Consider the following 57,671-nt stretch of genomic DNA (forward strand, 5'->3'; position numbering starts at 1 on the left):
CTTTCCCTCCGCTTGTCGTCGCTATTATCTTCTCCCTCTCCCTGATTCCTAATTGTTTTTTTACTTATTTTGAGAGCGGAATGTGGGTTCCAAAAAAGATTACTTTGCGACACTACCCTATATTCTAAGTATCCTGATTAATAGATTCATTGCTAGACTCTTCATCAAGATCAACAATTTGTCCATTAAACAAGTCAGCTAAATTTTTGATCACCCTATCATCCTCCGACATCCCAACATAACCTTTAGGTTGAGGTTGGGGCTGAGGTGCTTGATTAGGCGCTATGTTTACTGGTGGATCTGCTAATGGCTGTGGAGGAGCAGGAACTGAAGGTATGGTTGGATTTTGGTAAGTGACAGGCGGAGGTGCGATCGCAGGACTAACAGGAAGAGGAGCCGCAACTTTTACTGTTTCAGCTTGAGGCGGTGTAGTCACAAATGAAAACATTACCTTAATCGGGCGCTGCAAATGCTTAGCAAAAACTTCTTCTAGTTCTGGTCGCTTCTGAACCACAATATTTTTGGTGGTTTCATCACGCTTCCCACCTAAGCCAATTTTGACACTACCACTATCGATTGAGAGAATATGAGCCTGAATCTGGATAAAAACCCATTTTGTCGGTGTAGGCAACATTGACAAAATACTTTGCCACATCTGCTCTAGATCATATCCAACTGACGCAAAGTTCTCAAGATCATCACTTCCCGATGATATCGGCGTTTCAACAACTGGAAGAGCCGATATCGAAGGCGTAGATGGTTCATCTACCTTTGCTATTTGAGGGATTGGATGCGATTCTTGTGCTGGGATTGATGGAGTTTGTGATGGAGCTTGTGCAGCAGGATTAGCCTTCGCTGGTTGAGGTGCAACTTGCGGAGTCGCGGGTGTACTGCGCGATGAAATAAATGTTTGCGCTGGAGAAGGAAGAGGCGATTGTGACTGCGCGATCGCACCCTGTGCTGATGGGAGTAAGCCCATCAGCGTGACTTCTAGCCATAGGCGCGGCTGCGTAGTATTGCGGATTTGTAGCTCTGCCGATCGCAAATGTTGTTGACCCAGTAAAATATTTGGTATTGCTAAACCTTGAGCTAGTTGACTCAATCTCTCCCAACCAGAACTAGTCATGGCAACAAGATCACTGCGATCGCTAGCTGTTTTCGCAATTAATAGATCACGATATACATTCGCCAAGTTCTGTAACACGATTAATGGTTCGCGACCACGATCCATAATTCGCCGCACATAGTCAATTAATTGGATGGAATTATCGGATGCGATCGCTTCAATTAGCGACAGCAAATCTTGCTCAGGAACTGATCCCACCAAATCCCATACTGCTTCAATAGTAATCTCTCCATCCAATAAGCTCAATTGATCGAGCAAAGATTCTGCATCACGTAGCCCACCCTGTGCAATTTGAGAAACCAAGGTAATCGCTTCAGTATGAATATTAATATTCTCATTTGCGGCAATCTTCCCTAAATGCTTCACCATCGCATCAAGAGGAATCCGCCGAAAGTCAAATCGTTGACACCGCGAAATAATCGTTGGTAATACGCGCTGTGGATCAGTAGTCGCAAGAATAAAAGTAACGCGATCGGGAGGTTCTTCAAGAGTTTTCAGCAATGCGTTAAACGCTGCTGTGCTGAGCATATGACAGTTATGAACTAGCAGACCATTAGCAACAAAATTATTATTATCTTCTACTTCGATGTCATAGACTCTTTCATCACCAACGACTGTTACAGACTCGACCCTCTCCAAATTTGTATGCCATTGACAAGGAAGTTCCACAGCCACAGGCACAGGTGACAATATGTTCATCCCAACTTTGATATTGCTTGCTTGTGTCCATCCTGATTCTGTTCTAACTAAATGATTACCTGTACATTGAATCGATCGCTGATTAGTTTTAATTATTAACGTAGGCTTTACGCCACGATCTAACCAGCGCAATACTTTTTTGTATTCCCATTTCGACAACACTTCGTTATAGCTAAGTACTTGTTTACCTAATAAATCTTGATCGTCAAGACGAATCAAACCTGCACTAGTTTGGACAAGGGTATCGCCTGTCAAACATTCATCAATGATATAAACCTTAAACCTTGCCTTAACTGGCGCAAATTGGGCGCGTTCAATTAATTCGCGAATATTATCGACACCAGTGTTACTTGCCGCATCAATTTCGGTAATATCTAGCGCATTACCATTAGCAATGCTAAGACATAGTTCACACTTGCCGCAGGGGTGGGGTGTAGGTTGGTCAGAGCTTAGGCAATTGAGCGACTTTGCCATGATCCGCGCACTGGACGTTTTGCCTGTACCTCTTGCGCCTGTAAATAGGTATGCAGGTGCGATACGCTTAGTGTTTAAGGCATTGCTAAGGGTATGTGCGATCGCCTCTTGCCCAACGAGGTCAGCAAAGATTTGCGGTCGATATTTGTGGTGTAGTGGCTCATAGCCCATAGAAACACGATGATGCTCAAGCACTGCTGGTCAAATATATCATTCACCAGTATAACTTTTGACCAAAGGCGACGATCGCATTTTGCCCTCCAAAGCCAAAGCTAAAATTAAGCGCATATTGGAGATCGGGTGCGCGCTCTACTTGTTGAATCATTCTCAAATCAAAAGCAGGGGTTTGCATTCCCACGGTAGGAGGCAAAATGCGATCGCGTAAAGCCAATAGACAGAACGCTGCCTCGATCATCCCTGTTGCCCCCAGCGTATGCCCTGTTGCACCTTTGGTTGCGCTAACTTTACTGTCAGGAAAAATTCTTTGGATTAATTCTGCTTCACGGGCATCATTCATTTGAGTTGCCGTGCCATGCACATTGATATAACCAATATCAGCAGCACTAATTTGCGATCGCCTCAAACAATCTTTAATTGCGATCGCAGCCATTTTATTGTCAGGATTGGGACTAGTGGCATGATAAGCATCATTAGTAATTCCCCAGCCTAAAACCCTGCCATAAATTTGACAACCTCGCTGCCTTGCAGACTCCAGCGACTCTAGTACTAGCACCGCCGCACCTTCTCCTAGCGCAAAACCTTCGCGCTCTTGACTAAATGGATGCACGCCTGATTTGGCTAATACGCTAATTTTTTGAAATCCTGCGATCGTTAATGGTGTAATCGCTGCATCGGTTGCACCTGCGATCGCCATGTTGCATTGTCCTGAACGGATTAATTCAACAGCTTGAGCAATTGTCCAATTTGCAGTTGCACAGGCTGCCATCGGCGACAGTACTGGGGCTTGAGTTTGCACTAAATTAGCAATTTGTGCTGACAAATTCGCTGGCTGACATTGCCACCATTTATTCTCAATTAAGATCTGGTCAGGTTTATCTAGAAGTAATTCTAATTCTCTTTGGTTACTACGACTAGAACCAATGACTACCCCACATTTCAGTAATGGAATTTCTAGATTTGAATCAACGATCGCTTCTAAAGTAGCTTTTTCTAATAAATCTTGCGATCGCGATGAATGAGAATCCTCTAAACAATTAATTTTGGCAACAGGAAGTTGTAATTGATGGTCAAACTTAATTCCTGATTTGTTCTCTAAAAGTTTTTGCCAAGTATTTTCGCGACCAGATGCGATCGCAGTCATCATGCCAATACCTGTCACAACAACTGTTGTTCTATCAGCTTTTCTATCCCAAGATTTCATCGACAGTAATACTTACCTCAGGAAAAGCAAGAATAGATAAGTTTTGACCACGATAGAATTTCTGGATTTCTTGATAACCTTCAGCAGTTGGGTATCGATAAACTTCTATACAAGCGCTATTAATATCAACTAACCAAACTTCCGTAATGCCATCTTCAGCATAAAGTGGGCTTTTTAATTCGCGATCGCTATCAACAGTACTATCCGCTACCTCGATTAATAGAAATACATCAGCAGGCTGTGGTAGTCCAGACTCATAGCAATCAGATTTACGCTTTAACAACACTACATCTGGTTCAGGCTTAGAAGTGTTATCTAAAGCTAAAGGGTTCTGCACACTAAGTAAAATGCGATCGCTTAATTTTCTTGTAAAAACATCAGACAATCGAATTACACAAGCTGCATGTCTTCTACCAATGGGTGACATTTTAATTATTTCTCCTCTAATTAGTTCTACGCGCTCACCGTCAGCTAGCACTCCAGATTCAGACATCCGATCATATTCTTTCACGGTGAAGAGGCGCTTAAGTACTGATGTAGCTGGCATATATTTACCTCCGTACAATTGGTTTTATTTTAACCTTAATTTTTGATAATTCAAAAGTGCCGCTTCGCGGCACTTTTGAATTTTTGCTTGGTTTTAATTCAGCGCGAAGCACTGTAGGTTATGGCAACCAGCGTGGAACTGTGCCGAACATTGGCAATACTTCGGGTTGCAGTGGATTTGCGCCTTGATTATTATTAATCGGTAACATAACTAATTGGGTTGGCACTTGGGGAGCGCGAGAAGCTCTAGAAGCCTGAGCAGAATCTTCGGAAATAGGTGGCGAATTAGATGTGTTTTTGTCACTAGGAATTGCAGAATTTAAAAGAATTGATTGACCATCAGGAGCAATATTAAATTGAACTTCTCTTTGTGGCGGAAGTTCTAAAAGTCTTCGCAGTTCTGCCGTTTCCAGATTAATCGCAGCAAGATATGGCTTCTCACGGAAGATGTTTTTAGCAGTATCTTGTTCAACATCAGTGAGTAAGCAATATAGAGTCTTTTCTTGAGGATCAAACTGAGCACCAAGAATAGACCCATTAATTTTCGTGAGTTCCTTCTGCAATCCTTGGTTATTTACCAAATATAGCGATCGCGTATAGTCCTTATTAAATTTAATCGTGGCAGCCTGTGTCCCACTCCTACCAAAATTTAGAACCGTACCGAATCTTGGGAGAAAGTCCAGCGGTGGGGCCTGTGGCTCAAGAGGCAAAATCGCAACTCCTTCGCCTTGAGCGATCGCCACCGACGCGCTGTCGGGCGTGAACATAAAATCGCCTCCTGGCTGATTATCAAGCGATCTTGGCGGTTGATTATCTTTGATGAGCCAGAGTCCATAGCGTCCGACTTGCTGACGGCTGAGTCGCTGTACCAAGATGTTTTTGCCGTCGGGCGAGAGATCGAATTTAAAATTTTGAAAGTCATCGCTACCAAGTATAGGTTTGATTTCTGGAGGATTTGACGTTAACCGATCTTCGCGATCAATGCCTGTCGTTACCAGATAAAGTTTTTGATCAAGTAAGCTTTGCCCCACCGTTTCAATCGCTCCAAAGAGAACCTTTTGGCGATCAGGATAAATCCGAAAATCTAGGACAGACAGATTAGCGGGTGTTAAAACGCGCTTGCTCTTTTGTAGCACATCGTAAAGTATAAGGCGACCTTTTTCTTCCCCCTGTGAGCCTATATATGCAAAATAAGGATTTGGTGTCGCAAAACTGCCAGTAAATGGTTCGATCGCTTTTTTATCGCCAGATTCACTGGCAAAGCGATCGAAGGCATTTTCTAGCTTGACCGTATAGGATTTACCATAAGTGGCTGGCGCTAGGGGCGTATAGGACATCCGCCGCGATGACCAACTGATTTTACCTGCGAGGGGTGGGGAAATCTTAAGATTTTTCTCAACGCTGTCGCGTTCCATTGGACGATTAAATGTTAAAGAAAATGAGATATTAGTGGCATCAATCTTTTGACCTTGCCAACTAAACTCTCTCACCTGTGGCGCTGTGCGATCGCCCACCCATAATAATATGGCGATCGCTACAGCCAAAAAAGCTGCTAGCCCAATTGCATAGCGATCGAGCGGCTGAGAAAATAATTTAAAGCGAGGGCTAAGTTGCATATGTGACAGGTAATTTAGCCAAAGGAAATAATGAGATAAGAATCTTGAAATTTTGCGCCATTGGCTTGTTTGCCTGCTAGCTCATTTGGCAAGAAAATATTACGGCGTTGATCGCCTGCTTCGATGGTTACTTCTGGGCCTAGTTGAATTATTTTGACCTGTTTTTTATTGAATGTTGGCAAAAATAACTTGACTTGCTTAGTTATAGTATTTATTTCAATTGGCTTTGGTGCAAGATTAGCAAGATGCTCAGGAATTGTTAACTCAGTTACCTGATCGGGGATTTGACATATGGATAGAGGCTCAAAATCAGAATCAGAAATCTGATCTCTAGAAAATACGCCACCAACTGTTAAACCAACCTGTTGCGCACTACCCCATAGATATTTAGCTGTAGCGATCGCATAGGGATCTCCAGTCGTGACCAGATAAGCCGCCACGCGACTCGGATCATTAACTGCTTTTTGACCGCGTGTTAATACTGAAGACATTTCACCAGCTTGTTGCGAAATATCATCGGTGCTAGAAACTTGCAGAATACTTCTTAAGATTGGTTCCACAAAAGGCGAAATCGCTTGTCCAAGAGCCGAACCTGTCAATACTTTTTTAAACCGTCGCAAATACCAGCCTAAAATCTCTGGCATTCCTAGCATTCGTAAGGTTTCGAGATCTCCCATGCCATCGTAAATGATTACGTCATACTTACTTTCAGCATCACGTTCACGCAAAAAGCTCAAACCAAGAGCTGAATCCATACCTGGTAAAATGCCTAGCTCTTGTCCATAAACCTCCTTAAAAAAAGGAGTACGCAGAAATTGGCTTTCTAGCCCTTTCATTTTGTCCCAATACTTTTCCAACAAGACCGTTGATTGCAGATGTACAGCCGCAAAATTCGGTGCAACTAATTGCGGCTCACTGCTCAGCTCTGCACCTAGTCTCATGCTAAGGGTGTCGCCTGCTTGTTGACCCACATATAAAACGTTTTTGTTCTGGGCGGCAAAAGCACGCGCGGCAGCGATCGCAGTTGTCGTTTTGCCAACGCCGCCTTTACCGATAAATGTCAGAATTAGGCTCATTGGATTTTCTCACTAGGCTTTTGCACCAGCTTTTTCAGATTAGGACTGGGAGTAAAATGCGGAACAATAACTTCGGGAATCGTAATTGGCTGATGTGTGCGAGGGTGACTTCCTAAACGGGCACGACGATGATGGACTGCAAACTTACCAAAACCGCTCAATGTTATAGATTGGTGATTGGATAAAGCTTCAGTGACGCAGGTTAAAACTGCTTCAAGACTAGCGGAAGCCATGCTATAGCTTAGTCCATCAACTTCTGCCATCATGCCCCGAATGATATCTTGACGGTTAATATCTGCCATAGGGCTTAATAATAATGATGATGTCGCGAAATGCGCGACATCATGACTGTTTTAACTGTTTTAGACTATTGATTCTAACTCATCTGCAAAAAACCAAGACTTGGTACTGTCGGGGAACTTGACAACGTAGCCCCATTTGCTACCATCCATAATTTTTTCTTCTTTAATGACTCCGATCTCGCCGACTTTGTTAGCGATCGCCTTGCCACTGCCATCTTTGAAACTACGAACACGAACTTTTTGACCAACTTGCATAATGTTTGCTTCTCGTACCGAACTCGATAAATCTTTTGCGTTTGCTTTAAAAAGTTTACATTAGATGTTAGCTCTATAAAATAAAGAACCAATTTGTTGTGGCACGGCGAGGCTGCATTACAACAAATTGGTTCTTTATTAACACCCACGAGGAATGTCCCAATGTCAGTAACGATCGCCCAATTGCAAAAATGGAAACAGCAAAAAAAGCCGATCGCGGCGCTGACTGCAAGTGACTATGCGATCGCTAAACTGCTAGACAAAGCAGGCGTAGATATGATTTTGGTGGGTGATTCTTTGGCGATGGTGACACTCGGATACAAAAACACGCTTCCCGTTTCTCTAGACGCAATGATCCATCATGCCCAAGCAGTGGGACGTGGTGTTGAGAATGCTTTTCTAATTGTCGATATGCCATTTCTTAGCTATCAAGTTAGTACTGAAGAGGCAATGCGATCGGCTGGGCGCATTTTTAAAGAAACCGATGCACGCGGTATCAAACTCGAAGGCGGCTATCCTGATATGGTTGCGACTATTCACAAATTAGTGCAAGCGGGAATGCCTGTGATGGGGCATGTAGGATTAACACCACAATCGGTACATCGGATCGGCTATCGAGTTCAGGGTGGCACGCCCGATGCTGCCGCAGAAATTTTGCATCAATCTAAAGCTTTAGTCGAAGCTGGTATTTTTGCACTCTTATTAGAAAATATTCCTGCGGAGTTAGCGACCCAGATTACAGAACTTATTCCTGTTCCTACAATTGGTATTGGTGCGGGTCAAGGCTGTGATGGACAGATTCTTGTAACCCACGATGTCTTGGGCTTATCCGATTGGCAACCGCCTTTTGCCCACAAATATGTAGACCTAAACAGCATAATTACGGAAGCAGTTAAGCAATATTGCCAAGATGTCCGAAAGCCCAAGAATTGAGTAACGGCACTTTGTGCCGTTACTCAATTCTTGGGCTTTGACAAATATGCTTTTCGGTTTGGTTCATCAAAATGCTCGATCGCATAGCGCAACATTGTGCGGGGCATTTGTTGACAATAAACGTCTAAAAAGCCAACTAAAATTTGGCGATCTTGTTTGCCAACTTCGCGCAACATCCAGCCAACTGCTTTATGAATGAGATCATGGGAATGATTTAACAGAATTATGGCAATTTCGAGAGTGTCGGCAAACTGTTGATGTTTGATAAATTCCAAAGTAGAAACAATTGAGATTCTCTGTTCCCAAAGATTTTGCGATCGGGCTAGTTTGTACAGAATATTGCGGTCTTGATGAAGTAAATGTACGCCCAAAATCTGACGGCAGGTGACATCCACTAAATCCCAGTTATTAATCCATTTGGTATGTTTGAGATAGAACTCAAAGATTTCTTCTCGTTTAAAAGTATCGGCTTTAGGATATTGATAGGTAAGAATCAGTAGCGCAGTAAGACGATATTCATGCATGTCCGTTTGTAGGAGATGTTCTATCTGATCAAAGCCAAGACTGATAAATTTTTTGGCTAATTGGCGTTGATCTGGCACGGTAATTCCTAAAAAGCGATCGCCTTCTCCATACTCGCCTTTACCCGTTTTAAAAAAGCGAGAAAGCGCGATCGCTTTTGTTGGACTAGCCAATGCATCTAGCTCACTCTTAAGATCGGCTTGTGTTAGCATAATTTACAGGGTGTTTTCGTTTATATTAACCTTTGTTTGCCCTAGTCAGATGGACAGGTAAAATCACATGCTAAGCGCTCCTGTAGGATACAAAACCCAATCCATTGACACCAGCATTGACGCTGAGATGTATTTGTTTAGTCGTTTGAAAGCATTAACTCTAATTAAAAAAGCTGAAAAAGTAAGCATTTGGACAAAGGGATGCTTAGAACTTTGTTTAATTGGTCTTCAACAACGGCATCCTAATGCAAACTCATGGAAATTGCGATATGAATTTGCTAAAGCTACATTAAAATCTAATTTTTCCGATCTTGTCTATCAAAATATTTCTGAATACGCTCAACCGCTTATGCTTACTGATCCAATTTCACTAGCGCTGGATATAGCCACAATTTTTAATAATTTAGATATTCCCTATTTAGTCGGTGGCTCAGTTGCAAGTACATTGATGGGAGAGCCGAGAGCAACCGAAGATGTGGATATTGTTGCTGATTTAGAAATAGGGAAATTAATTCCATTAATGCAAGCTCTTCAACCGAGATTCTATGTTTCTGAAGATGCGGTTCGAGATGCAATTAGGCTTAAACGTTCTTTTAACCTCATCGATAATGACTCTCTAGGAAAAATAGATGTTTTTGTGCTTAAAGATAATCCTTTCCCTCAAATTGAATTTCAACGTCGGCGATCGCAACTAGTTCGGCAAAACCCCGATCAAATGCTGGTACTGCCAACTCCTGAAGATATCATTTTGCAAAAGCTCGTCTGGTATCGAATGACTAAAAATGAGTCACAGAGGCAATGGCGCGATGTTTTGGGTGTGCTCAAGATTCAAGGCGATCGCTTAGATTTTGGCTATTTACAAAAATGGGCTGGGGAGCTTAGTTTAAGTGATTTGCTAGAGACTGCTTGCACAGAGTCAGGAATAGAACTTTTCTTCTAAAACACAAAAGGAGCGCTACGCGCTCCTTTTGTGTTACCAACTACGACCATTTACAGGTCTTCTTAAACCAGAACCAACTAGTTCTCGTTCTTCGCCTTGAGAATCTCTAATAGAATTATTGACTAAATCTTGCTGCTTATCATCTTGATATTTTTTCTCGTCGCGCAATAGAACTTCACGTACTGCCCGCACTAGCGATCGCTGAGCTAGTTTAGAGATAACATCACGACCAAAGGCGAAAGTCTTACGCTTGCTGAGGATGCGAGTGGCTAAGGGTAGAATATCAGTAGGCGTGATCGACTTATCTTTTTGAAGAATTGTCCATAGTCTAGCGATATAGTCCAAACTGGAAGGATTTTCGGATTTGGAAATTGTTTCTTTGACCTTAGGATCGATCACAATATCGCCAATTATTGAAGTGCGAAATCTTTCTGGTAAACGCTTGCTCGTCTCAACTTCAATACCTTTCACGATTTCATCAATAATGCGATCGTGCATAAACTCACTGCGATCTGACAATAAGAAATCAATTCCTTTGTCAAGAGTTCCATTCAAATTATAGTCGGGATTAGTTTGAGCATTGCTCAACAAGTTCTCTAAACGGTTCCAACGGAACTCACCATCTCGGAAAAGTAAATCTTTTAGAGCCATCCGTAATTCTGGGGCAGAGTCATTTAGTAAACGGTTTGCCACATAGGGATAGGCGACAGCTAAGACTTTGAATTTTGGGTCAACGCTCAAAGCAATTCCTTCTAGAGTAACTAGCGATCGGATGATCAGTGCATAATAAGCTGGGACTTGGAAAGGATAGTCATACATGATCTGTGAAAGTTGATCGGTCATGTCTTTGAAATCCATTTGAGTCAAGCTCTGACCTTCAGGTGGATTAAAGACTTCCGATAGAGCTGGCACGATCTCCCCAAAGTCAAAATCTTCCGTCAAGAACCCTAAACGCACATAGTCTTTAGATAAAGCTGTAAAATCACGATTGACTAAATGCACGATCGCTTCGATTAGTCCAAAACGTTGTTCAGCCGAAACTTGACTCATCATCCCAAAATCTAAGTAGGCGAGATTCCCATCACCCATTACTAATAAATTCCCTGGGTGAGGATCGGCGTGAAAATAGCCATAATCAAGTAACTGACGTAAAGAGCACTGTACGCCAACTTCGATAATACGGCGACTATCAAAGCCTGCTTCTTTGACTTTTTGCACATTGGTTAACTTTATGCCTTCAATCCATTCCATCGTCAATACACGTCTAGCGGTATACTGCCAATAGATTCTGGGGACATAAATACCTTCTAATCCTCCATAATATTCAGCAAATTTCTCCGCATTTTTACCTTCAAAGGTATAGTCCATTTCTTCAAAAATGCGACTAGCAAACTCATCAAGGATCGCTGCTAAATTTGTGCGAACGAATTTAAAAGTCTTTTTGAGCCATACGGAAATACCACGCAGGATATACATATCAAGGGCAATGCCAGCAGCAATGTCAGGACGCTGTACTTTGATTGCAACGAGTTCACCTGTTTTGAGCTTGCCTTTATAAACTTGACCGAGGGAGGCGGCTGCGATCGGGTTGTCGGATATCTCTGCATAAACTTCCAATGGATCTGCCCCTAATGCCTCGCGAATAAATTGGAAGGCGATTTCATTGGGAAATGGAGGTAATTGATCTTGCAGTTCTGCAAGTTCGTCCATGAACACAGGTGGCACGATGTCAGGGCGTGTCGAAAGGGCTTGACCAATTTTGATAAATGCTGGGCCCAAACGGGTTAATAACTTACGCGACTCGATCGCTAATTTTTTTAATTCTTTGGCTGAGGCTTTAGCTCTGAGTCTCAGTCTCAGCAATAACCAGATGAGTGGTACAAAAATCACTATGCAGCGCCACCAGACTCGCAAAGGTTGGTTGCGGTAGTAGTTTGCGATCGCATCAACATCATAACGATCTAACTCAAAGTCTTTTTTGGTTGCAGGCATAGGATTTGGGGAGACTCATCTTATAGACTTTAGTTTACATATTATTTTAACAATTTGTAACAAATTTCGGGATAGCTCTCTAGACTTATGTTTGCAATCATGGAGTCTTAAAATTTTTATATATGTCCTACGATCAATACAGCTATAGTCAAGTGAGTTAAGACATAAAATTCATAAAGAGAGTTGCGGCGCGAAGCGCCGCAACTCTCTTTATGAATTTTGTTTTTGATGTGACATAAAATAGCTATACAGCTAAAGGTATAAGTTTTAGGATCGTCTTAAATTTTTGGTTTCTTAAGGTATGCAGTAGAATGAAACATAGTTTTTTATTCATTTGCTGCTATGAGTCAAACCGATAACCTAGAAGAACGCTTTCGCGAGCTAGAGCGCGAAGTGATGGGCAATAAACAACAAGCAAGTGGTCAAACTCACGACCCAAACAAACGTGCTGAGCCAGAACGTATTGCCATTGGTCAGAGTGTTGATGCTGCTAAAACTGGATTGAGCAGTCTAATTGCTTGGGTCAATAGCCTTACTGGAGCAACCAAGGTTGCAGCGATCGTGGTGATCGGCTTAGTTTCCTTTACAATTCTGAGTTTCATCTTTAAACTAGTTACAGCGGCAATTTCCATAGGTATTATGGCGCTAGTCGGATTTATTTTATATAAAGTATTCTTTGAGCCAAGTCCAACTAAATCATAAAATTTTTTACTGATTAAAAGTTTTTACAACCAAATAAAATGTCTATCAGGACTAAATCCTATGACTATCTCTCGTACATCTCGTAGACCCATCCAGCCAAAGTTGCGTTCTATGCCTTTGCGTAAAACCCCTTCAGCTTTATATATTCAGATGCATCAACTCGCTAATGAAAAAGAACGTCTGCAAGAAGAATTGGTGCGAGTATGCGATCGCCAACAACAAATAGTTGATCGCCTTGCTGAACTTGATCGCAACCTCGCTCAACTAGATCTTGATGTGGAGAATAGTGATGTGAATGCAGAGATGACAGAATCACAGTTTGTCCATAAAATTAAAGCCAAGCCCTCTGAGCGAATTCAAACAACTCGTGGGGTAACCTACGAAAGCATGACTATTGAGTACTAATATTCCACCACCTCAAATTAGCTTCGATCTGTAGAATCAGCAAGGAGTTTCTATTTAACTCTCTCCTAATCGTTTGAAAACATAAGTTGGTCAATAGTATAGCAATGATTGACTCATTGTTCTTCTCTCCCTAAGATACTAATGGGTTCTATCTGACAAAATGTAATTTTGCGCCGAGAAGTCTTGCTGATTAACCCATCTGAGGCTATCGGCGTGAAACCTCTTGCAACATGATTTTTTGCTCAGTGTCGTTGTCAAAGAGGTTCTGGAGCAACCAAAGAAGAATTGCCAAAAGTATATACAATTTTTACGCCAATTGATCTAGTGAGGATTAAGCAATGAATAAATCGATCAGTGTATTTGAGCCAGAAGGTATTATCGATACTGCTGGAGGTGCTCAAATCCGTCAAGATGTTGGTGATAGCCTTGAAGCTGGAGTAGAGACAATTTTGCTTGATCTTACGAATATTTCTTTTATGGATAGTTCTGGCCTAGGAGCAATGGTGACAACGCTGCAACGTGTAAGAGCAAAAGGAGCTAAGTTATATCTTTGCTCTCTCAACGCTCAGATAAAAATTATTTTGGAATTAACCAAAATGGATAAGGTTTTTGACATTTTGCCAGATCGCGCAGCGTTTGATGCATTGATCTCTTAAAATCAAACTCAGAACCGCCAAGAGAGTTGCGGCGCAACTCTCTTGGCGGTAGCAGCGCAGAGCACTACTCTATCTATATTCTATAGAAAATCTATTTTCAATAATGAAACATCATCATCAAACTTGGCAGTTGGAGTTCCAGTACGAATCTTTTGAAGAACTAAATTGGCAGTAACTTCTTCATCTACGGCAAATTTCTCTTTCAAGAGATCGAAAAAATTAACCACGCCCCAAATTTTGCCATTTTCTTGACTGACTTCAAAAATGCCATCACTAAAAATATAGAGCCTACTGTTTAGAGGGACCGAAATCTCTGAACTAGAATATTCAACATCTGGGAAAAATCCGATAGGCATATCTAAACTCGGTAGTTCTTGTATTTGAGGATTTTCAGGATCTCTCGCAATCAATAGCCCTTGAGGATGTCCAGCATTAGCAAAGGTCAGTTTACGTTGCGATCGCTTAAATACTCCGTACCACATCGTAAAGTAACGACCATTATGCTGACTCATTTGAAAAGCATGATTCAGTTCAGTCATAATTTTGCTTGGCGAGTAAAACTTCTCTTTCCCGAAAGACTGCGATCGCAAGAGATTTAAAATTGAGATGGACATTAATGCTGCTCCCACACCATGTCCAGAAGTATCAATCAGATAAATAGCAAGATGATCATCATCTAGCCAATAAAAATCATAACAATCGCCACCTAATTGACTAGAAGGAATAAACTCAGCAAGGATATTGACTTCACCTTTTAAGGTTACTGGCAATAGAGATTGAATATATTCACTCGCCTCTGCAAGCTCTGCTTCTAGTAATTGCTTTTGTACTTGTAAGTCTTGATTGAGTTGATAAATTCGTAGCCCCGCTCTTACACTAGCGATTAATTCAGTTTTGTCGATCGGTTTAGATAAAAAATCATCAGCTCCATTATCTAAAGCCTTAACCTTGTCCTCAACAGATCCTTTGGAGGTCAACAAAATAAAAATTGTTGCAGATAAATTATGATCTAGTTTGATTTGGCGACAGACTTCTAACCCATCTACATCTGGCATCATCCAATCACAAATAACTAGAGCAGGGAGATGTTTTTTTGCTAAGGATATTCCCTCATTGCCATTTTTAGCAACTATTACCTCATGCCCTTGCCCCTGCAATGTATTTTTTAAAATCATCTGCATGACAAGATCATCATCAATTATAAGAATTTGTAACATTCTGTTTGCCTGAAGCAATATATTTAGATAGAGTTATATAAGTTAAATTAATTTATAAAAAATTATTTAAACTGATAATTAATATCTTTAAAAAACCATATCTCAGTTTCCAAAGAATTTCCTATTAGATCTATATTTTATCTCAAAACTTATCTTGGTAGAACTTCCGTGTCTCTAACAATTTTGTTACAAACTACTACAAATCTTAACGATCTCATTCTCGTATTAGATTGGTTTGAGCAACTCCCACATAAAGCCATACCAAATGCTGATTGGTTGCGTTGTAAAACTGCTCTAGCAGAAATATTTACCAATTCTGTGCGTCACGCCCATAGAAATATGCCATCGGAAACACCCATTAGCTTAGAAGCAAATCTTTCTGATAGTTCAATTGAGATTAAAGTTTTTGATTTTGGATCGGGTTTCGATCTTTCAGGAAAACTATCAAAACTAGAAGAAGTTGATGTTACTGCTTTAGGAGGAAGAGGACTAGACTTGATCAGCCAAATGGTGGATGTCTTTACCTACGATAAAACCACAGACGGACGCAACTGTATGAGAATAGTTAAGTATTATGTCCCAATCTCTTGAACTAGATTTTTTATCTGTTCAATATCTCTGGTAATTTTTTCAAGTAAGATTGTGATGTTTTCTGGCAGATTTTTGTTTTTGCCGCTTTCTTCTAATATGCTTGCTAATCTAGCAACTCCACTTATCCCGATCGCAGAACTCGATCCTTTAATAAAATGGGCTTCATGCTCAATATCTGCGTATTCTTTTGTAGAGACAGCGATCGCCAATGCTTCTAAATGCTCAGGCATCGATATTGAGTATGCTTTCAATAACTCTCGCTTAAATTCAGCATTGTCACTACACATTTCGTCGAGATAAGCCCAATCAATTTCTAATACCGAATCAACTAGAGTATTTTCAATTTTCAGCGGATCAATAGGAATATCATTTTTTGAATTTGGTAATAAGATCTCGATCTTTTCAGCAGGCTCAAGTTTATCTCGATTGGCAAGGATTTGAGTCCAATAATCTAACTTCTTCTCCAAATCCTGTTTCCGCACTGGTTTACCCAGAAAATCATCCATACCCGAATCTAGACAGCGATCGCGATCCTCTCTCGTCGCATTAGCAGTTAGAGCGATGATAATCATCTTTGAAGCTTTGTAGTTTGATGCTGCTTCGCGATCGCGAATTTGACGACTAGTACTATAACCATCAAGGATTGGCATCTGACAATCCATCAAAATGATATCGTATGGAATTGTTTCAAGTAGATCTAACACCTCTTGACCGTTTGCAACAACATCTACCTTAAAACCTAAATTATGCAGTTGATTGACAGCAACCTTTTGATTGATTGGACTATCTTCAGCAAGCAATATTCTGAGCTTTGACGCAGGTCGAATTTCTCTAGATTGGAGATTCTTTTTGATAGGTTCCTGTTCACCACTAGTCCCTTTGATCGTAGTAACTAGACTATCTAATAAACGTGATTTGCGGACAGGCTTGCAGATATAGTCAGCAAAACCAATCTCAAGCATACGTTTAGCTGCACCGCTTTGATCAAGTGACGTAAGCATCGTTAAATGCATATTCTTAAGGATTTGGGAGCTTTTAATCTGGATTCCCAACTGCTCGCCGTCCAATTCAGGCATTTGCATATCAAGCAATGCAACTTGATATGGTTTTCCCATCTCTATGGCTCGATTTAGACAAGGAATAACATCAGTAGATTGGATAAGTATATCGACCTCCATCCCCCAAGATTTCAGTTGATGGTAAAGGATATTACAGTTCGTGATGCTATCATCAACCACCAAAATCTTTAGCCCTCGAAGCCGATCAATCCCATGATTATGATGTTCATTGGACTTGTTGACTTGCTTTTGAAAAGGAACTGTAAACCAGAAGGTTGAGCCTTTATTCTCTTCACTTTCTAAATGAATTTCACCTCCCATCAAATCCACCAATTGCTTGCAGATAGCTAATCCCAAGCCTGTTCCACCATATTGTCTCGTAGTTGAAGCATCAACTTGGATGAACGGCTGAAACAACCTAGACTGAGAAGATTCTGATATCCCAATGCCTGTATCGATTACAGCGAACCTCAAAATGACAGAATTTGCTGATTCAGATTCCAGACCTACTTCAATGATCACCTCTCCTTGTTCAGTAAATTTAATGGCATTATTAGTCAGATTTAATAGAATTTGTCGTAGTCTACTGATATCTCCTTGCAGATGTTTTGGAATGTCTGGATAGATAAATGTAGCTATTTCTATACCTTTACTGTGCGCAGGTTTGGCTAAGATATCAGCAATCTCCTCTATGCTTGACTCTATATCAAAGTCAAGTACCTCTAGCTGCATCTCGTGGGCTTCCAACTTTGAGAAATCGAGAATTTCATTTATAAGGTTTAATAGATGCTCTCCACTGTTGTGAATTGTCTCAGCAAAATCTTGCTGTTGAGAATCCAGATTAGTATCGAGCAATAAACCTGTCATCCCGATCACAGCGTTCATCGGTGTCCGAATTTCATGGCTCATTGTTGCCAAGAAAGAACTTTTTGCTTTGTTAGAGTCCTCTGCTGCTTGCTTAGCTAGCTGAAGTTCGTAATTTTGTTGATTTAACCGCTCATTCAATTCAACTAATTCTTGATTACGATTCTCTAATAACTCTCTCTTTTCTGCTTCTAAAACTAACTGGCGATCGCGGGATATTTGCAAAGCATCGTATTGTTGCTTTATTCTCAACATTGATTGCACCCTTGCCCGCAGTTCAAGAGCATTAAGAGGCTTGCTAATAAAATCATCAGCCCCTGCATTTAAGCATTGAGCAAGATCTTCTTTCGCTGTTAGAGCCGTGACCATAATGATCGGAATCGGGCTATATTTAGGAATGGCTTTGATGCGTTCGCAGACTTCGACACCATCCATATCGGGCATCATTACATCCAATAAAATTAAATCTATTTCTAGGATTTCTAAGGATTCGAGTGCTTCCTGTCCACTAGATGCATAATTTAATTCATAGTCATATTCATTCAACAATGCTTCTATGACATCAAAATTGCGCGGCTCATCATCAACAATTAAAATAGATCGGTTATTCATGGATTATTTAGGTTAGGGTTCTGCGATTCAAGCTTTTTTGTGGTGCGGCTCCGCTGCGCCACAAAAAAGCGGTTCTTTATTGCTTTTGGGCTTAAAATTTGTTTGATTGTATTTGCTAGTTGATTGAGTTTGATGGGTTTAGTTAAATACTCATTTGCACCAGCTTTTATACATCGCTCGCGATCGCCTGTCATTGCTAAAGCAGTTAAGGCAATAATGGGAATGTTCGCTAGTTCAGGAATATTGTCTCTACGAATGATTTTGATTGCCTCTAGCCCGTCAATATTGGGCATTTGAATATCCATTAAGATTAAATCAGGGCGCATTGCCTTTGCAATATCGATCGCTTCTTGACCATCTTTGGCAAACAACAATTGATAACCCTTGGCTTTGAGGTATCTAGAGATTGTCAGCTTATTCCCATCATTATCTTCCGCAAGTAATAGTATGGGCAACCCCTCAGCAATTCCATTGTCAGGACTTGGCTCTAATGAACCTGTGGATTGATTTGTAAGTTGATTTGTAAATATAGGCGATGACATTGATATATTTTCGCAGGGAAGTGCGATCGTAAAACAACTACCTACGCCCACTTCACTCGTTACACTTACCGTGCCGTTATGCATCTCTACAATGCTCTTAACTAACGCCAGACCTAAGCCAGTGCCTGTGTTTTGACGATTGAGCGCTCCATCTATTTGGACAAAGGGTTGAAATAATTTTTGCATATTTTCAGGTGAGATGCCGATCCCTGTATCAGTTACGGCAAATCTAATTTCGCTCATGATTTCATTCGTGATTTTTGCTGGATTTTGCTGGAGACTAACCGCCAATGACACCCGACCTTTTTCAGGAGTGAACTTAATCGCATTACTGAGCAGATTAATCAAAACTTGGCGAATACGTCTCTCATCGACAAATAATTCTGGTAAATTAGGGGCGATTTTTAATTCCAGATGAATGCGTTTTCGTAATGCTTGCTGCTTAACAAATGGCAAACTCGATTGACATAGTTCATTGATCTCAGTTTGCGAACAGTCAATCTCGACTTGTCCCGATTCAATTTTGGCAACATCTAGAATGTCATTAATCAATTCCAATAGATGGGTTCCACTGCTGGTAATGGTTTCTAGGGAGTCTTTCTGCTCTTGATTAATTGCACCAAAAACATGCTCTTGCAATGCTTCAGACATTCCTAAGATAGCATTGAGGGGAGTTCGCAATTCATGGCTCATGTTAGCAAGAAATTCATCCTTCAGCCGAGTAGCGCGAGCCAGTTCCTCGTTAGAGTCCTCTGCTACTTGCTTAGCTAGCTGAAGTTCGTAATTTTGTTGATTTAACCGCTTGTTTAATTCAACTAATTCTTGTGTCCTAAGCTCAACCCTATGCTCTGACTCTATTTTAGCTTGCAGGAGCAATGATTGGGTTCGTTGTTGTTCAGTAATATCATTAATTGCGATAACTACACTAATCTCTTTTGGCTCGTTAGCTACTATTTCTACATAGGTAGATACAACTTCAATAATCGAGCCATGTTCTCCTAGATGGAACTCGTAACTCTGACTAAATTTCCCCTTCTTCTCTATTGCTAATGCCACGGGATATTTTTCGGCTGGTACAAGAACTCCGTCATAATACAGAGGCAAAAGTGTCGGCAATTCTTTACCAAGAATCATAATATGTAATTTTCCAACTAAGCGATCGAAAGATTTATTACACCATTGGATACGTCCTTCTGCATTAGTCCACACAATCGCACTATCTACCGCACCCAGAGCGATTTCCATTTTCCCTAGAGTCGATCGCAGTTCCTGTAGTTGAGAAGGAGTAGATTCCATGGATATAATCTTAGGATTGTTGACTAAAAAAAATTAAGATTCTAGTGAACGAAGTGTTGCACCAAAGCTCCATTTTTCGTCTTGTTTTTCAGCAATAATGTAATGTTCTGAAAGAATCTCTCGTTCATCTTTGGTTATAACTTTAAGCTCTAGGGGATGATTAAGAATGGTCGCAACACCTGATGCAGTAAAACGAGAAAACCCCATATGATGGGACTCTCGAAAATAGCTTGGCAAAATTACTGAGATCAGTTGTCCAACTATTTCCTGCTTTTGCCAACCCGTAAATATTTCAAAATGCTCATTGACCTCAACAATAATTCCTTGAAAGTCAGCAATAACACCAGGGAGATCGCTAGCTAAAATCTCAGCAAGTGTCTGGGGACGCTTCATGGAGAGAGCCTCAAAAATAATATGATGTCATATATGTTCTTAATTGCAAACATATCTAGTCATTTATTATACTTTTTGTCTGGGTAGATAAGTAGATAAATATCAGCTAAAAAAACATATTAATCGTCACGCGAGGGATATAGCTTGTTTCAGACATTAATTATAACAATGTAAGTTTTGCTTAGGACACATTCAAAAGAGAAACAGCGGCGCGAAGTGCCGCCATTACTCTTTTGGGTTTGATTTGTCTAACTAACTCAAAGCAATTGGCAAGCATTTAGACCAATGGGAGCCAAAAATTAAATAAAGGGCGCAAAGCGCCCTTTATTTAATTTGTTTTAGCAGGAGGTAAAGATAATTTAACGTGTAGTTCTTTTAGCTGTGAGTCATCAACACTTGATGGTGCTTCAGTCAATAGGTCGCGTGCTTGCTGTGTTTTCGGGAAGGCGATCACATCTCGGATCGAGTCTGCGCCAGAGATGAGCATCACCAAGCGATCAAGCCCAAAGGCTAGTCCGCCATGAGGAGGAGTTCCGTACTCAAATGCTTCCATTAGGAAGCCAAACTTCTCTTTTGCCTGCTCATCGCTCAGCCCGATCGCAGCAAATACCTTTTCTTGGACTTCACGCTTATGGATACGAATACTACCACCACCGATTTCTGTACCATTTAGTACAAGGTCATAGGCTAGAGCGATCGTATTAACATCAATGGGCTGACCATCGGCAATATCTTCAGGACGAGGCGAGGTGAAAGGATGGTGCAGGGCTTCCAATCTTTTCTCGTCAGCATTCCACTCAAACATTGGGAAGTCAGTAATCCAGACAAAGTTGAGTTTATTATGATCGATCAGTTCTAACTCATGACCGAGTGCTAGGCGCAAACGATAGAGTGATTCGTTAACAATCGCCTTTTCGCCAGCACCAAATAGCAAGATCGTGCCTGCGGTTGCGCCTGTGCGTTCTAGCAGTTCCTTCTTAACTTCTTCGGTGAGACTATCTTTGAGAGCGCCAATTGTATCGATGACACCATCTTCGCGGACGCGGATAAAGGCTAGACCTTTTGCACCATATTGAGCGACTAAATTGGAAAGGTCACCACCTGGCTTAATACGTGTATTAGAAATCAATGCATCACCGCCAACTACAGGCAGGACTTTAATCATTCCGCCATTAGCGACCGTGTTGGCAAACACTTTGAACCCTGAATTAGCAAACAAATCAGTGACATTTACCAATTCCATGCCAAAGCGAGTATCAGGGCGATCGCAGCCATAGCGATCCATTGATTCGGCATAGGTGAGTCGAGGGAAATCGCCAAGTTCTACACCTTTAACGGTTTTGAAAACATAGCGAATTAGATTCTCATTTAGCTCAATGATTTCTTCTTGGGACATGAAACTCATTTCCATGTCCAGTTGTGTAAATTCAGGCTGGCGATCGGCGCGAAGATCTTCATCACGGAAACATCGCGCAATTTGATAATAGCGATCGCAACCACCTACCATTAGCAATTGCTTAAATAACTGTGGCGACTGTGGCAGCGCGTACCATTGTCCTGCATTCACACGGCTTGGTACTAGGTAATCTCTTGCACCTTCAGGTGTAGAACGACAAAGAATCGGTGTTTCTACTTCCATAAAGTTATATTCATCTTCAAGGAAGCGCCGAATCGATTTAACAACCTCAAATCTGAGCTTGAGATTGCTGGATAGACGCTCACCACGCATATCGAGGTAGCGATATTTAAGACGCAATTCTTCTTTAATCGTGTCAGCTTCAGAAATTAGGAATGGTAGGGGTTTACTGACAGCATTGAGTAATTCAATCAATTCAGCATAAATCTCGACTTCACCTGTGGCAAGTTTGGGATTAAGTGACTCATCTGGGCGTTTAGAAACTTTACCGATAATTCGGACTACATATTCATTTCGCATTTCCCCTGCAAGTTCATAGGAGACGGGAGTCCGTTGGGGATCGCTGACGATTTGCAAGATTCCTGTGCGATCGCGCAAATCTAAAAAGATCACGCCACCATGATCCCGTCTGCGATCGATCCAACCGCACAAGCTTACTGTTTGTCCGATCTGTTCGGCATTGAGGTGACCGCAATAGTGACTACGCATCATGTTTTTCGAGAAGACTTGATTATAAAATCGTGATTTTGAACATTGTCTATGATAACCGCTAATGCGTTAGTGACTGGCATTATTCGTGATTTGTCTATGCGATCGCAAAATTTTCGCAAAAATCTTAACTAATTAACGAACCTATAAACCCAAAGGAGAGTTACAGTGCAAAGCGCTGTAACTCTCCTTTGGGTTTTAGGCATAGCTTAAAAGAACTTCAACTTTATCTCTAATGTCGTCTCTGATATATCGGTATGCTTCCAATGATTCTTCTTCTGGTTGAGGTACAATCCATTCATCAAAGCTTCTACACATCATCCATTGTTCTGGCAGTCTCATGCTCATCGTACATAGTGAGATTACAGTATCAAAGTTATATGGCTCGTAATCGCTGAGAAGTTGAGGATCATTATCACTAATGTCGATACCAACTTCATTCATCACCCGCGCAATATATGGACTACATTGACCGAATGCTAATCCTGCACTCGCTACAAAAATTTGCTCCCCGACAATATCGCATATCCAAGCTTTAGCTATCTGAGCATAGGTATTGTCTTGACAGACAAACATCACATTTTTCATCGAACGCATTCTCTTTTGATTTTAAAATTGTGCAGTATATATTCACAATTTGCAATGTGAAGGTTAACATGGCTATAACTTTTGTGGCAATCTCATGACAGCAGTACCGACCGTTCGCACTCACCGATTGACAAAACAGTTTGACAATCACGTTGCGGTGAATCATCTCGATTTGCAGATTGATCGCGGTGAAGTTTATGGACTGATCGGACCAAATGGTGCAGGTAAAACAACATTGATTCGGATGCTCGCTGCTGCTGAGGAGCCAACCGCTGGCGAAATTTATATCAATGGGGCACGGTTTTTGCGTGGTCAAAACAACCCTGAACTGAAGAGACAACTAGGCTATTTACCCGATGATTTTCCTCTTTATGATGACCTAACAGTTTGGGATTATCTCGATTATTTTGCTCGTTTATATTTTCTAAGAGATCCACAGCGATCGCAAAGATTGTATGAAGTAATTGAGCTAGTAGAGCTAGAACAAAAAAAGAATGAACTAATTGCTACGCTCTCGCGAGGAATGAAGCAACGTCTTAGTCTTGCAAGAAGTATTATTCATAATCCCACTTTGTTGTTATTGGATGAGCCTGTATCGGGACTCGATCCTCTCGCACGGGTGCAGGTTCGCAATATTATCAAATCTCTGCAACAGCAAGGGATGACGATTCTGATTTCATCGCATATCTTGAGCGATCTTGCCGAAATTTGCACTTCGATTGGGATTATGGAGCTAGGACATTTAGTTGAAAGCTCAAGACTACAAGCGCTCTATGATCGCAGTAATCAAGACCAGCAACAATTACTAATCTCGACCTTAGGCAATCTTGAGGATTTACAAACCGCTTTAAGAAAATCGGAGCGAGTACAGGAGGTAGAAGCTCTATCAGATGTTCCGAGTGTACGAGTTCAGTTTATTGGCAGTATTGAAGACTGCGCTGCGTTGCTAAAGTCTTTGATCGAAGTGGGGATTCCTATTTCCAATTTCCATCGTACTCAAGAAACTTTAGAAAATATTTTCTTGAAATTAGGCTATAAGCAAACCAGCTAAGATCTTCTTTTGTTGAGGTGCGGCGGAGCCGCACCTCAACAAAAGAAGATCTTAGTCTGTTTGAGAAAGCGCGATCAATTTAGAGCTATTAGCAATCACCTGCTCGGCGGCAGATGCAGGTAGAGGTCGCGAGAATAAATATCCTTGACCAAACTCACAGCCCAATTTTTTTAAAATTTCCACCTGCTGCTCTGTCTCTACACCTTCAGCAACAACACTCATATTTAAAGTATGTGCCAACATCGTAATTGTGCGGACAATTTCGATGTTCTCACCGCCGTCAGTCATTTGATTTACAAAAGCACGATCAATTTTGAGAATATTAATTGGAAACCGATGTAAATAGCTCAGGGAAGAATAGCCCTGTCCAAAATCGTCAATACTAAGTTGAATGTTTCGCGCCCTCAATTGAGCCAGTTTATTGATCGTCTGCTCACCTTGATCCATCAACGTACTTTCCGTAATTTCTAAACGGATAGAACCGCCATCAACACCAGTTTCTGCAAGAATAACATCGAGCTTATCTAACAAATCAGGTTCGCGAATTTGATGGCTAGCTAAATTAATGCTCATCTTCAAATTTGCTGCTTCAGGAAATTGATGTAGCCAAGCTTTTAGTTGTTGACAGGCTTCTTTTAAAACCCAATCACCAACTGCAATAATTAATCCTGTATCTTCAGCAAGGGGAATAAACTCTATGGGAGAAATGAAACCACGTTTAGGGTTCTTCCAGCGGATGAGCGCTTCAAATCCTGATAATTCGTCAGTGATTAGAGAAACTATTGGCTGATAGTAAAGCTCAAACTCTTGATGCTCGAGAGCGTAATGCAGTTCACTCTCTAACTGAGTTAATCTAAGAGTCTGTTCATACATCTCCTGATCAAAAAGAGTATAACGTCCTTTGCCCAGAGATTTAGCACGGTACATGGCAATATCAGCATCCCTCAGCAAATCAGCACAATTATCATAATCGGGCGTGCTAATCACAATACCAATACTTGCACTGGGAAAAATCGCCTCACCTTTGATGATTACGGGAGATAGAAACTTATTGAGAATGCGATCGGCTACTACTAATGCTTCTCCCACATCTTGAATGTCATCAACGAGAATCGTAAATTCATCACCGCCAAGCCTAGCAACTGTATCGATTGAGCGTAAGCAACTTTGCAAAAGTTCAGCGATCGCCTGTAAAAACAGGTCACCGACACTATGACCAAGACTATCGTTAATCATTTTGAATCGATCTAAGTCAATAAAAAAGATTGCAAACAGATAATTAGAATGGCGTTTACTATATTTGATCGCATGTTCTACACGATCCATAAATAGATTGCGATTTGGTAAACCTGTTAAGGCATCATGGGAAGCATCATGAGCAAGTAGTTCGATTGAATCAGAAAGAGCAGAATTCAGCTCCCGCAGTCGTGAAATATACATATAGCTCTGCATCACAAGCATGGAGCCGATATAAGTAAACAAAGCAGGTGCTACTGGTATCCACCAACCTGATAGAAATAGTAAATAGCTCCCACCAATTAGAAAACCTGTACAGGAGATCACAACACCAGTGAGAAAAATCAAACGTCTAGTCGAGAATATCCAAATAATTGCTGCCCCAGCAATTGCCCAAGCTGCAATCCATAGCTCTTCCCAAATATCTGACCAGACTCTAAATAGAGGGCGATTATCAAGTACTGCGCCCAAAACCAATTTGACAATATTTGCTTGAAATTCTACTCCCGAAATTTGAGCGGGTGAGGTTATAAAATTGCTGCTGTAGGGAGTATAAAAAACATCATTGAGACTAGATGCTTGAGGGCCTATCAGAACAATGCGATCGCGCATTAGTTGCGGATCAATGCGATTTTCTAAAATATCTTCAAGGGAAATATGGCGAAATTTTTGATAGGAGCCATGGTAGTTCATCAGAACTTGATATCCACCAGCATCAACATGAATATATCCACCATCAGTGCTTTCTAAAGGTCTAAAAATCGTTTTGCCAAGTTGTAAATATCTGGATTCTGACGGTGGTGGTTCTATCCCTTGATCTTTTAAATATCTAAGCGCGATCGCTAAACCTAGACTTGGCAATCCTTCATTCCCTTCAGGCACTGGATACAGTAAAGCACGGCGCAATCTTCCGTCAGGATCGATAATTATGTCATTTGCCGACACTTGACCTAATGCTTTTAAAGCGGGTGGTGGATTAATGACAGGGCTAAAGCGATCGCCAATACTTTTTTCGATGCCAATCAAGTTGGGAGTGGTTTTGAATACCTGCTCTAATTCTGCGTAGCCATCACCTACAGGAATATCTCGATAAAGATCTAAGCCAATAACTTTGGGTTTTTGATCGCGGATTTTGCGCAAAATTTTGGCAAGTACATGATCAGACGCAGGCCAGTTGCCCAAATAACGAATATCAGACTCTTGCACCCCGACAATAATAATTCTTTCATCCACTGGCTCCGCAGGTCGAAGTTGGATAAATAGATCAAAGGCAGCCCATTCACTAGGCTGCAACCACCCTAGCCAGCGCAGCCCGAATATTAACAAATATATGCTGCCACTAGACAGGAAAAAACCTCCCCACTGCTGGAATCTAAGTGGTAATTTTTCCCAACTTGACTTTAAAGTTTTAATAGCGATCATTTAAAGAAGTTTAGTTGAACTTGCTTCGTTCAGCCTAACTTATAGCCATAATTCCTTAATCGGCTAAAAGCTAAGGTAAGGGTCGCTAAGTTTTAATACTGATATCAAATCGCCTTAATCCTACCAAATTAATACTTTGATGTATGCAAGCCCTTTGTCGTAGGCTAAATATGAGCAAAATCAAAAAAGAAGGACATGCTGAGCATGTCCTTCTTTTTTTTGAAATTAAGCATTATGGCGGTTTCTTTATATCTTATAGATGAACTAACCTATAAACCATGTTAAAGATACAATTCAATTTGTATTATTAACTGAGTCTTGAAATGACGCTATAGCTATTTTTGCCTGATCTTAAAGACCTGATGGCACTAGATAGAAAACAAAATTTTACAAAATAGGATTTTGTAAAGGCAATGATTGATATTTAGAAAACATAACTTTAAAGTGTAAGCGAGAGCCTCCACCTTGAGTACGTTGTGGTTTTGGACGATCAGTTGGGGTAAATCCCGCTTGATTATTTGCCAAAGCTAGTTCTGGTTGACCGACTGCAAAAATCATCCCCCCGATGAAGGCAACCGAAGCTGGCAGAATATTTTTGTATGACTTTAGCAACATATAAATTCTGGCTCTTTAGCTACATATCAGATTTTACCTGATCAACGCGAAAAAGATGACTTTATATAACTTTTTGATAACTTTTTTTGTTTAAAAGTTTTTGTTTGACGTTAATTAAGACGTTAACAAACTTACATACTCCCTCCACAGTGAAAAATTAGAGAGAGTGCGGCTTCGCCATACCCTCTCTAATTTTTCACTTTATGCCACCTATTCTTTTGGTGGGAAGGGAGTATTAAGTTTATGATTATATTTTTTAAATTACTCAAATCCCCTACCTGAAAAGACTTCAACCCTAAAAACAGGATATCTTTCAATATTCTTCTTTTTGAAGGTATAACAATGTAAGAGATAGCTAGGACAAATCAAAACCCAAATTAATAAAGGTGGAGCAAAGATCCGCCTTTATTAATTTGGGTTTTATGTCCTAAGCAAAGCTTACATTGCTATATCTGACTTGAAGTTGTCTAAATCCCTTCAGAAATACATCTAAAATAATGCTTAAAAATCCAAAAAAAAGAACTCAGCTCTCTTAGCTGAGTTCTTTTTTATCTATGGGCGCTGAGGGACTCGAACCCCCGACATTCTCGGTGTAAACGAGACGCTCTACCAACTGAGCTAAGCGCCCTTTTTTTAGTCTGTTTTTTTGACCTCAATTAATATAGCAGATAACGATCGCATTTAGTCAACTATTTCGCCACAACTAATTTTGATATTTTTAGCACCTACGGCGCTAAAAATATCTCGCAGACGAAAAGGTGGGGCGCATTGCGCCCCACCTTTTCGTCTACTCAACTAGCTTACGCGCAATCTTATTTGTACGTTCGATCAGCGTTGGTAAATCAAGCGTGGTTAACTGACCGCGATCAATGACCTTACGACCATTGATAAAGCTGTAGTCCACTGACGGGACTGGGCAAAATATTAAAGCTGCAACCAGATCGTGATGTGCTCCTGCAAATTGCGATCGCTCAATATCGATCGCTATAAAATCCGCCGCCATATTTGGTGCGATCGCACCAATGTCATCACGACCCAAAACCCTAGCACCACCAAGAGTGGCAACCTCCAAAATCTCCCTAGCACTCATGGATGTGGTATCACAATCCTTCACCCGTGCTAATAAAAAAGCTGTACGAGCTTCTTGTAAAAGATTGCCAGTATCGTTTGAAGCAGAGCCATCTACACCCAAGCCCACTGGCACACCATGATTCAGCATTTTCCTGATTGGAGCAATGCCACTACCAAGACGAGTATTACTACAAGGACAATGTGCTACACCTGTCCCCGTGCGGGCAAATTGTGCGATCGAGTCATCACTCAGCTTTACACAATGGGCGTGCCAGACATCATCACCTAGCCAGCCAACAGACTCAGCATAGTCTCCAGGTATTTTGCCGAATTTGGCGAGGCTATAGTCTACATCCGATTTGTTTTCGGCTAGATGTGTATGCAATCTCACACTGGTATACGATCGCGCCATTTTTGCTGACTCGATCATCAAGTCTGGGGAGACAGAGAATGGGGAACAGGGCGCTAAAGTCATCCGTAACATCGCAAAGCGTGAAGGATCATGATATTCCTCAATCAGTCTTTGCGAGTCTTTGAGAATATCAACTTCCTTCTCAACTAAAGCATCAGGGGGAAGTCCACCTTGGCTTTCACCGACGCTCATACTACCGCGACTAGCATGAAATCGCATTCCAATCTCTTGGATTGCTGCAATCTCATCATCCAGTTTGCAATCATTGGGATAGATATAAAGATGATCACTTGCTGTTGTACAACCAGAGAGAATTAGTTCGGCTGCTGCCATCTGAGCGCTGATATAAATACTCTCAGACGTGAGCCTTCCCCAAATGGGATAAAGAGCCTGCAACCAATTAAACAAAGTGCAATCTTGGGCGGCGGGGATAACCTTGGTGAGAACTTGATAAAAATGGTGATGAGTATTAACTAGCCCTGGCAGCACAATATGTTTCCCCTGTAAGTCCAGCACCTCATCGGCAGTTTGGGGTAATTCGGTGGTGAGTCCCACCTGCTCAATCGCATTATCTCTGACAAATATAGCTGCATTACGGATCTCGCTGCGATCGCGATTCATGGTGACTAAGGTATGGATATTTTTGACTAGCAGGGTGGGCATGGATTTGGCTAAAATTCAGAATGTGAGTTTTTTGTCAGAGCAAAGTGCTGGAAGGTGACCTTTGATTTCTACCCTACAGTCTAGTAATTAATTGTCATCGTTGTAACCTATAGCAATGTATGCCTTGCTCAGGACATAAAACCCAAATTAATAAAGGCGGAGCTTTGCTCCGCCTTTATTAATTTGGGTTTCGATTTATCCTAGCTATCTCACATTGCTATATGGACTAACGGTAAAACAAAGAGCCAATTTTTGGTGGCGTGGCTTCGCCACGCCACCAAAAATTGGCTCTTTATTAACAGGTTAAACTTTACTCTTTATATATTTCAGGAAACTGCTTTCTTAACTGGGCAAGTTTCGGAAGATCATGAGCGACTACATAAGGATAGTCGGGGTTGTGAACAATAAAATCTTGATGGTAATCCTCTGCTGCATAAAAACTCTCTAAAGGAGCTAACTGAGTTACAACAGGTTTAGAAAAACTTTTGGTCTGGTTGAGACGTTCTATATAGGCTGCTGCAATCTGCTGCTGCTCACTATTTGTGAAAAATATAGCCGAACGATATTGAGTACCGCGATCAGGCCCTTGCCGATTTAGTTGGGTTGGGTCATGCGCTACATAAAAGTAGACTTCAAGAAGCTTCTCATAGGATATTTGGGAAGGATCGTAGGTAATTATGATGGATTCAGCATGTCCAGTTTGTCCAGAACCGACAGCTTCATAATTAGCAGTTGCAGCACTTCCGCCAGAATAACCAGAAACAACATTGGAAACTCCTTTTAGATGCTCAAATACTGCCTCTGTTCCCCAAAAGCATCCTCCTGCGAATACGGCTGTCTTTATTCCTTTCTGATTGATAATAGGGCTAGCAGTAGAAGTTTGAGTTGCTCTAGCCCCAGAGTTACGAGGCTCAGTATTAATCGCCTTTACCGAAACAAGCGAACTCAAAAATAAAGATGCGATCGCAAGACTGCCAATAATGCCGCCACAAACATATAAACTTCGCTGAAACATATTCATAGACTTTCCGTGAAACTATCTAAACTATTGGAACTTTAACTTTATGCATTGTTATAAGTAGTACGGAGAGCGATCTCTATTGGATGAATTTATATAGAAAATTGTAAGAGGCCCACCCTACGGATAAGTCTCTCATGTGGCTATCGGCAATAAAACACTAACGATCGTGCCTGCGATCGCTGAAGATTCAATTTCTAATTTGCCGCCATGAGCTTCTACAATTTTTTTGACGATCGCTAAACCTAATCCGTTGCCATCGGGTTTAGTCGTCATAAAAGGTTTGGTTAAATTGGGTAAAATGTCAGATGGAATAGGTGTGCCTCTATTCTGTACTTGTAAACAAATTTGGCGAGAACTGGTCAAAGAGGAAAAACTTACAGAAATTTTTTCTCCTTCTGGTACTGCTTCACAGGCATTTTGCAATAGATTGATCAAGACCTGAGTTAATTTATCTTTATCTCCGAAGACTATCAGGGATTCAGGCATTGGCTCAAAAACTATTTGCTTGCCAATGGCAACTGGCGTACTAGAAATATTTTCTATATACTCCATAGCTAGTTTGTTTATATCAACTGGAACGGGCTGAATAACCTCATGTTTTGCATAGAGCAGAATCTCATTTAAAAGTCGCTTAAGACGTTCTGCTTCATCTAAGGCTAGCGTCAATCTCTTCCTCGCGCTTTCAGGCAATTCCATTCGATAAAAGTAGTTTAGCCCCATTAGCACTGTGGTTAAGGGATTACGGACTTCATGGATGATTGTGGTTGCTAGTTCGCCAATCTCGGAGAGTCTTTCCATCGCTTTAATTGTGCGCTGTTGCTCTTGTTGTCGATGGGTAATGTCTTCAGCGATTCCCGCGACTCGATAGATTTGCCCATTTTTATCAATAATCGGAAAGGCCTGATCTCGAATAATCCTGACACCTCCATCTGGTCGAATAATCCGATATTCAAGATCGTAACTACTACCATCTAAAAACAAGTTCTTGAATGCTATTGATACCATCTCTCGATCTTCAGGAATAACTGCATTTAAGCAAACTGAGCCATCCTCATACCATTGTTCGACAGGAATTCCCCATACTTTCTCAAACATGGGACTCATGTAAATTGGCTTGCCATCATGGGAATACAGCCATACTAGCGGCTCCAAATTTTCGGCAATCAAGCGTAATTGCTCTTCACTTTTCCTTAATGCTTGTTCTGCTTCTTGTCGGTCATTGATCTCAGATTGTAACGCTAGATTAATTTCTTGTTGCTTTTGGTAGAGATTATAGTTGTCAATAGCTGTCGCAGCGCGTTCAGCAAAAATCTCCACCAAGCTCATCTCTTCGCGCGTGAATTTGCGTGGTCGTCGGTTAAACGAACAGACTGTACCAATAATTTCTCCATTGGGTAGTCTCAATGGTGCACCTAAATAAGCTAAATATCCTTCTGGTGTTTCACCTAAATCTTTAAAAATAGATGTATTTTCTACAAAGAGGCATCGACCAGAATTCATAACACTTTCTGAGAGCGTGCCATGAAGCTCAAATTGCTGTTCTGCTGCATCACCTAAGTCAATAGAACTGGCTGCGACTCCACCAAATCCCTCGCGACTTAAGGTGACAATTGCCCAGTCCAAGTCAAGTAATTCACTAACGCTACTTGCTACTAGTTGGAGATATCCTTTCAACTCGCCTGTACGATAACTGAGCGATGATAGTACTTCTAAGGTTCGCTGTTGTCTTTTGATGTTAGCTCGATACTGAGGCATCAAAGCTGAAATATTGTGTTTAATGCTATTTAGAAATACTTTAACGACCTTCAGTATGGAGATGTAAAGGCGGTTCAGGTATTTCATAAAAATATACTCAGCTAAAACTCAGCGTCAACTAATTAATTACTTAAAGGTAAATCATATTGAAACGATTTAGAGGAGTAATAATTATTTATATAAATATAATTTTTTTGATATCAGCAATTTCTATTTTATGTGCAGGATATAGATCTTTCCATACTTTATATGCTACAGCCTATACCAAAGCACGAAATAGCCACGCCATTTTGTACTTCTAAAACCCTTGCTAGGTTTAGTCTTTAATTCACAAAAGTGTGATGACACTTTTGCGAATTGGGATTAATGATTGAGGAGAGATGGCGAGCAATCGCGATCGCTAATTTTTTTGTAATACCGTGATTTGAAATGAGTGACTTTACTTTGACCTCTGCGCATGAGGCATCTGCAAACCATCAGATGGTCAGTCTTGATGAAGTGCAAGCTCAGCAAATACAACTAATTAGAAACTTCTCCCATGAGTTACGAACGCCATTAACGCTGGTTTATGGTTATATGCAAAGTATATACCGCCGTAATGAAAACCTTACCGATCTCCAAAAAAATGCGCTGGAGATCGCCATGTTTGAAATGAAGCATACCATTCAATTATTACAAGAATCTCTTGATCTAGCGAGGTTAGAATGTCACGCTATTTGCTTGCGCCGCGAACCAGTACCATTGCATGGGCTAATATCCGAAGCGATCGCTTTTTCTCAGCAAGTCAAATCGCGTGAAATTATCGTTGAATCTGAGGAGTCAAATATTTTGGTGCTAGCTGATGCTGATCGACTCAAACAAGTTTTATTAAGGTTGATTGATAATGCTGTGAAGTATTCGGATACTGCAATTACGATTAAATTAGAAAAGTCAGGAGATTGTGTAGCGATTAGTATCTGTGATCGTGGCTGTGGTATTGACTTTCAAGATCAACTCAATATTTTTAGCCCTTTTTATCGAGTTGATCGCTCTCGAAATCGTGACACGGGCGGAGCAGGCTTGGGTTTGGCGATCGCTAAAGTTTTGGTAGAAGGTATGGGAGGAACTCTCAATGTGTATTCTCAACTAGGTGAAGGTAGTATCTTTAAGATTATTCTCAAATCTCTCGTGAGTATTGCTTGATGTCTAAGCCACTCACATCGAATACCAATCCAAAAAAGTTTTGTCACACTTTTTTGGATTAAAAACCAAACCCTGTAAGGATTTTAAAAACATAAAATAGCGTAGCCATTTTGTGTTTTGGTATTACTCATTATGTTTAATATACTTAGAAATTTATGTCAACTAAAATCCTTTTAATAGAAGATGATGTCAGACTAGCCCAGTTTGTTGAAATGGAGTTAACTTGCGAAGGCTATCAGGTGAGCATGGCTCACAATGGCTTAGATGGACTAACTCAAGCTAGACAGGATCAACCTGATTTAGTAGTTTTGGATTGGATGATGCCAGGATTATCGGGAGTAGAAATTTGTCGAAGATTGAGAGCTACTGGTAGTAAAGTCCCGATCATTTTAGTTACTGCAAAGGATGATATTAGCGATCGCGTGGCGGGTTTGGATGCTGGGGCTGATGATTATGTAATCAAGCCTTTTAGTATTGAAGAGATGCTTGCCAGAATCCGTTCTAATTTACGTCGCACTAAAGCAGAAGATAGTGACACGCTCCAATTTGAAGATCTAAGTTTAAATCTCCGTACACGCGAAATCTTGCGTGCTGGAAAAGTGATCGAATTGACGGTGCGAGAGTTTGAGTTGTTGGAATATCTCATGATTCATCCCCAGCAGGTTATGACTCGCGATCAGATCTTAGAAAATGTTTGGGGTTATGATTTTGGCGGTGATTCTAATGTGATTGAGGTTTATGTTCGTACTCTCAGGCAAAAGTTAGAAATTGATAATACTTGCCGACTAATTCAAACTGTTCGCGGTATCGGCTACGTTCTGCGTCTTAGTAAGTGATGTTACGTGGAAAGAAAAATGCACCACATCCCCCAACCCCTTCTCCTTACAAGGAGAAGGGGAGCCAGAGCTTTTTCTTGTTCCCCTCTCCTTTGCAAGGAGAGGGGCTAGGGGTGAGGTTTTAGAAACTTCCACGTAACATCAGTAATTACAGTGATTTTCGAGCAACCGAACCAATAAAACTTTTGAGAGGGCTGCAAAGCAGCCCTCTCAAAAGTTTTATTGGTTCGGATTTGAGCACTTTGTGCTCTAACTGAGTAAACGATGAGTTTTAACCTAATTATTTTTAATTTTAAACTTATACAACTCATAACTTGATTTCAGCTTCGTATCATTGCGCTCGGCGATTATTGAGAAGTAGAGATTAGCTGATTTAGCAGATATCTCTGGTTATCGTAGTTTGAGCTAGCAAATTTAGGAGCATATTAAGATGAATATCAAGTCCCTCAGCCCTCTACTTACAAGTGTCGCTTTAGCAGGTTTTATCGGCGTTGGTGATGTAGCAGTGCGCTCATTCACTCCTCAATTTCAATCCGTAGCGATCGCTGAGTCAATGCCTTCTAAAACAGCCCAAGCGGAAAAGACAGAAGCAGAGAAGCATATTGAAATCATTACTAAAAACAAGGGACAGATTGGTGGAGGCGATCAGTTACGTCGCTGGTTCTTTGGCGATCTTATGCCTTTGGGAGTGCAACCAGGTGGAGCTGGCATGGTGGTGAGTCTCTACAACAAAGCTAACGATGTTACATTCTCCTACTGTGCTACCTATGATGTAGTAGTCGCAGTGAAAAAAGGTCGGGTGGTTACATTCCCTGCTAAAGAAGTCAAATAATTGATATTTCGTAGAGCGAATATTTACACTCACTCTCAGCCCCCGCTCTGACATTGAGAGGGGGCAAATTGATTATTTTTTACTAAAATTATTTGCACCTACCAATCATATGGATCTAAAAGATACTCTAGCTTTACTACATCCTGCGATCGCAATTGCATTTGTATTCCCATTGATTGGTATCGTCATCAATCGTTCTTGGCTAACTCGTCAACGTCGTCTGCAAACCACAAATGGAGAGAAGAGTAAGATTCCTCCAAGTGTTGGCTCCGAGCATTTAGCGATCGGTTATTGGCTAAGCGGCTCGGTTGTAGGAGTAGCACTTTTGGGCATGGCTTTCCCAATTTTTTCTAAGATGATCGAACGCGATATTTTAACCAAAGAGCCATCACGGGTTGCCTTTGTGGTGATCTTGTTTATTGCTTCTACGGCTTCGATGGTATTTCTCTATCGGGCTACAAGCAAGTTATGGCGTGGTGTTTTTGCGACTCTATCTGGAGTGGGATTAATTATCTTAGGTGCTCAACCAGAGGTCTTTCGTCGCGATAAAGAATGGTTTTTCTCTCACTACTACTATGGAATAGCCGCAGCTTTATTGATGATTTTTTCAATGGCGATCGTGCAGGATATTTACCAAGACCGCAAAAATCGCTGGCGAACTGTGCATATTTTACTGAATATTTTTGCGACTATACTGTTTTTAGGGCAAAGTATGACTGGCGCTAGAGATTTGTTGTCCATTCCCTATAGCTGGCAAGCTTCCTACATCTCTAAATGTGACTTTACAAATAAAACTTGTCCACAAATTAACAAATAGATTAGTTCAAAAGTGGGAGCGATTTCACTATTATAAAAAAGTAAAATCAGACTAATAACGGAATCCGCCAATGTTAGAAGATATTAGACAAATCTCAAATCCCTTGGTTAGGGCAATAACTTCTGGGTTGTTTCTCAGTTCTTTGGTAACCATACCTGCTTCTGCTGCAATTTTTTTAGTAAACTTCAAGAATGAATCTGCCTATAAATTCATTTTTTATGCCTCAATAGCTAGTGCTACAGTCGGTGCAGTGGGCGGTCTTGCATCTGGGAAAAGTAAATCTGAGGTAACAGAAAGACCAATAGTTGAAACTACTGGTGGTATGGATTGGAAAGACTGGCGTAAATTTGTGATTGATCGCAAAGTTAAAGAGAGCGACAGTATCACATCTTTTTATCTAAAACCATTGGATGGCGGGACGATTCCCAACTTCACACCTGGGCAATTTCTGACAATTCAGTTAGATATTCCTGAGCAGTCGAGACCTGTAATTCGCACCTATTCACTTTCTGATTACAGCAGATCATCCACTTATTATCGTCTATCAATTAAACGCGAACCTACGCCTCCAGACACGATCGCACCTGCGGGGATTGCCTCAAACTTCATGCATGATCATGTTCATGAAGGCTCTGTTATTTTGGTAAAGCCTCCTGCTGGAAAGTTCGTGTTAGATGTGAATAGTTCGCAACCTGCTGTCTTAATCAGTAATGGTGTTGGTATTACGCCCATGATTAGCATGGCAAAAGCTGTTAGCTTGCTTAATCCACAACGACATATTTGGTTTTTGCATGGTGCGCGAGATGGCAGCCTCCATGCCTTTCGTGATGAAGTTAATGCGATCGCAGTTAGTAATCCTAATTTACATATCGTTTATTGCTATAGCCGCCCTAACTTGACTGATGAAGGAAATTATCAGCATAAAGGCTATGTGGATGTTGATTTGATCAAGAATGTAGTTGCACCTGAGATGCAGAACTTTTATGGTTCGACGGATGCAGAATATTTCCTCTGTGGCTCTCCATCATTTATGGATTCACTCCGAGATGGATTGAGGGAATGGGGTGTAGCTGACAATAAGGTTCTATTTGAATCTTTTGCTAAAGCTAAGCCCAAGAAGTCAGAACCAGCCCAAGATCCATCCCAAGAACATGATTCTATCGAAATCGTTTTCGGGAAGTCTGGTAAAACTCTGAGCTGGAGTCCTAACGATGGCACGATTTTAGAGTTTGCGGAAGCAAATGATATCTATCCCGATCATAGTTGCCGTATTGGTGTTTGTGGTACTTGTATGTGCAAAATTTCTGAAGGAGAAGTTGAGTATGCGCAAGCACCAACGGCTTCTGTTGATGGTGATTCAGTTCTCATTTGCATCTCTAAGCCTAAAACTGCAAGGTTAGTTCTAGATATTTAAAACCCAAAACTAGAGATTGTGTCGCCCGCGTAGTGGGTGACACAATCTCTAGTTTTATAAACTACTTAGTTATGCCATTAGAGCATAGTTATAAATTTGGATAATGAATATAATCGAATATGCGATCGAGGCTATTTGTTTAGGAACATTTATGGTTATAGCAACCATAGTTACAGCCATTTTTCAGCTTCCTAGCTCTCCTATTCATCAAGCGATCGCAGATCCTCTGTTACGGCGTTTTTTTATTGCTGTAGTAATTGCATTAACTGCAATGTCGATAGTTTATTCCCCATTTGGAATGCGATCGGGCGCTCATCTGAATCCCTCTGTGACCTTGACCTTCTGGCGACTTAAAAAAATTCGCACAATAGATGCTTGCTTTTATATCTTGGCACAGGCTCTGGGCGCAATTTCAGGCATTTGGTTTGCTGGCATTTTACTCGGTATGGCGATCGCTGATCCATCGGTAAATTACATTGCTACAGTTCCCAGCTCTGCTGGTGAGTTGGGAGCTTTTTTAGTTGAGTTTTTACTCTCATTAGGAATGATGACTTTGATACTACAGATATCAAATCATCCTAAGCTATCTCAATTGACGGGTTTGTTTTGTGGCATGTTGCTGGTGGTTTATATTACGATCGCTGCACCAATTTCGGGGATGAGTATGAATCCTGCGCGATCTTTGGGTTCTGCCATACCCGCCCAAGCATGGCATGGCTTTTGGATTTATTGTGTTGCGCCTCCCCTAGGAATGATCATCGCCTCAGAAATCTATCTGCGCTTGATCGGCAAAAAGAAAAGCCGCGCCGAGTTATGCTGTAAACTTTGTCCAAATAGTTCTACTCGATGTATTAGTCCAGTTTGCTGTCAGATGTGTAAACTGTAGCTGCTGATATTGGACTTCGACTTTGGCAAGACAAGTAAAGAGATTGGATTTCTACCATCAATCAAATGCGTATCACCAAGATCGTGTAATTTGCTAGCGATCGCATTAGAAGCACCAAATATGATAGTAGCGATCGCGAGTAACCACCTACCGATAACCCGATCTTGAGAGTTAGGAATTCTAGAAAGTTCTTGAGCCATTGCTTGACTATATTTTGTTGTGGAGAGATAAAATTAAATGCGATCGCGTAGCTTTCTAGTTGAAGTCTGTTATAGGCGTATGATTTTTCAGCACTGGTTTAGGAATGTTATGCTGCATAGCGATCGATAAAACTCCATTCAGGTATGTTCCGCTGCAAAAAGTTTGTTCTTACTCTTATTGGTTGCTTTATCTGACTAGTTGTGTGATATTTATTTCATACAAGTATTTATCCTGTAATCTACATGATGATGTATAGTTATGCCGCTCAGTGCTTGGGAGGGGTATAGTGCAAGTTTATATATAGAAGATGATACCCAATTAAGAATAAGTTCTCGGTTAGGTATTGATGAATGTGGTGTTGATAGAGTGAGATCGCATATTCTAAAGTGTATCTAACAGTAAACAACCAGTGAAGCAATGATCAAAAGCAAATTCAAATTCGTTTTCGTGAAGTACCTTCTGTTACTTGCCTTTGGGCTTGCAGTAACTGCAACCTTACTTTCGATCTTTGGAGGTGCAAATGTAGCACCTTTCTTAGCTCAAATCCTTCCTATTCTTTGGAGAATTCTTGTTGGTATTATACCTTTGATAATGGTTCTTCTTACTTTATTAACTATGGTTGAGTCCCTTAAATGAATACTACTCAAGCATAAGAAATGCAAAAGAAACAACTATTCAGTCAACCTGCAAATAAACCATGCTAACTATTCTAGTATTTGTACTAACTATTATTTTCAGCTTTTTGTTCCACAGAAAAACAAAGCGTTTCCCAACTTTGCAGGCTGTACTTTTAGTTGCATTAGCCATTCTTGCTGCAATCCAAAATATTAGATTCTTTTACCTGATGTTGATTCCAGAACTTGGTAATATATCGTTTTTTAGTATTTTTCTGAATCAGGGAAATGGAGCGATAAATAACTCATCCGACTTGAAGACTTGCTTAAATTCTGTGGGCTCTGAATTTGATCGTTTTAATTTAGTTTTGGGTCCAGTTGCTGTAATATGGCTGTCGATTAAGCAAATAATAGAGCTTTTGCCTAATAAAGTTTCGTTACAGAATTCATCTCAGCCCTCACAGTCAAAGCCTCAACCTTAATACCAAAATATTGAAAGAGACTACCTAGACGTGCCATAACAATCCCGTTGCACACCGCCCGTTTCAAGTCTTTTCGCTGAGTTCGAGAGGTTGCTAGCGGCGGGTGAACGGGGGGCGTTATGCTAAACCGAATAAGCCCGACAAAGTTATTTGTTTCCAGCCGAAATTAGGCGCTCAAAAATGATTTGCTTCGTTGGTGAGTTCCAAAAAGTTGTCGGCGATCGCAAAGACAAATAATTATTAAGTGCGATCGACAATCTTGTAGGGTGCGTTAATGAAATGTAACACACCTTTTTTAGTACCAAATGTAGGGTTTCATTGTTACCCAAAGCTATAATGACACTATAAACTAACAACACAAAAGCTATGTCAGTTCGTCAACGGCGTTACAGCAAAGAAGAATTAGCTCGGCGTGGTCAGGAACTCTATGAATCTAGCATTCGGCAGCAAGTAGAATCTGGTAATACAGGTAAGATCGTAGCGATCGATATTGAAACAGGAGCCTTTGAAGTCGCCGATCATGTTTTGCCAGCGACTAACGAATTATTCAAGCGATATCCTGATGCTCAACCTTGGGTTATTCGTATTGGACACCGTGCTGTTTATCACTTTGGCTCAAGGAGTTTGGTGAAACCTAAATGATGCAAGGAGTTGTTAATCGGCGGTGTGAGGCAACACTTCCATTGGTTGTTGGTAATGCGAACGGGCAAAGGCAAGTTATCGATGCTGTCATTGACACAGGTTTCAATGGGTTCCTCACTTTGCCATCTTCAATCATCGCTGCTCTTGATTTACCGTGGAACGCTTCCGACATCGTGACCTTGGGTGACGGTAGCGAAACTTTCTTTGATCTGTATTCAGTAACAGTTATCTGGGATGGACAGTTTCGTGAAATTGATGTTGCTGAATCAGAGACTGACCCTTTGATTGGAATGTCACTACTCTACAAGTATGGATTGCGAATAGATGCAGTTGAAGGAGGTATCGTGAGAGTTGAAGCCCTATGACTCAGTAAAAAGTTACGTTGTTTAGTTCCGAGAAGTTATTGGCGATCGCAAAGACAAATAATTAGTAAGCGATCGCCATTATTTTAAGCAATAGAATCCCAAAATGAGGATTTACTGAGCGATCGCTTAAAAAATATTCCTGAAGTATCAGCTAATTTCAATATACTTTTTATATCTCTCTAACTCTGTTTAGTAACTATTCAAGCAGAATAAAGCAATATTTTCTCAATGGTCTTAGCCCGTCGAGGATTTCTCTCCAAAATAATTGCAAATTTAACTGCGGTGAAAATTTATGAAACTAGATGGAAAAGTTGCCCTAGTCACTGGAAGCAGTGGTGGCATTGGTCAAGGTATTGCGATTCGATTGGCAAAAGAAGGCGCTAAAGTTGTGGTCAACTATCGCTCTAATCCCCAAGGCGCTGAAGAGACTTTAAGTGCTATCAAAGCAACTGGTGGAGATTGCATGATGGCTGAGGGTTTCTGTGACAACGATCGCGGCTATAGCATTGGTGCTGATTTGGGAATGGTTGATGACGTTCGTAAATTGATCGATGAAAGTATTGAGCATTTTGGAACCCTTGATATTCTGGTTAACAATGCGGGGATTGAGAAACATGCTGATTTCTGGGATGTGACCGAAAAAGATTTTGAAGCGGTGATGAATATCAATTTTAAGGGTGTTTTCTTTGCGACCCAATCTTTCGTTAAACATCAAATTAGTGAAGGCAAACGCAACGGACGCATCATCAATATTAGCTCTGTTCATGAAGAATTGCCATTTCCGCATTTTACCGCCTATTGTGCCAGCAAAGGTGCGTTGAAGATGATGACACGCAACCTTTCCGTAGAGTTGGGCGCACTTGGTATCACTATCAATAACGTCGCCCCTGGTGCGATCGAAACTCCAATTAATAAGGCACTTCTCAACGACCCGACCAAATTGGAACCATTGCTAAAAAATATTCCTTTGGGGCGATTGGGACAACCTGAAGATGTCGCTTCTGTCGTTGCTTTTTTAGCATCCGATGAGGCTAGATATATTACTGGTTCGACAATGGTGGTAGATGGTGGTCTGCTATGGAACTATCAAGAGCAGTAGAAAGATCATGAATCTTAAATTTCAGAATGTAATTTTTGCGATCGCTATTACTGCAACTGGGCTGGCTGTTCAAGAGCCTTTCTTATTAGGACAAATCTCGGCGCGATCGCCATTTGTAATTGCTCAAGCAGAAACAAATAGTATTACTGCTGTTGACTCTGTAGGTATTACAGTTTCAGATATGGATAAAGCCATTCAGTTTTACTCTGAAGTTTTATCCTTCCAAAAAATATCTGATGTCGAAGTCTTAGGCTCCGAATATGAACGACTCCAAGGTTTATTTGGCTTGCGTTTGAGGGTTGTAAAAATGCGGCTGGGTACGGAGATTCTGGAATTAACGGAATATCTCACGCCCAAGGGTAGACCGATTCCTGTCGATTCACATAGTAACGATCGCTGGTTTCAACATATTGCGATCGCAGTCCGCGATATGGATAAAGCCTATGAGATTCTTCGGAAATATAAAGTGCAACATGCTTCCACTGCGCCACAAAGGATTCCTGACACAAATAAAGCCGCCGCAGGAATTCGGGCTTTCTACTTTAAAGATCCTGACGGGCATAATTTAGAAATCATTTATTTTCCTAAAGGTAAAGGCGATCCCAAATGGCAAGAGAATAAGGGGCAAGAGAATTCCCAACAAGTCTTTTTAGGAATTGACCATACTGCGATCGTTGTCAGTAATACGGATGCTAGTTTGCAGTTTTATCGAGATCTTTTGGGACTCCGACTGGCAGGTGAAAGTGAAAACTTTGGCATTGAGCAAGAGCATCTTAATAATGTCTTTGGAGCAAAGTTACGCATTAGTGGCTTACGAGCGCCATCGGGTTTAGGAATTGAGTTTCTAGATTATTTGTCACCAAGCGACGGTAAGCCTTTCCCACCTGATGCGCGACCTAATGATTTACTGCATTGGCAGACGACTTTAGTTGTCAATGATGCCAAGGCGATCGCGCAAAAATTGCGAAGTTCCCGCACAATTTTTATTTCTCCCGACGTAATTGAAATACCTTACCGCTCTTTTGGGTTTAAGCGCGGATTTTTAGTTAGAGATCCCGATGGTCATGCCTTAAGGATAATTGAAAAATAAGTGAAGATCTAAACAAAAAAATTTAATCAAAAAAATTTAGCTATAACATTATGAATATTCCTAATCAATCATCATTTACACTTGATTTCCAGCAACTTGCCGAAGCGCGAATCCAACTCCACTATGCTATCCAGCCATTAGCCTCTATCTCCAACGCTCTAGCAGATTCGAGTAATAAAGGATTATTCTGGGACGAGCAGCTAGGGTTCACAACCCGCGCAATTACCTCGATTAAGTCGTATCGACTTGCTCTCGATCCGATCGCATTAACTCTAAATTTTTTAACCGATCGCGATCAAATTATTTCTTCCTTTGCTTTAAGCGATCGCACATTGACTGAAGCATTTATTTGGACGAGGGCGATCGTTAATGGATTGGGCGGTGAGGGAGATCTAATCACCCCAATTTCCTATCCACCTAACGACTTCCCTGACAGTGATCTTGCCCGTGGCAAAACTTTCCAACTCAAGCATTTAACTTCAGATTTGACAAAATATTATGCCATTGCAGATCAACTTCTCCAAAATATAGTCCAGCAAGAACCTATGGCATCTAATGTTCGCATTTGGCCACATCATTTCGATATTGCAACATTAATTTCCATCCCAGATGAAGCAAATGGACAAGAGAAATCCGTAGGTGTCGGTCTATCTCCAGGTGATGACGGCTATAACGAGCCTTACTGGTATGTAACTCCCTATCCTTACCCCGAAGATCGCAGTAATTTACCTAAGTTAGATGGCGATGGGTTTTGGCATACAGAACATTGGGTTGGGGCAGTGCTTACTGCTTCTCAATTTGGTGAACCTAATGCAAGTATTGATCAAGTTAGCGCCTTTTTAAAATCTGCGATCGCCTCTTGCAAAGAACTATTGAATTAGATGAATGAGGTTAAACTTATGTCAAAAATTAGTTGTCTCCCTGATAAACGTTCCATAGAAATCAACAAATCCGATACGGTTTTAGAGGCTTTATTAGCAAATGGAATCGAGCATACCCATGTCTGCGGTGGAAATGCCTATTGTTCCACTTGTCGAATCATGATTTTAGATGGAGTGCAAAATTGTAGTCCCCCAACTAGCGCTGAAAGAGCTTTAGCTAAAAAACTGGATTTCCCTGTTCATGTTCGTCTTGCTTGCCAAACTAAGGTTACGGGAGATGTTTCGATTCGCCGCATGGTGATTGACAATGAGGACATTGATATTCTCGAAGGTCAGCTTGCTACTGGTGCTGTAAATAGCGATCGCAATGTAGCTTTGCTAGTTGCCACAATTCGCGGAGCGACTAATTTTGATGAGGTGAACTTTCACTACGATATTGTCTATATCATGAGTCGCTATTTTCATCGAGTTCAGAAAGTCGTGGGTCAATACGGTGGGGTTATTCCTAACGTCATGGGCGTAAGAGTTATGGCAGTATTTGGATTTGAGAAAAACAGTAGTTTAGCCGCAGAGAGAGCGGTATGGGCGGGTTTAGAATTGCTTAAAACCATAGCGGAATTGAATGTTTTCTTAAAGAAGTTATCTTACAATCCGCTAAATGTGAGCATTGGTATTCATTATGGTGCAGCTGTTTTAATTCCGATAGATCCCAGCAAGCCCAATGTTCTTACGCCTTTGGGTGATATTGTGAATTCAGTCGGTCGAATTGAAGCTGCCAATCAAGAAGTTGGGAGTGATTTGTTGATTTCAGAATCAGTCTACAACCAAGTCAAAGACAAAGCGATTATCAATCGTAACGGTAATTTCAGCCTAGGTAAAACCGAGTTTAAGGTCTATGAAGTCACTGGTATGCAGGGAAATCCTCCTAAGGTAGCGAAAGCGCAAGAATCTACTGCTCCTGTACCTAAGAGATTCATGTCTTTTCTCCAGAAGTTCTTGTCTAAATAAATCTTCATTCTTAAATCTAGAAGAAAATCTATGTCTACTGAACATTATGATGTCATTATTAAAAGAATTGCCCCGCTTAGCGGGGCAATTCTTTTAGGCTTTGAAAACAGTTATAACTTCTCAGGCAGAATTAATCATTCTCTCATTTTCACATCAGGGTGACTTCAGGCAAAAGGTAAATACTTAGATCAATACAAAAAGAACTAGTTCATTAATTAGTTCTCCAAAAGAATAAATTCTATATCGAGAGATAAAATCATGAAAAAATTACTTCTAGCTTTCTTGCCTGCACTCTTACTCTCTGCAACTGCTACAGTTCCTGCCGCGAAAGCTCAAGATGCTATGCAAATGCCTTCCATAGAAGTAAAAATGAGAATCACCTTGACACCCTTCAATCTTGCTTATCTGGCGCATCAGGGCTATTTTACAAGCCAAGGTATTCCTGATTCTGAGGGTCTAATGAAAGGCTTTAACGATGGTTCGATTACCGCAGCTCAACTGGTAAAGGCAGCAGTCAACGACAAACGACTACCTGCTGCATTCTTGACGAATGATTCCTATATCTCCGCAGTTAAGAACCAGTTATATACTCTCTCTCTCTCAGCTCGTTAAGACCGATTAGGATTTACAAATAGACTAGTAGATGTAGAAGCAATTCATGAATTACTTCTACGGTAATACCAATCCACAAGAGGGTGACGACACTTTTGTGGATTAAAAATATACCCAGCAAGGGTTCTAAAACACAAAATGGCTACGCCATTTTGTGTTTTAGAATAAAATAAGGCTTTCAGGGTATTTTTGCGTAAGTCCTAATTAGGATAGGAGGCTTACGCGATTTCACTCAATTCCTATTGCTTAGCAAAAGTAGAAATACTCCTTTAGAGAAATATGATGAATCCAGAGCAAGTTAGATTAGTAGAAACTAGAAACGGAAAACCTTGGAAGCAATGGGGATCTTATCTTAGCGAGCGGCAATGGGGAACTGTTCGCGAAGACTATAGCGCTTCGGGAACTGCTTGGGACTATTTTTCTCACGATCAGTCTCGCTCGCGTGCCTATCGATGGGGAGAAGATGGGCTTGCTGGTATTTCTGACGATCATCAGTTTCTCTGCTTTGCGATCGCACTCTGGAATGGAACCGATCCGATTATTAAAGAAAGATTGTTTGGGTTAACTGGCAGCGAAGGCAATCATGGTGAAGATGTTAAGGAGTATTACTTTTATCTAGATAATACGCCCACACATTCCTACATGAAATATCTGTACAAGTATCCTCAAGGAGCTTTCCCCTACGAACAACTTGTAAAAGGGAATCAACAGCGCAGTCGAAATGAACGAGAACTTGAGTTATTGGATACAGGTGTATTTGATAGCGATCGCTACTTTGATGTGGTTGTTGAATATGCTAAAAATTCGCCGCAGGATATAACAATCCAAATCAGCATTACCAATCACGCGCCTGACGCACAGACGATTCACCTGTTACCGTCGCTGTGGTTTCGGAATACTTGGGTTTGGGACAATAGCAAGAAACCCTCACTTAAGGCTCATTCTTCAGACATGATTGCGGCAAGTCATGAGCAATTAGGGCAAATGTGGCTCTATTGTCCAGAGAGTAAAGAATTACTATTTACAGAAAATGAAACCAACTATCAGCGGCTATTTGGAACTGCAAATAGCTCTCAATATGTAAAGGATGGCATTAATGATTATATTGTCAATGGTAAAGCATCGCTAAATCCTCAGCAACAAGGCACAAAAGCTGCTGCTCATTATGAACTAGCGATCGCATCGGGTGAGACTAAAGTTGTCAGATTGCGATTGAGCGATATTGCCCCTGATGTCCTCGTTTTGGGAGTAGAAGCCGAAATTGTGGCAACGAGACTGCGCGAAGCTAATGAGTTCTATCAACAAATCTCTCCATTTGCGATGACGGATGATATGCGAAATGTCCAGAGACAAGCTTTTGCAGGAATGTTATGGAGCAAACAGTACTATAACTATCTCGTAAAACCTTGGTTAGAGGGCGATCCAGCTACACCAACTCCACCAAGCGAGCGCCTCAACGGACGAAATGCTAAATGGTTTCATTTGGAATCTGAAGAGATTCTTTCGATGCCAGACAAATGGGAATATCCTTGGTTTGCGGCTTGGGATTTGGCTTTCCATACGATTCCGATCGCGATGATTGATCCAGATTTTGCTAAACGACAACTTGACGTGATTACTCGCGAATGGTTTATGCACCCAAATGGGCAAATCCCAGCCTACGAGTGGGCTTTTGGTGATGTCAATCCTCCTGTTCATGCATGGGCGACCTATCGGGTTTATAAGATTGAGCAGAAGATGTATGGCAAAGGCGATCGTAAATTCTTAGAGCGGGTTTTTCAGAAACTTTTGTTAAACTTCACTTGGTGGGTAAATCGCAAAGATCGCGAAGGAAAAAATGTTTTTGAAGGCGGCTTTTTGGGATTAGATAACATTGGAGTATTTGATCGTAGTGCTGAACTCCCCACGGGCGGATATATTGAGCAAGCCGATGGTACTAGCTGGATGGGCATGTATTGCTTAAACATGCTAACAATCGCCTTAGAACTAGCAAAAGAGAATCACGTTTATGAAGACATTGCCACGAAATTCTTTGAGCATTTTCTCTACATTGCTGATGCAATGAACAAAGTTGGAGAGAAGCATACAGAACTCTGGGACGAGGAAGATGGCTTTTACTACGATGTTCTTAATCTACCCTCTGGTAATCAACTAAAACTAAAAGTGCGATCGCTAGTGGGGTTAATTCCTCTCTTTGCAGTACAAACATTAGATCCCGAACTACTAGATCAATTGCCCGAATTCAAAAATAGAATGCAATGGTTTATCACCCATCATCCTGAGCTAACTCAAAATGTCTCTTGCATGGAAACCTGTGGGATGCAAGCTAGAAGGTTACTTGCGATCTGCTATCGCGATAAACTCCAACGCATTTTAACCAAAATGTTAGATGAGAGTGAATTTTTAGGCGCATATGGTATTCGTGCACTCTCTAAATTCCATAAAGATCACCCCTATATTTGGAGAGCTAAAGGTAGTGAATATAGAGTCGATTACGAACCTGCTGAATCTTCAAGCGGTCTGTTTGGTGGAAATTCTAACTGGCGTGGACCAATTTGGATGCCAGTAAATTTCCTCATTATCGAATCCCTACAAAAATTCCATCATTTCTATGGTGATAGCTTTAAAATCGAGTATCCTAATGGCTCAGGAAATTTGATGACTTTAAATGATGTTGCTGCCAAGCTATCTCAACGCTTAATTAATATCTTTGTAAGAGATACGCATGGCGATCGCCCTTTAAACGATCCACAAAAAATCAAAAAATCAAAATTCGATACTGATGCTAACTGGAAAGATTTAGTGTTGTTCTATGAATATTTTCATGGTGATAATGGCTCAGGGATTGGCGCTAGTCATCAAACTGGATGGACAGGGCTGGTGGCAAAACTAATTCAACAATCAAGTGAATATTCTGATAAGAATTAAGACTCACGCAACCGCTTTGAGTATTTCCCCAAAAGTATCTCCTTCTATTAGAGGTTAGTGGTATCAACCAGTTACCTCTATACTTTTTTCCAATATTTCCTAGCCACTAACTCACTGTCACTAGTTTTAAAATCGCATTATAGCGATTTTAAAACTAGTGAAGTACAGTGGTTTGTTTCCCCGCCGACGGCGGGGAAACAAACCACTGTACCTCGCTTGCTTAAGAATCTCTAAATATATGCTAACTTAACTAATTCTCATTTGTTAGTTGACTATTACTTTAAAAAGTTGATCAGTAAAGACATTAACTTACTTTGTTTTACCGCTTTGCGTAAGTCTTAACCTATTAGAAATAAATTGAAAAGCATACATTAATACTATTGTTGCTTTCCATCCTAGTAGATTGTATGTATTCTCAAATTTTGAATTTCCATCTGGTCTGAATTTTTGGTTTCCAGATAAATCATTAGATGTCTTATAGCAAGTATTAGCCTCTTTGAATGCCCCTAACATCGCATAGCTTTTAGCCACAAAAAAATACTTACAAGCAAGTACATCATGATATTTACTGTTCCATAATTCTTTTTCTTTTAGACAGAAACTAATTTTATCCAAAAGAAATTTGACTGAATTTGGATATTTAATTCCTTGTCCATGAGAAGCGGTAATTGAGTTATATATGCGATAAAAATAGTTGCAACCCTCCATATAACTAAATTTAGCTCCAGAGAATGCTAGCCTAATGAAAAAATCATAATCTTCAGCAATTCTTAGAGATTCATCAAATCCTGACATCCTTTCAATCACTTCACGTTTGTATAAGCAAGATCCAATATGAATAGTGTTATTACTAATTACATAATAAGTCATGTCGTCCGCAGACTGATTTGTAATGTAGTTTAATGATTTAATTGAATTATCATCATTATAAACTTGATGGCACCAATCACTATAAACTAGATCTTTACCTGATACTTTTAAAAACTCTATTTGCTCCTTTATCTTCACAGGAGAAATATAGTCATCAGAATCTATAAACTGAATATAATGCCCTTTACTAATTTGAAATCCTCGATTGCGAGATGCACTTGGTCCGCTATTTGGATAACTTGCCAATCTAATTTTATTTCCATATTTTTTAATTATAGACAGACTGGCATCCGTAGAACCATCATCAATAACAATTACTTCTATGGGTTTATATGTCTGCGAAAGAGCTGAATCAATACAATCGCCAATCCATTTTTCAGCATTGTAACAAGGAATGATAATTGAAACCAGTTCAGTCATACTAATATTGCCTAATAGATGCTTCTACAAGCTTATTTTTTAATGCTCCGACATAAAATCGCGAAAAAACAAAGAAAGGGTTTTTAAAGAGCAAAGATACGAGAGCAGCAAGCCCTGCAAATCCTATATTCATAGCAGCTTCTCTTACAGCAACTTGAACGGACAATTGATATATACGCTGTTTAATATCTTTCCTCTGATTAGCTGGGAATTTTGTCATAACGCTTGAAAGCATCTGTATGGCTTCCTTCTCAAATTTTATCCAAGATGAAACTGTCTTCGCTCCTTCATGAAGTTTAGCAGTTGATAGACATGAGTTGATAGTTGTCAATCTAGTTATACTTTTACTTAGAAGAAGATTGATATATAAGCTATAGTCTATTATATAGTGAAAGTCTTCACTCATTGCTCCAACTTGTTTAACAAGACTGAGATTCAAAAAAGTTGAAGGCTGTGACATCCCTACCTCGCCCTGAAAGCATAGAGCTAGATCTAATGCTGAAATTGATTGATGTGGTATCCATTCAATACATTTCTCTGAGGTAATTATTCTGCCAGAGCCTACTAGAATATCCGAGTTTCTTTCTTTCCAAACATATGCCACATTATACAAAGAACCCAAGTTCAATATGTCATCAGAATTTATCCAATTGAAAATCATCCCAGTAGATTTCCTTATACCCTTATTAATTGCATTACTTTGTCCCGAGTCTTTTTCACTAACCCAATAGGACAAACATTTTTCGTACTTCTTGATTATTTCAACAGAATCATCATTGCTTTCCCCGTCAATAACAATGTATTCAAGGTTAGGATAACCCTGTAGCAGAACCGAACGAATTGTCTCCTCTATAAAATGCCCGTAGTTATAGTTTGGAGTAACTATACTAATTCTTGGCCACTCTGAGCCATCAGACATTTTGCCAAGAATTAGTTCTGTCTGTTCTGTCCAAGGCCAGCCTGTTTTTCCTTCTGGAGGAGGAGGTAAATCTTGTAATGTCAGAGCGGTATTTACAAGTTCCATGCTAGTCAAAGTTGTTAAATCGGTTTGCATAGCCAATATAGTGCTTTGAGTGCAGTTTCTAAATAAATATTCTTCAACAGCATTCTTTATCAGCAATTCTCATTATAAGAATCGGTTGTTTGAAAGCCCGCCAATGGCGGGCTTTCAAACAACCGATTTTAGTGTTTCCAGCGCCTTCGGCGCTGGAAACACTAAAATCGGTTTCATAATGAGAATTGCTGATTCTTTATCGTCTGTAACACAATATGAATCTGAGTGCGATACAATTAAAAATTGTTTAAACCTGTTCACAAACATAAAATATTAAAATTAGGATTGTAAGCTCTGAATAACTTTACTTTTAAATTAGAATGTCAGTGCGATCGCACTGATGCCAGAGTTGGTCAGTTCCATACACCGCATGGAGTTGTACATACGCCGCGTTTTATGCCCGTGGGCACATTGGCGAATGTAAAAACGGTCACACCCGCACAACTTAAAGACTGCAAAGCCGAAATGGTTTTAGCAAATACCTATCACCTCCATCTCCAACCAGGTGAAGATATTGTTGCTGAAGCAGGTGGCCTACATAAGTTTATGAATTGGGATGGCCCAATTCTGACGGATTCAGGTGGATTTCAGGTTTTCAGTCTCAGCGAGATCCGTTCCATTAGTGAAGATGGAGTTCAGTTCCGATCGCCTCGTGATGGCAATATGATTAATCTCACGCCAGAGAAATCGATTCAAATTCAGAATCAACTAGGCGCGGATGTGATCATGGCTTTTGATGAATGCGCCCCCTACCCTTCCACCTATGAGGCGATTAAGCTAGCAGGACAGCGAACCACCCGATGGCTAGAGCGATGCATTAAGGCTCACGATCGCAAAAATGATCAAGCTTTATTTGGGATCGTCCAAGGCGGAGTCTATTTAGATTTACGTCAACAGTCAGCAAGGGAACTCATTGAGTTTGATTTACCAGGTTATGCGATCGGTGGCGTGAGTGTCGGCGAACCACCAGAATTAATCGAAAAAATTGTTAGAGCCACAACCCCACTCCTGCCAGCCGATAAACCTCGTTATCTTATGGGCGTTGGTACTTATAAAGAAATGGCTCAAGCCGTCGCCGCAGGAATCGACCTATTTGATTGTGTTATTCCCACCCGATTTGCGCGACATAGTGTTGCTCTTGTCAAAGGCGAACGCTGGAATCTCAAAAACCAAAAATTTAAGCGCGATTTTACGCCTATTGATAGCGACTGTAATTGCTATGCTTGTCAGAATTTTTCGCGGGCTTATGTTAGCCATTTAGTGCGATCGCAAGAAATTTTGGGATATACATTACTATCAATTCACAATATTACTGAGTTGATCCGCTTTACCCAGCAAATGCGCCAAGCAATCATTGACAATCAATTTGTCGAAAAATTTGGGCATTATCTCACTGAGTCTTCATCTTTTACTGAGGAGCGACATTTATGATCCGCTTATCTCTTTATATTTTTCTTTGGATTGGAGCAATGGCGATCGCTATTTTTGCAACCCAAAATACTTTTCTAGTTAATTTGCGTTTTTTTGCATTTGAGTCAATTAAATTACCTTTAGGACTAGTTTTAATCTTCAGTGCTGGCTGCGGAGCTACCTGCATTAATATTTGGCAAGCTTCAATAGGTTTTGAATTGCCAACAGTGCCGAAATTTTCTGTTTTTTCCAACAAAACCAATCCTTCAAAACATCAAACAGTGGCTAAAACAGCTGGCGTAACAAAAGATATTTCTAGGGCATCTAAGAAACCTCAAAAAGTTAAAGATGACTTTGATGATGATTGGGATGAAGACTGGGGCTAGATTGTATTTATAAATACATTTGTATTTGACTGATTTTGTTAGCTTCCAATATATGCATCCAAACAAATGTAACTAGACTTAATATTAGGTAGTCGAAACCTAACTTATGAAATTGGTTATAAATGTTGAACATATTTTCTTTTATGGTGTGAAGGAATGAAAAAAGTCAGTAATCTCTCAGTTCTATTAGGCTTGAGCTTGCTAGCTACGGCTACAGGCGCAAATGCTGAGACGCAAAATCAAGTTCGAGTTCAGGATCAATCTACATCTGCTCCAGTAATACAGTCATCACTTCCTGTAACAGAAGTAAAGCTGAACGAATCACAAACGATTCGTGCTATTAACACAGAGTTAAATCGCCCTAAGGAAGTAGCTCAAAACGTCACTTCTGTATCTCAATTGAGTGATGTTAAGCCTACAGATTGGGCTTTCACTGCTTTACAATCTTTAGTTGAGCGCTACGGCTGTATTGCAGGTTATCCTGACCGTACCTTTCGCGGTAAACAAGCAACTAGCCGTTATGAATTTGCTGCTGGTTTGAATGCTTGTTTAGACAAGATCAACGAAATCATTTCCGCAGGACTAGCCGATAAGGTCAGCAAAGAAGACCTCGCTACCTTGCAAAAGCTTCAAGAAGAGTTTGCAGCGGAACTAGCGACTCTACGTGGTCGTGTTGATGCATTAGATGCAAAGGTCGAGAAGCTAGAAGCTCAACAGTTCTCTACTACCACCAAGCTTAGTGGTTTAGCATTCTTTAACGTCACTGGTGGTTCAGGAGCAAACGTAAAGAAAGATCCTACAGGAACTCCAGTTGGAAATGCGCCAAATACAACCATGAGTGGGTTGGTATGGCTGACTCTAAATACTTCATTTACAGGGAAGGATAGTCTAACAACCCAACTCGCTGTTGGTAATGGTAATTCAGCTTACTCAACAGCTTATGGCACAGGGTCATTCTTCAATACCACAGCGACTACTTTTACTAATCAAACGGCTGGAGAATCGGCTAATACTTTCATTTTGCGCGAGCTTTCTTACCAATTCCCTGTGTTTGAAAAAGCAACTTTAGTTGTCGGTCCTCGCGTCAACTTCTACAAGTACTTTGACGGAAACAGATTCATCTATCCTTGGAACACTACTTTTGCCTCCATTAACAACTCATTGTTGACCGATGCTAAGCGTGGAGCTGGGGCAGTGTTCATGACTCCTCTCGGTGACCTATTCGATTTCAAAGTTGGATACTTGGCTGAAAGTAACGAATTTTTCCCTGGAGCTATATCTTCAGCAGCTAATCCAAGCAGAGGTTTATTTGGTGGCACCAATAATTTAACTGCAGAACTTGGTTTCAAGCCCAGCGATTCCTTTAAGCTCCGACTCATATACAGTCATGGAAATATTGCTGGGAATGGTGGAACTACTATTGGAGGTACTCCATCTTTTCAAGGCATTGCGACTGTTGCTACTGGCATAAACAATGCACAGTCAGATGTTTTTGCGGCTAACTTTGACTGGTTGGTTACCAAAGGCTTTGGTCTGTTTGGTAGATATGGATATGGCACTACTAACATCAACCTCACTGCTGGTGGCTCCACCAATGTCAATCAGTATACTTTCCAAGTAGGTGCGGCTTTCCCTGACTTGTTCAAAGAAGGTGCTCTTGGCTTGATCTCCTTTGCGGTTCCATACAAGTTTGGAGATAGTAGCAACGTAATTACTTCTGGTCGAGGTAATGATGGTACTCAACTTGATCTTGAAGTGTCTTATGTGTATCCTGTCACTAAGAACATTTCTCTAGTGCCTTCTGCTTACTTCATCTTTAGTCCTAATAACTTCTCCGATAATCCAACTGTATTTATTGGTAACTTGCAGGCAGTGTTTAGCTTCTAATTACGAATTGTAAGCTTCCAAATACAAAAGGGTGTGCAAGGCACACCCTTTTGTATTTGCAGGAAATCTCTAAGTGACTCAAGTAGTTAGTAATACATTTGTTGAAGATAATATTTGCTAGCTTCTAAATCAGTGTAGATTTCTTGTATTAATTTTTTTTACTCGCAGTACATTCAATCTGTTCAAGGTGTGAAGGCATGAGTCCAATTTATATTCCACGTCGCAAGTTTATCCGAGGCGCGATCGCAACAGCAGCCTTTGGAGCCACCTCTCAACTTTGGGTCGGCTGTACTGAGCAGGCTCCCCCGAACACTGCTACTACAAGTTCTCCAGGTACAACAGGTTCACCTACTGCTGCCTTGCTGAATATTGGTTTTATCTATGTTGGACCAAAAGATGACTTTGGTTATAGTCAAGCTCACTTTGAGGGAGAAACTGCGATCGCTAAGCTTCCTGGGGTTAAGACATTCAGTGAAGCAAGTGTTGCGGAAACTGCTGTAGTCCAAGAAACCATGCTTGGAATGATCAACCAAAATGGTGTTACAGCTCTTTTCCCGACATCATTTGGCTACTTCGATCCGCACATTCTCAAATTAGCGCCAGCTAATCCCAAGGTGCAATTCTTCCATTGTGGCGGCTTGTACACGGAAGGCAAAACTCCTAATAATATCGGTAGTTACTACGGTTACATCGATGAGGCTCAATATGTTGCAGGTGTTGTTGCAGGGCTATCAACTAAGTCTGGCAAGTTAGGATTTGTAGCCGCCAAGCCAATTCCGCAGGTAGTTCGTAATATTAATAGCTACACCCTTGGTGCTCGTAGCGTTAATCCTAAAGCTACAGTTCAGGTCATCTTCACAGGCGATTGGTCAGTTCCAGTCAAAGAAGCTGAAGCCGCTAACAGCATGGTTGATCAGGGTGTAGATGTCTTAACCTGTCATGTAGACAGCCCAAAAGTTGTCATGGAGACCGCAGAGAAAAGAAAAGTATTCTGCACTGGCTATCATACTAACCAATCATCACTTGCTCCGAATGGATATCTAACTGGTGCAGAATGGGATTGGAAGAATGTCTACACCAAGTACGTGGAACTGCTTAAAGCAGGTAAGACTCTTAGTGATGGAGGCATTCCTCATATTTTGCGCGGTGGTCTCAAGGAAGGATTCTGTAAAGTCTCACCTTTTGGAAGTGCTGTTAGTGCGGCAACTAAGAAGGAAGCTGAAAAGGTGATGGCTAAGTTTATGGATGGCAGCATGATTATTTATGCTGGTGAAATGAAGGATAACACTGGCAAAGTTGTTATTGCCAAGGGCAAGGAGTTCAAACAGACAGATCCCGATCTGGAAAAAATGGATTGGTTTGTTGAAGGTGTAATCGGAAACGTTAAAGGCTAAATTCAATAAAAGAATTTAAAACTTGCTTCGCAAGTTTTAAATTCTTTTGTTTGTATATCATTCATTTGAGAATCAACTATATGAATATACGCGATCGCTGGCGTTCAACATCTGAAAATATTCTGCTCCCCATCGGAGCTTTACTTGCCTCACTAGTTGTTTTTGGGATTTTTTGTGCTGTTCAGGGAAAAAATCCGATCGCAATTTATGGAACAATTTATTCATCTGCGTTCGGCAGTAGCTTCTCTTGGCAAGGAACTTTAATCCGCGCGGCTCCATTAATGCTGACATCTCTCTGTACGGCTCTGCCAGCAATGTTAGGATTGACAATTATTGGCAATGAAGGAGCTTTAATAGTTGGAGGATTGGGCGCGATCGCTGTCGGTCTATCGATCGCTTCTTTACCCTCTTTGATCGTCCAGATTGGGATGGCGATGGGAGGAATTATCGCAGGTGGTCTATGGATCATGTTTGTAGGTGCGATTAAGTACTATCGCGGTGTTAATGAAACTATTAGTAGTTTGTTGATGAATTACATTGCGATCGCTGTGCTTAACACCTTAGTAGAAGGTCCAATGCGCGATCCTTCCACTTTGAACAAACCCTCTAGCTTTCCACTTTCAGCGATTAATATGCTGCAAAGTATTCCAAATACAAGAGTGCATTACGGTCTAATTTATGGACTAGTTGCCTGTGCGATCGCCTATTTCCTGATTCATCGCACCACTTTTGGATTTGCAGTACGCACCGTCGGTGGGAATATTCGCGCTGCTAAAATTGCAGGCTTACCAGTTGGAAAGCTGACATTAATTGTTAGTTTCCTAGGTGGCTCCTGCGCAGGCTTAGCGGGGATGGTAGAAGTTGCTGCTATTCATGGAAGTGCAAATGCTTCATTAATTTCTGGCTATGGCTACAGCGGCATTTTAGTTGCTTTTATTGCTAGACAAAATCCTTTAGTTGCTGTACTTGTTGCCGTGCTAATGGGAGGTATTTTGGCAAGTGGAAGCGCTCTACAGAGATCCTTTGGATTACCAGACGCTACGGTTTTACTATTTCAAGGCATCGTATTCCTAGCTATTCTCTTTAGCGAATCTCTTTATGGTCGTTTGGACTTCTTTAAAGATAGAGAGCCTGAAGTTAAGATTGACGGATCTGCGACTGTTGCTTAGCTAATTCACGCAATCTTTGTAGCAATACTAACTAATTAATTTTCTAAGAATTACCAATTACCATGGCAGATACATCTACAGCATTAGGTTGGATGAGTGTTCCCCTAGCGATCTTCGCAGGTACACTCAGAGGGAGCGCACCATTTCTATTTGTCAGTTTAGGTGAATGCCTTACCGAAAAAGCTGGCAAGATTAATCTTGGACTAGAAGGAACCTTGCTGACTGGGGCAATGACTGCTTATGCAGTTTCTTACCTAACTAAATCGCCTTGGTTGGGAGTCTTTGCCGCTGGTTTAGCAGGTGCTGGTCTGGGGTTAATTCATGCATGGTTATCACAGCGACCTAAGGTAAGTGATGTTGCTGTAGGGATTGCGATGATTATTTTTGGTAGTGGAATTGCTTTCTTCTTTGGCAAAGCCTTTATTCAACCTAAAGCAATTCCACTACCTTTATTTGAGTGGGGCAATTGGAGCAGTTTCCCACAAGTTCAAGCCGCTCTGAAAGTTAGCCCATTGTTGCTGATTGGCATTGCGATCGCACCATTAATGCAATGGTTTTTTAGTTCGACTCGTTGGGGCTTATATGTACGTGCTGTAGGCGATAGCCCTAGTGCTGCTAGAGCAATGGGGATTTCGGTTGTCGGAGTGCGTACCTGTGCGATCGTCGCAGGTAGTTTCCTTGCTGGGATCGGTGGTGCAAGCTTATCGCTGTATTACCCAGGGCTATGGGCCGAGAATATCTCTAGCGGTCAAGGTTTAATGGCTGTTGCCCTAGTAATCTTTGCAAGATGGCAGCCAATTCACTGTCTATGGGCAGCTTTGCT

51 protein-coding genes and 1 tRNA gene (1 of these 52 running past the window's edge) are annotated in these 57,671 nt (G+C 40.9%); 28 read left to right on the plus strand and 24 right to left on the minus strand.

Annotated elements, in window-relative coordinates; genetic code table 11:
- Window positions 1-124 precede the first annotated feature (124 nt).
- The 7 genes from dnaX to CQ839_RS18385 form a co-directional block, all read right to left on the minus strand.
- Window positions 125-2,470, minus strand: a complete 2,346-nt coding sequence (gene dnaX, locus CQ839_RS18355; protein WP_103669749.1) for a DNA polymerase III subunit gamma/tau — start codon at window positions 2,468-2,470, stop codon at window positions 125-127.
- A 43-nt stretch (window positions 2,471-2,513) separates the two neighbouring features.
- Window positions 2,514-3,680, minus strand: a complete 1,167-nt coding sequence (locus tag CQ839_RS18360; protein ID WP_103669750.1) for a beta-ketoacyl-ACP synthase — start codon at window positions 3,678-3,680, stop codon at window positions 2,514-2,516.
- Window positions 3,664-4,227, minus strand: coding sequence for a Uma2 family endonuclease (locus CQ839_RS18365; RefSeq protein WP_103669751.1), 564 nt, complete (start codon window positions 4,225-4,227; stop codon window positions 3,664-3,666). The genes CQ839_RS18360 and CQ839_RS18365 overlap by 17 nt, the downstream gene beginning before the upstream one ends.
- A gap of 118 nt (window positions 4,228-4,345) precedes the next feature.
- Window positions 4,346-5,842 (minus strand): Ig-like domain-containing protein, encoded by a 1,497-nt coding sequence (locus CQ839_RS18370; protein ID WP_103669752.1) that lies wholly within the window; start codon window positions 5,840-5,842, stop codon window positions 4,346-4,348.
- 14 nt (window positions 5,843-5,856) lie between these two features.
- The gene (locus tag CQ839_RS18375; protein WP_103669753.1) at window positions 5,857-6,918 is read right to left on the minus strand and encodes an ArsA family ATPase; all 1,062 of its coding nucleotides are present in this window, start codon (window positions 6,916-6,918) and stop codon (window positions 5,857-5,859) included.
- Window positions 6,915-7,220, minus strand: coding sequence for an HU family DNA-binding protein (locus CQ839_RS18380; RefSeq protein WP_103669754.1), 306 nt, complete (start codon window positions 7,218-7,220; stop codon window positions 6,915-6,917). The genes CQ839_RS18375 and CQ839_RS18380 overlap by 4 nt, the downstream gene beginning before the upstream one ends.
- A gap of 60 nt (window positions 7,221-7,280) precedes the next feature.
- On the minus strand, window positions 7,281-7,475 hold the full coding sequence (locus CQ839_RS18385) for a DUF2862 domain-containing protein (RefSeq protein WP_103669755.1): 195 nt from the start codon (window positions 7,473-7,475) through the stop codon (window positions 7,281-7,283).
- Window positions 7,476-7,637: 162 nt separating this feature from the next.
- Between CQ839_RS18385 and panB the strand changes: the two genes are divergently transcribed.
- Window positions 7,638-8,408 (plus strand): 3-methyl-2-oxobutanoate hydroxymethyltransferase, encoded by a 771-nt coding sequence (gene panB, locus CQ839_RS18390; RefSeq protein ID WP_103669756.1) that lies wholly within the window; start codon window positions 7,638-7,640, stop codon window positions 8,406-8,408.
- A gap of 23 nt (window positions 8,409-8,431) precedes the next feature.
- Here the strand turns inward: panB and CQ839_RS18395 are convergent, their stop codons facing one another.
- Window positions 8,432-9,142 (minus strand): DNA alkylation repair protein, encoded by a 711-nt coding sequence (locus CQ839_RS18395; protein WP_103669757.1) that lies wholly within the window; start codon window positions 9,140-9,142, stop codon window positions 8,432-8,434.
- Window positions 9,143-9,209: 67 nt separating this feature from the next.
- On the opposite strand from CQ839_RS18395, the gene CQ839_RS18400 reads away from it, so the two are divergent.
- Window positions 9,210-10,082: a hypothetical protein gene (locus CQ839_RS18400; protein ID WP_103669758.1), complete on the plus strand. Its 873-nt coding sequence runs from the start codon at window positions 9,210-9,212 to the stop codon at window positions 10,080-10,082.
- A 33-nt stretch (window positions 10,083-10,115) separates the two neighbouring features.
- Here the strand turns inward: CQ839_RS18400 and CQ839_RS18405 are convergent, their stop codons facing one another.
- Window positions 10,116-12,074, minus strand: coding sequence for an AarF/ABC1/UbiB kinase family protein (locus tag CQ839_RS18405; RefSeq protein ID WP_103669759.1), 1,959 nt, complete (start codon window positions 12,072-12,074; stop codon window positions 10,116-10,118).
- Between the two features lie 342 nt (window positions 12,075-12,416).
- Between CQ839_RS18405 and CQ839_RS18410 the strand changes: the two genes are divergently transcribed.
- The 3 genes from CQ839_RS18410 (at window position 12,417) to CQ839_RS18420 (ending at window position 13,837) form a co-directional block, all read left to right on the plus strand.
- Window positions 12,417-12,776, plus strand: a complete 360-nt coding sequence (locus tag CQ839_RS18410; protein ID WP_103669760.1) for a hypothetical protein — start codon at window positions 12,417-12,419, stop codon at window positions 12,774-12,776.
- Between the two features lie 60 nt (window positions 12,777-12,836).
- The gene (locus CQ839_RS18415; RefSeq protein ID WP_146048764.1) at window positions 12,837-13,181 is read left to right on the plus strand and encodes a hypothetical protein; all 345 of its coding nucleotides are present in this window, start codon (window positions 12,837-12,839) and stop codon (window positions 13,179-13,181) included.
- A gap of 338 nt (window positions 13,182-13,519) precedes the next feature.
- A complete protein-coding gene (locus tag CQ839_RS18420) occupies window positions 13,520-13,837 on the plus strand; it encodes an STAS domain-containing protein (protein ID WP_103669762.1) in 318 nt (105 codons plus the stop codon).
- A gap of 80 nt (window positions 13,838-13,917) precedes the next feature.
- Here CQ839_RS18420 and CQ839_RS18425 read toward each other — a convergent pair whose 3' ends face one another.
- Complete coding sequence (locus CQ839_RS18425; protein ID WP_103669763.1) at window positions 13,918-15,054, minus strand: PP2C family protein-serine/threonine phosphatase; 1,137 nt, start codon at window positions 15,052-15,054, stop codon at window positions 13,918-13,920.
- A 168-nt stretch (window positions 15,055-15,222) separates the two neighbouring features.
- On the opposite strand from CQ839_RS18425, the gene CQ839_RS18430 reads away from it, so the two are divergent.
- A complete protein-coding gene (locus CQ839_RS18430; RefSeq protein WP_103669764.1) occupies window positions 15,223-15,645 on the plus strand; it encodes an anti-sigma regulatory factor in 423 nt (140 codons plus the stop codon).
- Here CQ839_RS18430 and CQ839_RS18435 read toward each other — a convergent pair.
- The 5 genes from CQ839_RS18435 to CQ839_RS18455 form a co-directional block, all read right to left on the minus strand.
- On the minus strand, window positions 15,627-18,179 hold the full coding sequence (locus tag CQ839_RS18435) for a response regulator (protein WP_103669765.1): 2,553 nt from the start codon (window positions 18,177-18,179) through the stop codon (window positions 15,627-15,629). The genes CQ839_RS18430 and CQ839_RS18435 overlap by 19 nt on opposite strands.
- On the minus strand, window positions 18,176-20,017 hold the full coding sequence (locus CQ839_RS18440) for a PAS domain-containing hybrid sensor histidine kinase/response regulator (RefSeq protein ID WP_103669766.1): 1,842 nt from the start codon (window positions 20,015-20,017) through the stop codon (window positions 18,176-18,178). Before CQ839_RS18440 ends, CQ839_RS18435 begins: the two co-directional genes overlap by 4 nt.
- A 33-nt stretch (window positions 20,018-20,050) precedes the next feature.
- On the minus strand, window positions 20,051-20,410 hold the full coding sequence (locus tag CQ839_RS18445) for a PAS domain S-box protein (protein ID WP_103669767.1): 360 nt from the start codon (window positions 20,408-20,410) through the stop codon (window positions 20,051-20,053).
- Window positions 20,411-20,738: 328 nt separating this feature from the next.
- Window positions 20,739-22,535, minus strand: a complete 1,797-nt coding sequence (aspS, locus tag CQ839_RS18450) for an aspartate--tRNA ligase (protein WP_103669768.1) — start codon at window positions 22,533-22,535, stop codon at window positions 20,739-20,741.
- 198 nt (window positions 22,536-22,733) lie between these two features.
- On the minus strand, window positions 22,734-23,123 hold the full coding sequence (locus CQ839_RS18455) for an ArsC family transcriptional regulator (protein WP_181016251.1): 390 nt from the start codon (window positions 23,121-23,123) through the stop codon (window positions 22,734-22,736).
- A 94-nt stretch (window positions 23,124-23,217) separates the two neighbouring features.
- Between CQ839_RS18455 and CQ839_RS18460 the strand changes: the two genes are divergently transcribed.
- The gene (locus tag CQ839_RS18460) at window positions 23,218-24,174 is read left to right on the plus strand and encodes an ABC transporter ATP-binding protein (protein ID WP_103669770.1); all 957 of its coding nucleotides are present in this window, start codon (window positions 23,218-23,220) and stop codon (window positions 24,172-24,174) included.
- Between the two features lie 51 nt (window positions 24,175-24,225).
- On the opposite strand, the gene CQ839_RS18465 is transcribed toward CQ839_RS18460, so the two are convergent.
- From CQ839_RS18465 to CQ839_RS18490, 6 genes are all read right to left on the minus strand, one after another.
- The gene (locus tag CQ839_RS18465; protein WP_103669771.1) at window positions 24,226-26,832 is read right to left on the minus strand and encodes an EAL domain-containing protein; all 2,607 of its coding nucleotides are present in this window, start codon (window positions 26,830-26,832) and stop codon (window positions 24,226-24,228) included.
- A 387-nt stretch (window positions 26,833-27,219) separates the two neighbouring features.
- Window positions 27,220-27,447: a hypothetical protein gene (locus CQ839_RS18470; RefSeq protein WP_103669772.1), complete on the minus strand. Its 228-nt coding sequence runs from the start codon at window positions 27,445-27,447 to the stop codon at window positions 27,220-27,222.
- Between the two features lie 555 nt (window positions 27,448-28,002).
- Window positions 28,003-28,075: transfer RNA gene (locus tag CQ839_RS18475), tRNA-Val, on the minus strand.
- A 159-nt stretch (window positions 28,076-28,234) separates the two neighbouring features.
- A complete protein-coding gene (locus tag CQ839_RS18480) occupies window positions 28,235-29,593 on the minus strand; it encodes an 8-oxoguanine deaminase (RefSeq protein WP_103669773.1) in 1,359 nt (452 codons plus the stop codon).
- Window positions 29,594-29,903: 310 nt separating this feature from the next.
- Complete coding sequence (msrA, locus tag CQ839_RS18485; RefSeq protein ID WP_103669774.1) at window positions 29,904-30,608, minus strand: peptide-methionine (S)-S-oxide reductase MsrA; 705 nt, start codon at window positions 30,606-30,608, stop codon at window positions 29,904-29,906.
- Between the two features lie 138 nt (window positions 30,609-30,746).
- Window positions 30,747-32,456, minus strand: a complete 1,710-nt coding sequence (locus CQ839_RS18490) for an ATP-binding protein (protein WP_103669775.1) — start codon at window positions 32,454-32,456, stop codon at window positions 30,747-30,749.
- Between the two features lie 342 nt (window positions 32,457-32,798).
- Between CQ839_RS18490 and CQ839_RS18495 the strand changes: the two genes are divergently transcribed.
- The 6 genes from CQ839_RS18495 to CQ839_RS18520 all read left to right on the plus strand — a co-directional run bounded on the left by CQ839_RS18495 (window position 32,799) and on the right by CQ839_RS18520 (window position 38,336).
- Entirely contained in the window at window positions 32,799-33,551 is a 753-nt protein-coding gene (locus tag CQ839_RS18495; RefSeq protein ID WP_103669776.1) for a cell wall metabolism sensor histidine kinase WalK, read from the plus strand.
- Between the two features lie 155 nt (window positions 33,552-33,706).
- Entirely contained in the window at window positions 33,707-34,387 is a 681-nt protein-coding gene (locus CQ839_RS18500) for a response regulator transcription factor (protein WP_103669777.1), read from the plus strand.
- Between the two features lie 430 nt (window positions 34,388-34,817).
- Window positions 34,818-35,219 (plus strand): hypothetical protein, encoded by a 402-nt coding sequence (locus tag CQ839_RS18505; RefSeq protein ID WP_103669778.1) that lies wholly within the window; start codon window positions 34,818-34,820, stop codon window positions 35,217-35,219.
- 109 nt (window positions 35,220-35,328) lie between these two features.
- On the plus strand, window positions 35,329-36,036 hold the full coding sequence (locus CQ839_RS18510; RefSeq protein ID WP_103669779.1) for a DUF4079 domain-containing protein: 708 nt from the start codon (window positions 35,329-35,331) through the stop codon (window positions 36,034-36,036).
- 70 nt (window positions 36,037-36,106) lie between these two features.
- Window positions 36,107-37,450, plus strand: a complete 1,344-nt coding sequence (locus CQ839_RS18515; RefSeq protein ID WP_103669780.1) for a 2Fe-2S iron-sulfur cluster-binding protein — start codon at window positions 36,107-36,109, stop codon at window positions 37,448-37,450.
- A 103-nt stretch (window positions 37,451-37,553) separates the two neighbouring features.
- Window positions 37,554-38,336 (plus strand): MIP/aquaporin family protein, encoded by a 783-nt coding sequence (locus tag CQ839_RS18520; RefSeq protein ID WP_103669781.1) that lies wholly within the window; start codon window positions 37,554-37,556, stop codon window positions 38,334-38,336.
- On the opposite strand, the gene CQ839_RS18525 is transcribed toward CQ839_RS18520, so the two are convergent.
- A complete protein-coding gene (locus CQ839_RS18525; protein ID WP_103669782.1) occupies window positions 38,318-38,536 on the minus strand; it encodes a hypothetical protein in 219 nt (72 codons plus the stop codon). The two genes, CQ839_RS18520 and CQ839_RS18525, sit on opposite strands and share 19 nt — an antisense overlap.
- A 698-nt stretch (window positions 38,537-39,234) precedes the next feature.
- Between CQ839_RS18525 and CQ839_RS18535 the strand changes: the two genes are divergently transcribed.
- The 9 genes from CQ839_RS18535 (at window position 39,235) to CQ839_RS18575 (ending at window position 48,258) form a co-directional block, all read left to right on the plus strand.
- Complete coding sequence (locus tag CQ839_RS18535) at window positions 39,235-39,633, plus strand: hypothetical protein (protein WP_103669784.1); 399 nt, start codon at window positions 39,235-39,237, stop codon at window positions 39,631-39,633.
- Window positions 39,634-39,999: 366 nt separating this feature from the next.
- Window positions 40,000-40,275: a hypothetical protein gene (locus CQ839_RS18540; RefSeq protein ID WP_103669785.1), complete on the plus strand. Its 276-nt coding sequence runs from the start codon at window positions 40,000-40,002 to the stop codon at window positions 40,273-40,275.
- On the plus strand, window positions 40,272-40,640 hold the full coding sequence (locus tag CQ839_RS18545) for a clan AA aspartic protease (protein WP_103669786.1): 369 nt from the start codon (window positions 40,272-40,274) through the stop codon (window positions 40,638-40,640). Before CQ839_RS18540 ends, CQ839_RS18545 begins: the two co-directional genes overlap by 4 nt.
- Before the next feature lie 292 nt (window positions 40,641-40,932).
- Window positions 40,933-41,739: a glucose 1-dehydrogenase gene (locus CQ839_RS18550; RefSeq protein ID WP_103669787.1), complete on the plus strand. Its 807-nt coding sequence runs from the start codon at window positions 40,933-40,935 to the stop codon at window positions 41,737-41,739.
- A 7-nt stretch (window positions 41,740-41,746) separates the two neighbouring features.
- The gene (locus CQ839_RS18555) at window positions 41,747-42,829 is read left to right on the plus strand and encodes a VOC family protein (RefSeq protein WP_103669788.1); all 1,083 of its coding nucleotides are present in this window, start codon (window positions 41,747-41,749) and stop codon (window positions 42,827-42,829) included.
- Between the two features lie 50 nt (window positions 42,830-42,879).
- On the plus strand, window positions 42,880-43,710 hold the full coding sequence (locus tag CQ839_RS18560) for a hypothetical protein (RefSeq protein ID WP_103669789.1): 831 nt from the start codon (window positions 42,880-42,882) through the stop codon (window positions 43,708-43,710).
- Between the two features lie 18 nt (window positions 43,711-43,728).
- Window positions 43,729-44,718, plus strand: coding sequence for an adenylate/guanylate cyclase domain-containing protein (locus CQ839_RS18565; RefSeq protein ID WP_103669827.1), 990 nt, complete (start codon window positions 43,729-43,731; stop codon window positions 44,716-44,718).
- 258 nt (window positions 44,719-44,976) lie between these two features.
- The gene (locus CQ839_RS18570; protein WP_103669790.1) at window positions 44,977-45,330 is read left to right on the plus strand and encodes a hypothetical protein; all 354 of its coding nucleotides are present in this window, start codon (window positions 44,977-44,979) and stop codon (window positions 45,328-45,330) included.
- Window positions 45,331-45,612: 282 nt separating this feature from the next.
- Window positions 45,613-48,258, plus strand: a complete 2,646-nt coding sequence (locus tag CQ839_RS18575) for a glucosidase (protein ID WP_258040791.1) — start codon at window positions 45,613-45,615, stop codon at window positions 48,256-48,258.
- Window positions 48,259-48,567: 309 nt separating this feature from the next.
- On the opposite strand, the gene CQ839_RS18580 is transcribed toward CQ839_RS18575, so the two are convergent.
- Window positions 48,568-49,548, minus strand: a complete 981-nt coding sequence (locus CQ839_RS18580) for a glycosyltransferase (protein WP_103669792.1) — start codon at window positions 49,546-49,548, stop codon at window positions 48,568-48,570.
- A 1-nt stretch (window position 49,549) separates the two neighbouring features.
- A complete protein-coding gene (locus CQ839_RS18585; RefSeq protein WP_258040787.1) occupies window positions 49,550-50,602 on the minus strand; it encodes a glycosyltransferase family 2 protein in 1,053 nt (350 codons plus the stop codon).
- A 294-nt stretch (window positions 50,603-50,896) separates the two neighbouring features.
- On the opposite strand from CQ839_RS18585, the gene tgt reads away from it, so the two are divergent.
- The 6 genes from tgt to CQ839_RS18615 form a co-directional block, all read left to right on the plus strand.
- Window positions 50,897-52,033, plus strand: a complete 1,137-nt coding sequence (gene tgt / locus CQ839_RS18590) for a tRNA guanosine(34) transglycosylase Tgt (protein WP_103669793.1) — start codon at window positions 50,897-50,899, stop codon at window positions 52,031-52,033.
- A gap of 38 nt (window positions 52,034-52,071) precedes the next feature.
- Window positions 52,072-52,398 carry a LapA family protein gene (locus tag CQ839_RS18595; RefSeq protein WP_181016252.1) on the plus strand — a complete coding sequence of 109 codons (327 nt, stop codon included), beginning with the start codon at window positions 52,072-52,074 and terminating at the stop codon, window positions 52,396-52,398.
- 156 nt (window positions 52,399-52,554) lie between these two features.
- Window positions 52,555-54,285, plus strand: coding sequence for an iron uptake porin (locus CQ839_RS18600; protein WP_103669795.1), 1,731 nt, complete (start codon window positions 52,555-52,557; stop codon window positions 54,283-54,285).
- 197 nt (window positions 54,286-54,482) lie between these two features.
- Window positions 54,483-55,679: a BMP family ABC transporter substrate-binding protein gene (locus CQ839_RS18605; protein ID WP_103669796.1), complete on the plus strand. Its 1,197-nt coding sequence runs from the start codon at window positions 54,483-54,485 to the stop codon at window positions 55,677-55,679.
- A gap of 80 nt (window positions 55,680-55,759) precedes the next feature.
- Complete coding sequence (locus CQ839_RS18610) at window positions 55,760-56,848, plus strand: ABC transporter permease (protein ID WP_103669797.1); 1,089 nt, start codon at window positions 55,760-55,762, stop codon at window positions 56,846-56,848.
- 62 nt (window positions 56,849-56,910) lie between these two features.
- Window positions 56,911-57,671 carry the 5' portion of an ABC transporter permease gene (locus tag CQ839_RS18615; protein WP_103669798.1) on the plus strand. 172 nt of this gene lie beyond the right edge of the window, so 761 of the gene's 933 nt are visible here — the first part of the coding sequence; the start codon lies at window positions 56,911-56,913; its stop codon lies beyond the right edge, outside the window.

Origin of the sequence: Pseudanabaena sp. BC1403 (assembly GCF_002914585.1) — a bacterium.
Taxonomy (GTDB): Bacteria; Cyanobacteriota; Cyanobacteriia; order Pseudanabaenales; family Pseudanabaenaceae; genus Pseudanabaena.

Coding starts and splice junctions, on each gene's coding strand:
- dnaX (WP_103669749.1), bottom strand. CDS start 2,470: ATGGGCTATGAGCCACTACACCACAAATATCGACCGCAAATCTTTGCT.
- CQ839_RS18360 (WP_103669750.1), bottom strand. CDS start 3,680: ATGAAATCTTGGGATAGAAAAGCTGATAGAACAACAGTTGTTGTGACA.
- CQ839_RS18365 (WP_103669751.1), bottom strand. CDS start 4,227: ATGCCAGCTACATCAGTACTTAAGCGCCTCTTCACCGTGAAAGAATAT.
- CQ839_RS18370 (WP_103669752.1), bottom strand. CDS start 5,842: ATGCAACTTAGCCCTCGCTTTAAATTATTTTCTCAGCCGCTCGATCGC.
- CQ839_RS18375 (WP_103669753.1), bottom strand. CDS start 6,918: ATGAGCCTAATTCTGACATTTATCGGTAAAGGCGGCGTTGGCAAAACG.
- CQ839_RS18380 (WP_103669754.1), bottom strand. CDS start 7,220: ATGGCAGATATTAACCGTCAAGATATCATTCGGGGCATGATGGCAGAA.
- CQ839_RS18385 (WP_103669755.1), bottom strand. CDS start 7,475: ATGCAAGTTGGTCAAAAAGTTCGTGTTCGTAGTTTCAAAGATGGCAGT.
- panB (WP_103669756.1), top strand. CDS start 7,638: ATGTCAGTAACGATCGCCCAATTGCAAAAATGGAAACAGCAAAAAAAG.
- CQ839_RS18395 (WP_103669757.1), bottom strand. CDS start 9,142: ATGCTAACACAAGCCGATCTTAAGAGTGAGCTAGATGCATTGGCTAGT.
- CQ839_RS18400 (WP_103669758.1), top strand. CDS start 9,210: ATGCTAAGCGCTCCTGTAGGATACAAAACCCAATCCATTGACACCAGC.
- CQ839_RS18405 (WP_103669759.1), bottom strand. CDS start 12,074: ATGCCTGCAACCAAAAAAGACTTTGAGTTAGATCGTTATGATGTTGAT.
- CQ839_RS18410 (WP_103669760.1), top strand. CDS start 12,417: ATGAGTCAAACCGATAACCTAGAAGAACGCTTTCGCGAGCTAGAGCGC.
- CQ839_RS18415 (WP_146048764.1), top strand. CDS start 12,837: ATGACTATCTCTCGTACATCTCGTAGACCCATCCAGCCAAAGTTGCGT.
- CQ839_RS18420 (WP_103669762.1), top strand. CDS start 13,520: ATGAATAAATCGATCAGTGTATTTGAGCCAGAAGGTATTATCGATACT.
- CQ839_RS18425 (WP_103669763.1), bottom strand. CDS start 15,054: ATGTTACAAATTCTTATAATTGATGATGATCTTGTCATGCAGATGATT.
- CQ839_RS18435 (WP_103669765.1), bottom strand. CDS start 18,179: ATGAATAACCGATCTATTTTAATTGTTGATGATGAGCCGCGCAATTTT.
- CQ839_RS18440 (WP_103669766.1), bottom strand. CDS start 20,017: ATGGAATCTACTCCTTCTCAACTACAGGAACTGCGATCGACTCTAGGG.
- CQ839_RS18445 (WP_103669767.1), bottom strand. CDS start 20,410: ATGAAGCGTCCCCAGACACTTGCTGAGATTTTAGCTAGCGATCTCCCT.
- aspS (WP_103669768.1), bottom strand. CDS start 22,535: ATGCGTAGTCACTATTGCGGTCACCTCAATGCCGAACAGATCGGACAA.
- CQ839_RS18455 (WP_181016251.1), bottom strand. CDS start 23,123: ATGAAAAATGTGATGTTTGTCTGTCAAGACAATACCTATGCTCAGATA.
- CQ839_RS18460 (WP_103669770.1), top strand. CDS start 23,218: ATGACAGCAGTACCGACCGTTCGCACTCACCGATTGACAAAACAGTTT.
- CQ839_RS18465 (WP_103669771.1), bottom strand. CDS start 26,832: ATGATCGCTATTAAAACTTTAAAGTCAAGTTGGGAAAAATTACCACTT.
- CQ839_RS18470 (WP_103669772.1), bottom strand. CDS start 27,447: ATGTTGCTAAAGTCATACAAAAATATTCTGCCAGCTTCGGTTGCCTTC.
- CQ839_RS18480 (WP_103669773.1), bottom strand. CDS start 29,593: ATGCCCACCCTGCTAGTCAAAAATATCCATACCTTAGTCACCATGAAT.
- msrA (WP_103669774.1), bottom strand. CDS start 30,608: ATGTTTCAGCGAAGTTTATATGTTTGTGGCGGCATTATTGGCAGTCTT.
- CQ839_RS18490 (WP_103669775.1), bottom strand. CDS start 32,456: ATGAAATACCTGAACCGCCTTTACATCTCCATACTGAAGGTCGTTAAA.
- CQ839_RS18495 (WP_103669776.1), top strand. CDS start 32,799: ATGAGTGACTTTACTTTGACCTCTGCGCATGAGGCATCTGCAAACCAT.
- CQ839_RS18500 (WP_103669777.1), top strand. CDS start 33,707: ATGTCAACTAAAATCCTTTTAATAGAAGATGATGTCAGACTAGCCCAG.
- CQ839_RS18505 (WP_103669778.1), top strand. CDS start 34,818: ATGAATATCAAGTCCCTCAGCCCTCTACTTACAAGTGTCGCTTTAGCA.
- CQ839_RS18510 (WP_103669779.1), top strand. CDS start 35,329: ATGGATCTAAAAGATACTCTAGCTTTACTACATCCTGCGATCGCAATT.
- CQ839_RS18515 (WP_103669780.1), top strand. CDS start 36,107: ATGTTAGAAGATATTAGACAAATCTCAAATCCCTTGGTTAGGGCAATA.
- CQ839_RS18520 (WP_103669781.1), top strand. CDS start 37,554: ATGAATATAATCGAATATGCGATCGAGGCTATTTGTTTAGGAACATTT.
- CQ839_RS18525 (WP_103669782.1), bottom strand. CDS start 38,536: ATGGCTCAAGAACTTTCTAGAATTCCTAACTCTCAAGATCGGGTTATC.
- CQ839_RS18535 (WP_103669784.1), top strand. CDS start 39,235: ATGCTAACTATTCTAGTATTTGTACTAACTATTATTTTCAGCTTTTTG.
- CQ839_RS18540 (WP_103669785.1), top strand. CDS start 40,000: ATGTCAGTTCGTCAACGGCGTTACAGCAAAGAAGAATTAGCTCGGCGT.
- CQ839_RS18545 (WP_103669786.1), top strand. CDS start 40,272: ATGATGCAAGGAGTTGTTAATCGGCGGTGTGAGGCAACACTTCCATTG.
- CQ839_RS18550 (WP_103669787.1), top strand. CDS start 40,933: ATGAAACTAGATGGAAAAGTTGCCCTAGTCACTGGAAGCAGTGGTGGC.
- CQ839_RS18555 (WP_103669788.1), top strand. CDS start 41,747: ATGAATCTTAAATTTCAGAATGTAATTTTTGCGATCGCTATTACTGCA.
- CQ839_RS18560 (WP_103669789.1), top strand. CDS start 42,880: ATGAATATTCCTAATCAATCATCATTTACACTTGATTTCCAGCAACTT.
- CQ839_RS18565 (WP_103669827.1), top strand. CDS start 43,729: ATGTCAAAAATTAGTTGTCTCCCTGATAAACGTTCCATAGAAATCAAC.
- CQ839_RS18570 (WP_103669790.1), top strand. CDS start 44,977: ATGAAAAAATTACTTCTAGCTTTCTTGCCTGCACTCTTACTCTCTGCA.
- CQ839_RS18575 (WP_258040791.1), top strand. CDS start 45,613: ATGAATCCAGAGCAAGTTAGATTAGTAGAAACTAGAAACGGAAAACCT.
- CQ839_RS18580 (WP_103669792.1), bottom strand. CDS start 49,548: ATGACTGAACTGGTTTCAATTATCATTCCTTGTTACAATGCTGAAAAA.
- CQ839_RS18585 (WP_258040787.1), bottom strand. CDS start 50,602: ATGCAAACCGATTTAACAACTTTGACTAGCATGGAACTTGTAAATACC.
- CQ839_RS18595 (WP_181016252.1), top strand. CDS start 52,072: ATGGCGATCGCTATTTTTGCAACCCAAAATACTTTTCTAGTTAATTTG.
- CQ839_RS18600 (WP_103669795.1), top strand. CDS start 52,555: ATGAAAAAAGTCAGTAATCTCTCAGTTCTATTAGGCTTGAGCTTGCTA.
- CQ839_RS18605 (WP_103669796.1), top strand. CDS start 54,483: ATGAGTCCAATTTATATTCCACGTCGCAAGTTTATCCGAGGCGCGATC.
- CQ839_RS18610 (WP_103669797.1), top strand. CDS start 55,760: ATGAATATACGCGATCGCTGGCGTTCAACATCTGAAAATATTCTGCTC.